This is a genomic window from Serratia sp. CMO1, from assembly GCF_015689115.1.
Classification (GTDB): domain Bacteria; phylum Pseudomonadota; class Gammaproteobacteria; order Enterobacterales; family Enterobacteriaceae; genus Serratia; species Serratia marcescens.
Map to the genome: position 1 here is coordinate 2,043,074 of NZ_CP065032.1, position 56,002 is coordinate 2,099,075.

Here is a 56,002-nt window from a genome sequence, read left to right on the forward strand (position 1 = left end):
GGGCGGCACCGGTGACGTGGCGATCCTGTCGGCGTCGAACCGCATGGGGCTGATGCCGTTCGCCCAAATCGCCACGCGCATCGGCGGCGCTTCCACGGTCATCGGCGCGACGCTGCTGCTTGGTTGGTTAGTCTGAGTCCAGAGTATCTTATGGATAACCGGGGTTGGATTGCCCCGGTTTTTTTATGCGTTTTTATTCGCTTATCGTGATAGTGCTGATTATTGCCTTGAAAATCATTCGTGTGGCGCAAATGCATAGCCGTACTTTATCTAAGAAAATTCTGTAATCGGTGAAAATGTGACTATTCTTTTCTCTTAAGGGATTATCGTTCTCATTCAGAGTGCCGAGGGAAGGCGCCAGCGCATTACCGATATCCCCGTATTGATTCAACACCGGGCCGCTGCCGTTCAGGCAATCCGCCAGTTGGGGCATCCCCCCGATTGAATTGACGAATATGGAGATAAGGTTATGTCATCAAGCAATGCTTCCGTTAAGGCCGAAGGCGTATTAGCCCTGCTGGGCGCTTATAAACCCGATGAAGACGACACCATTACCGTGCTTCATCTGTCGAAAACGTTCGAAAACGCCGGCCTGGAGCTGGTGCGCGGCGATCGCAGTTGGCACGACAAGGGCGTGACCGACACGCCGGTCTCCCTGACCTACAGCTTCTGGGAAAAGGCGCCGGGCAACATGTCGAGCATGAGCATCAGCGGCTTCAGCAGCTTTAACGCCGAACAGCGCGAGCAGGCTAAACTGTCGCTGCAGTCATGGTCAGACGTGGCTAACATCACCTTCACCGAAACCAGCAACACCGCCGCCGCCAACATCAAATTCGGCCTGTTCGACTACAGCTCGCGCGGCTCTTATGCCTTCGCGTATAACCCGGACTCCTCGCCTTCGGTCGCCGGGCAAACCTGGTATAACGCCAAGAACCCTACCTTCGTCAACAACCAGATCCATGAGAACGAGTACGGTCGCCAGACCTTCACCCATGAAATCGGCCATGCGTTGGGGTTGCAGCATCCGGGCGACTATAACGCCGCGCCGGGCGTCAGCATCACCTACGCTAAAGACGCGACCTACTTTGAGGACAGCCGCGCGCACAGCCTGATGAGCTATTTCAGCGAAAGCAACACCGGGCAGGACTTTAAAGGCGCGTACTCTTCCGGGCCGTTGCTCAACGACATCACGGCGATCCAGCATTTCTACGGCGCCAACATGAACACCCGTACCGGCGACACGGTTTACGGTTTCAATTCCAACACCGATCGCGACTTCCTCACCGCCACCGGCGCGCAGGACAAGATAATCTTCACCGCCTGGGACGCCGGCGGCAACGACACCTTCGACTTCTCCGGCTTCGGCCAGAATCAGCGCATCAATCTGAATGAAAAGGCGTTCTCGGACGTCGGCGGCCTGAAAGGCAACGTGTCTATCGCCGCAGGCGTAACGATTGAAAACGCCATCGGCGGGTCGGGTAACGATGTGCTGGTAGGGAACGCCGCCGATAACGTGCTCAAGGGCGGCGCGGGCGATGACGTGCTGTACGGCGGCAAAGGGGCGGATCAGCTGTGGGGCGGCGCCGGCAAGGACACCTTCGTCTACTTTGCGGCGGATGAGTCGACGGCGGCGGCGCCGGATTGGATCCGCGACTTCGTGCGCGGCGAGGACAAGATCGATCTGACGCTGTTCAACACCGGCAGCGCCGACGGCATCCGCTTCGTCGATCAGTTCAGCGGCAAGGCGGGCGAGGCGACGCTGAGCTACGATGCGCAAAATCACGTCAGTGACGTGGCGATCAACCTGGGCGGCGGCTTTGACGGCAGTGATTTCCTGGTGAAAGTGGTGGGACAGCCGCTGGATGCGGGGGATTTCGTGCTGGCCTGATGCAGGCAACAAAAATAGGGCATTTTGGGCAAAAACCCGACAATTCCTATTAATTACGTCATATTAGCGTGACATAGTAGCGCGCAGAAGGCCGGGCTTGCATACCTCGGGCTTCTGTCGGATCGCCAACCTTCTTCGGTTGGCGATTCATTTTCCGCCTTTCAGCATGTTGATGGCGGCGCCGAGCAGGATACGCCGTTCGATGTCGTTGCTCTCGGCCAACTGCCGCGTCAGATGTTTTTCCAGCGTTTCCACCGACAGCGCTTCGCCGCGATGACGCAGTTGCATCACGCCATCGCCGATCAGGCGTGCGACCTCATCCCATACGGGTTTAATCTCCTGTTCCGAGAACGTCATGGCCTACACCTCGGTGGGTTGATTTTTGCCCAATGTAGCAGCTGAGCTGCGACTTCGCTACCCGCCGCCTAAAACAGGAAGCATAAAAAACAAGCCATCAGTATTTCTTCTGGTTTTTACGCTCAATACTTGCGTTGTCGAAAAGCAGGAGAAAACATCATGAACTGGGTCGAAACCTTGGCGGAGTACTACCGCCTGAGCCGCACGGGTGAAACGCAGCATTGGCTGTGTCGCCGCTGGTTGCTTCAGGAGGAGGCGCGTTTGGCCTATTTGCGGGAGTTGCTGGAGCCGACTGCGCCACGGCGGCGGTGAACAGGGCGCCGGCGTTGCCGGCGTCGTTTCGCGGGATTAACCGAAGGCGATCGCCGCCCAACGCAACAGCAGCAGCGCCAGGCAGATCAGCAGCAGCACCACGACCATTTTACTGAGCTTGTTGCCCATGCGTTTTGTCGCCACGTCGCCTTCCTTTTTAGCTGAAATACCACCCGCCGGCGAGGAGGATGAGGAAAAGCGTCACTAACGCGACGCCGTTGAGTAAGTCGCTGAACGTATCGTCAGCATCGATGTCATTTTGCCGCATGTTACCGCCTGGCGGACGCCATTGGGTGAATAATGTTCACAGTATGCGCCCCGCAGCGCGACAGGCACAGCGAAGAACGGTAAAAACGCGTAAAGACGGCGGTGGCGGAATGCGCAGTCGCGCCTGCGACGGGTGCAGACGGCCGGCAATACGTTGTACTATCCTGTCTGCATTGAGGCATTTTTCCAAAAGGTATAATCATGGCGACGGCAATTCCACAGAAATACGAACACCTTGAGCGTTGGGCATTCGGCGATACCGAGCAGCAGGCCGATGAAGTGGTGCAATTGATCCTCAATGGCACCAAAACGGCCACCTGTTCCAACCTGGACGGCGAAGGGATCCCGCAGGCCGGCGATCTGTTCCTGGTGGTGGATGGCAAGGGGGAGCCGGTCTGCGCGGTCGAGCTGACCGCGGTGGAAATGAAAACTTACGATCAGGTCGATGAAGCGCACGCCTTTGCCGAAGGCGAGGGCGATCGCTCGCTGGCGCATTGGCGCAAAGAGCTGCAGCGCTTCTTCGAAGAGTACGATCTGTTCTCGCCGGACATGACGCTGGTGCTGATGAATTTCAAAGTCGTCGACAAATTCTAATCTTATGCGCGCCGTTCCCTACGAGTGCCAGTGGGCGAGCCCGGCGTTGGCCGCCGATCTGATAGCCGGCCGGGCGACGCTGGCGCAAGACGAAAATTGGGCGCGCAGCGGCGCCCGCGATCGGGCCGAGTACATCGAGTGGGCCAACCACGTGTGTGGCATGGCCTGCCTGAAAATGGTGCTGGGCCATCGCGACGGCGCAGCGCCGCCGCTGCTGGAGCTGGCGCGGCGCAGCCTGCCCTATGGCGCCTATGTGCGTGAGGGTGAGCGGATCAAGGGCCTGATTTACGCGCCGTTCGTCGAGTACGTGCGCGAGCAGTTCGCGCTGCAAGCGGAGGTGAAGGTGGGGCTGGCGGCTGCCGACGTGCCGGCGCTGCTTAGCGAATGCCGTTACTTTATCGCCTCGGTGCATCCCGCCATTCGCCGGCCGGAGAGCGCACCGCCGCACAGGGGCGGGCATCTGGTGCTGATCACCGCCGCCGATGCGCAAAGCGTGACCTTCCATAATCCTTCGGGCGACAGCCCGGCGACGCGTGAGCACGTACAGTTGTCACTCAACCGCTTCGCCCCTTTCTTTGCCGGCCGCGGCATCGCCATCGCATAAAAAACGCGCTGTTTCCGATGAAAACAGCGCGTCGTCAGCAGTTCTGAGGCATTTTCATGCCAGCCGCATCACCCAGGCGTCCGCCTGCCGATCGTAGTGTTGCTTGTACAGCAGCGACTGTTTGCCGTCGAGGATCGCCGGGATGCTGGTGTGTTCATCCCAGCCGTCCAGCTGCATGCACAGATCCGGATCGGACTTGCAGGGAATGCTCAGGGTGCCGGCGCGGTCGGCGCCGGCGTGAAGATGCGCGTCATCGACCTCGAAGCTGCCAATTTTTACGACGGTTTTGCTCATGGGAACTCCTTGCTCAATGGTGTGGTAGGAGGTTAGACCAGTATGGTCATCGGTAAGAGCATAGCCAAATGAGCAAAAAATGCCACATAAAAATTACATTTTGGAAACAATTTCCACGCCGGCAAAACACAACGCCTAGTACTCCACCACAAAACTGAGGTTGTCCTGATAGCTGCCGACCGCCACTTCCGTCTGCGCCGCATTGACCGCCGCCTTATACGGGATGCTTTGCGCCAGGCCGGTGCCGGCGCCGCTCTGTTTGTTGGTGCTATCCCAAACGGTCGTCGTATTAGGCAAGTAAATCTGATACTGCATGAAATTGCTGGTGCCGCTTTTCATGCGCCGCCAACCGGTGACCGGGTTATTGCCGTTGGTGAAATAGGTGTTGTATCCCTCGGTTTTGGTGCAGGTCAGGGTAATGCTCTGATTGACGGGATTGAACTGTCCGACCAACGCCATGCTGCCGAAGTTGACGTTGGGTGCGGTGCCGATCAGGCAATCTTTGGTGATGGTGACGCTGACGCTGACCGTGCTGGGTTTGTCGACGCCATCCCACCAAACGCACAGGCCGAGCACGCCCAGACCGCAAATATGGTAATTCCAGATCAGGTTGATGCTGTCGGTATAGGTTCCTGCGCGCACGTTGGCGCCGGCGGTGGTTTTGATATACAGCGGAAAGTTGACGTTGGAGGAAATCAGGATCAGCGACAGCAGGTTCAGCGAGCTGTAGTCGATGGTTTGGCCGATGCTGTATGGATATTGGTAGTTGGCGTCGGGGTAGATCAGGTAAGCGATTTTATCGCCGGAGCCGTCGGTGTTGGCAACCGCCATATTGTTGGTGGTGGAGGCGATCTTGACCGTGACGGTGTTTTGCGTGAGCAAATTGAGGCCGAGGCCGGTGCAGTTGAGGCCGGCGGTGCCTTGGGCGTTGATCTGCCCATTGTAGACCACGAAAGAGCTGCTCCCCGGTAAGGTGACGGTGCCGTTGGTGGTGGCGCAGTCGGCGAATGCGCGCTGACAGAGCAGCAGCGAAAGGGTCAACAATAAGGCTTTCAATCCCCGAAACATAGTGACTCTCCGTCGTTGAATTAGCGGCAGACAACCGGGCCGACGCGCTGGATGCCCTGAGGCTTCGCCAAACTGAATTCCGCCTGGCATGGCGGGCCGCCGTCGGCCGGGATCACGCTCAGGCGATTGTGTTGTTGCACCGGGTCGATATAGGTCATGCCATCCCAACCGACATAGCTCTGCTGACGGCCGCCAACCACCGCCACCTGGCTGCCGTTGGCCAGCGGTTTGCCTTGCTCGTCAACCAGTTCGACGTCGGCGGCGGAGATGGGTTGGATGGGGAACTCGACCAGAAAACCGCTGTGATCGCGAATGGCGACGGTTTTTTCCACCGTCGGCAGCGCGACGTCGGCGGGCAGGCTGAGCGGATCAATCTGGAATTTCGCATGGTAGTAAGAGGTGACGGTCGGCACCAGTAAATAGCCCTGGGCATCGGTCTTGCCGATCGGCTGGTTCTCATAGCTCACCGGAATGTCGGCGTATCCTTGCGTGGACACCAGCGCAAAGGCATCGTTGATGGTGTTGGTGGCGTATACGCCGCCGTTCATCGCCACCAGCGAACCGCTGATTTCTCCCCAGTGGTTGGTTTCATCGCGGGTGCCGTATACGCCCGCGCGGGCTTCGAGCCTGCGGGTTCGCCAGGTCAGATCCGCCTGGCGGTAATCGCCGCCGCTCGGGTTATTGGCGTAGGCCAGATTCCAACCGAAACCGCCATCGGTCGGTGCGGCGCGGCTGTAGCTGACGCGTTCGCTCCAGCGGTTGTTGTTGTCGCGCGCGGCGCTGAAGCTGGCCGTGCCCCAACTGTCGAACGGAATCGAGAGCTGCAGTTGGGCGCTGTAACCGCTGCTGCCGATTTCCCGGTTCAGCGAGGCGTACAGGCTGCTGTTGCGCCAAAGCGACACACTGTAGGACAGGTTCACCAGGCGGGTTCGTTGAGCGATGGCGTCGCGAACGTCAAAATAACCGGCGCCGAGGCTGCCGAGCCGGCCCAGGCTGACGCTGCCGGTCAACTGATCGGTGCGGCGGCTCAGACGGTAGTCGCTTTTATACACGGAAATGTCGCCAAAATCGGCGCTGCGCAGGATGCGTTGCGCGTTGAGGCTGAAGCGTGAGTTGCTGTAGGTGTAGCCAAAACTGCTCTGATCGCCGTGGTTGCCGGTGTAGCGATAGACGGGCTGGGGATCCGGCTGTTGCAACGGCCTGCCGGTCAGCGGGTCATAATACGTGGGGGATTGTATCGGCCTGCCGCCGTTAAACGCTTCGTCGCCGGCCTGGCTGACGCTGTAGGACGCGTTGAAAACCCCCCATTGTCCGATGCGAATGTCGGCGCCGCCGCCGCCGACCGCCAACTCGGCTGCGCCTTCGGCGCGCCCTTCCAGGGTTAACCAGTCAGTGACGCCGTAACGTAAGCTGGCGCTGCCTATCCATTGCCCGTAATCGGCAGAATTCAACCCGTAGTTGCGCCGCAGCAAACCGGTGGAAATGCTGAAATCGCTCATGCCGGTCTGCAGCAGGTTGCTGGCCACGTAGAACGGTACCGTGGTGCTGACCTGGCGGCCGAGGGCGTCGGTGGTGACGACGGTGGCCTGACCCGCGCCGTTAATGTAGGGCACGCTGTTGAGGGTAAACGGCCCGGGATTGATGTTGGTGGTGCTGTTTTTATAGCTGTTGATGTATAAATCGACGCTGCTGGGCAATGCCGCCTGGCCGGAAAACTGCGGCAGCGGGTAGGTGATAAGATCCGGGCGCACCGCGAAATTGCGCGCCAATTGCAAGCCGCCGATGCGCACGGCGCTGCTCCAGGGGAGCGAGCCGGTGGTTAGGTCACCGGCGATCACACTCAGCATCCGCTGGTCATCGTTGAAACGCCAGTAGCTGTCATACCGAATATAGCGGCCGCCATCGTCGTTTGGCCCGCCGTTAAACCCGCTGCGGTAGATGCCGGTGTTGGCGACGACGCCGAACCCGTCGAACAGCCGCTGTTCGCTCCACGCCGACAGGTAGCCCGGCCGGCCATTGCCGTTGCTTTGGCTGGCGTAGATGTCGTAGTTGAACAGCAAACCGAGGCTGCTTTGCGCCGGCAAGCGCTGCAACGGTGAACGGGCGCCGATGGTTTGCTGCGGCAACCAGTCGTTGGGCACGTTGATCAGCAACTGCTGGCTCTCGCCGCTGTAGCTGACATCCACCTTCTCCAGCCGATCGACGGCGATTTCTTTCGCCTGTTTATCCGCTACCGGCAGCCCGGCGTCGAGCAGTTGTTGGGGCGTCATGTAGTAATGGCCGCCGCGGTAGTTGACCGGCACGACGTTGCCGGTTTGGCGCCCGTTGACGACCGGCTCCAGATACAGCGTGGTGTCCGGCATGCTGATGGCGCTGGGCGGCGGCGGCAGATCGTCGCCGAGCGCAAACGGCAGCCAGCCGCCGGCCGCCATGCTCAGCATGGCACACGCCAGCGGCTTAAGGCTGAAGCGCCGCGTCGATAGCCTCCCTGTCGGCTGCACCTGGGCCTCAATAAGACGGAATGGCTACGGGCTGTTTGTTGTCATTGACCGTGGCCATCAGCTTGCCGCTGCTGAAACCGCCGGCGGGCGGCAAGGCGAAGCGCATCTGTGAACCGGGCAGCACGTATCCCATCAGGCCGGGATTCAGGCTGCGGCCTTGCAGCGTCACTTTCGATATACGGGCATGCACTGCGCCTTGATTTCGCACCTCCAGCCAGCGTTCGCTGCTTTGCTGCTGTAGACGATAGCTGAGCAGGGGTTGGCTGGCGGTCGCGTAATCGCGCGGTTTTTCGCTGTCCTGTTTGGTCCAGATGCCCTTGCCGCTGACGAACAGCGGCACCGAGTAGCGCATCTGGAATTTCAACCCCATCTCCGCACCGCCGGGAGCGGCGCTCGACGATGGTTCTTTCACCGGCACTTCATCGACCAAAATGCGGTAGGCCCGCTCCTGTCCCGCCGCCGGCGCCGACTGTTTGATCAGGCGTATCAGCTGGCGTTTGCCTGGCGCGATCGACGCCACCGGCGGGCTGGCGATCACGTCGCTTTGGTTGCTGTAATCGTCTTTGCCGGCGGTTTGCTGCCAACCCAACACGCGAATTTGCATATAGACCGGTTTGCTGTCGCGATTTTCCAGCCACAGCGCGGTGGCCTGTTGTTGATCTTCAATCACCGGATCGATCGGCCAGATGAGAATGGAAGCCGCGGCCAGGGCGTGCTGTTGGCTTGCCAGGAGCAAGGCTGCCGTTAACGGCAGACGGAAGGGTATGCGCATAACTCAATCCTTATTGCAAAAAACTTAATAAGTGACCGTCAACAAGACCGTATCGCTGTAAACGCCACTGGTGGGCAGGGTACTGGTCGAAAACAGACGGGCGTAAACCTTGATTTCTTGCGTGCTGCCGGTGGCGGCGACGGTCTGCGCCGCGCCGCCGTTGGCGCCATCTCCCCAAAGGGTGGCGTAGTTGCTGTCTTGATAAAGTTGATACAGCAGCGTTTCAGACGTGACGGCGTTTTGTAATTTTCTGCCGCCGGCGATGGATCCGGTCACGTGATTGCCGACGCCGAGGGCTAGCGTGACGCTCAGCCCCGGGTTGCAGCGAAACAGCACCGAACCGGCGCCGCTGCTGGAGACGACGCTGACTGCGTTGCTCAGCGAGGACAGTTGGCCGAAGTTCAGGGTGCCGAAGGTGGTCACGTCACTGACGCCGCTGCCCAATACGCAGCCTTTTACCACGGTTGCATTGACGGTGAACGGCTGGCTTTTGGTCAAATCGTTGACGCCGGTATCGCTTTGGGCCGGGGAAAGCGGCAGGCAGAACAGCAAACCGCAAATGGAAGCGCGCATCGTCATTACCAATTGATCGTGACCTGTACCGTATCGGTGTAGCTGCCTGTCGGGGGCGTGGACTGCGCCGGAATCATGCCATAGACCGGCAACCAGTTGTCCGCACCGTTGGCGGTTTGTGACACGCCCGTCAGATTATCCCAAATGGCGCTGTGGGCGGCGTTGGTGTACAGGTTGTAATTCACCCGTTGGCCCGCCGCGCTTTGCAGGTAGCGGGCAGCGGTATTGCCGCTTTGCCCGCCGCCAAGCAGAACGCTGTAGCTGGTGCCGTTGGTGCATTTCACCCGAATGGCGCCGGCGTTTTGCTGCCCGGCGACGCTGGTTGCGGTGCTGAGAAAATACAGCGTGCCGAAATTCAGCGTGCCGAAGCTGACGTTGCCGCCTGAACTGCTGCCGGCCTCACAGGCGCTGAGCAAGGTCGCGCTGACGCCGAGGGTCGCGGTTTTACTGTCGGCCTGCGCCAACAGGCTGCACGCCCATAATCCGCAGCAGCAGAGCGCGCGCCGCACCGTTACCAGGTGACCGTCATCGTGACGGTGTCGTTATAGGTGTCCGCCGCCGGGGTAGAGCCGGCCGCCGGTACGCGGCCATACACGATCAGCGGAACGGCGGCGCCGGTGCCGGTACCGGTCCGCGCGTTGGCACCGCTGCCCCAGGCGGTGGTGCGTGCGGCATCCTGGTACAGGTTATAGCTGATGAATGCGCCTGCCGTGCTGGCCATGCGGCGTTGGGTGCCTGAAGTGACGTGGAGCCCGTTGTCCAGCGCCACCGTGTAGTCTGTGCCGGTAGTGCAGGTCAATGACAGCGTACCGGCCCCCCCTGCGCCGGTGGCGCTGGCGTCGATGATGTTGGCCAGTGAAGAGTAAGTACCGAAGCTGATGGAGCCGAAGTCGTTGACGGAACCGCTGCTGCTGCCGCCCCCCACGACGCAACCGGCGCCGATGGTCAGCGTCACGCCTAACGTGCCTTGAATGGTGCCTGCTGCGTTAGCCGCGCCGTTGGCGCACAGCAGGGTTGCTACCGAGGTCAATGCCATCAGAGTTTTTTTCATCTTATATTCCTTGCCGTATGAGAGAAAGCCCGCAAAGACGCCACCCAGAGGTGGGTTGAACGTATTCATTTAGCTGCACTTTAATTAATAGAATAAGAATCGGGAATTGTCTTGATGAAAACGAGAAACTTTTTATTCTCATTCCCCGTATGACGGGGTTTGTAGGCGAGGCATACCGATAAAGTGAAATGATTAGAATAATAACGAACGGCGATGGGAATATTATTAGTGTTATTTTATCACCGGGGAGTTTCATTCCCCGGCGCGGTATTATTTACAGGTGGAAATCGAGCGCGCCATCCCGCACCAGTTCACGCGGCAAATTGTTTTTGATGCGGCTGCCAATGCGTTTGGCGATGCCCAGCGGTTGCCCCTGATAGGTGACGATGCACTCGTCGCCCGCCGGTGGCTGCTCAGGGTAGAGATCGCGGCCGTGATACCACGCCTGGGCCAGCGCGGCGTCCAGCTCGAAATGCTGTTTGCCGCCGGCGCCTGCGAGGGCGATCGCCGCTTCGTGCTGCCAACGGAAACCTTTCGGGAAGCGTTCCGCCAGCTTGAGACCGATACGCGAGAAGCGCACCTTGCCGAACAGCGGCTCCAGCTCGGCCGGGAACAGCCAGATTTCCTTATCGCGCTCCCACAGCCGGCTGTCATCGCCCCAGGTTAAGCCGGATGCGGCGGCGGCTTGGGCGACCAGCGCCGCCTCTTTGCCGGACAGCGGGCTGAACGGAAACTTACCGACTTTATAGGTCGGCTTCGCCAACGGCGCTACGGCGTGCTGTTTGCGCAGACGGGCGACGAAAAAGCCTTCGCTGTCGTAAATCTGCGGGAAGACGTGCAGGAAACCTTCGGCGGTCAATGCCTTGCCGGCGCCGGGGAACAGCTCACCCAGCGGCTCGACGCTGACCGCGTCGCCATAGGTGTCCAGCAGCCAGCGCACCACCTGCTGATTTTCCTGCGCATTGAGCGTGCAGGTGGAATAAACCATCACGCCGCCCGGCGCCAGCGCATGAAACGCGCTGTCGATCAGCTCACGCTGAGTGGCGGCGATCTCGGCGACGCTGTCCGGCGACCAGTTGCTCATGGCGTCCGGATCTTTACGCACCACGCCTTCACCGGAGCAGGGGGCGTCGAGCAGAATGGCGTCGAAGCTTTCCGGCAGCGCGGCGCCGAACACCCGGCCGTCGAAGTGAGTCAGCGCGGTGTTCTTCACGCCGCAGCGGCTGATATTGGCGTGCAGCACTTTCACCCGGCTGGCGGAGTATTCGTTGGCGACGATGCCGCCCTGGTTGCCCATCAACGCGGCGATCTGGGTGGTTTTGGAGCCCGGCGCCGCCGCCACGTCCAGCACCCGAGTCGGCGCCGCGTCGCCGGCGAACAGCGCGCTGACCGGCAACATCGAACTGGCCTCCTGAATGTAGAACAGACCGCTCAGGTGTTCGGCGGCGCTGCCCAGACGCAGTTCTTCATCGTCGCGCTCGATCCAGAACCCTTCCGCGCACCAGGGAATGGGCTCCAGTCGCCAGTCGTAATCCTGCACCAGCGCCAGGAAGTCGGCGACGCTGATTTTCAGCGTGTTGACGCGCAGGCTGCGGCGCAGCGGGCGTTGACAGGCGGCGATAAAATCGTCCATCGCCAGCTCGGCGGGCATGATGGCGCGGGTGGCGTCAAGGAAAGCGGGGGGCAGAAAAACGGCGGTGGATTTGGCCACGGGGCGAACTCTCAGGGTGCAATAAAGACAAGGGCGAGAGTTTATCACAAAGCGGAAAAAAACAGGGCCCGGCATTGCCGGGCCCTGAGGAAAACGCGAAAGTTAATCGCGCGGAATGGCGGTGCCCCAGGTTTTCCAGTCCTTCGGCTCTTCCGGATTCAGCAGGAAGTGCTTGTTCGGCGTCGCTTTCGGCGCCAGTGGAATGGTCGGCGGCGTGGCGAAGGCGATGCCGCCGCGGATGAACTGCTGGAAGGTGCCGCTCTTGATCACGCCGCCGGTCAGGCCGAACTGCAGGTTGTAACCCGACGCCAGCCAGAACACGCTGTTGTTGCGCACCAGATGTTGATACTTCTTGCTGATGCGCAGCGCAACGTGCACCCGGTCGGACATGGCGCCAAGGTAGAAACCGGTGATGGTGCCGACCTCCACGCCGCGGAACAGCACCGGCGTGCCGATCTGCAGCGAGCCGGTTTCGGCCGCGTCGAGCACGACGCTCAGGCCATCGAGATAGCGCGAGTCGGTGATGCTGGCCTGCTGCAGCTCGAAGGTGCGCAGCTCGCGGCCGCGCCCCGGCTCCACGTTGATATAAGGTTGAAGCAGGGTATCGAGATTGCTGACGCCGGCGGCGGAGATCTCCGGCGACACGATCGAGAAGCGGCTGCCGAGGCGCGCGAAGGTCTGCACGTATTCCGGATACAGCACCGCTTTGGCCAACACTTCGTTGCGCTCCGGCGCCAGCTGCAGCGACTCCACCTGGCCGACGTCGATGCCGAGGTAGCGCAGCGGCATGCCCGCCGACAGCTTGCTGGCGTCATAGGTTTTCAGCGTGATTTGGCTGCCCACCGCGCGGGCGGCGGTTTCGCTGGCGTACAGCACGCGGTTGGCGCCCTTGTTCAGCGTCACGCCCTGTAGATTATCGAAGCTGATGGCGCCTTTCAGCGCGCGGTTGAGCGGCGAAGCCTGCACCGTCAGCCCGCTGCCGTTGAGCTGCACCTTGGCGCCGCCTTCGGCCCAGAAGATGCTTTCGCGCGTCAGCAGCTTGCGGTATTCCGGGCTGATGTAGACGTCCACCTCAAACTCGTTGGCCTTCGGCCGAACGTTGACGATCTCGCCCACCTGGAATTTGCGGTACAGCACTACCGAGCCGGCCTGCACGTCCGGCAGGCTGGTGGCGCTGAGGGTCAGGGTGGTGGCGGGGGCGTTGCCGACGATGCCTTCCTCGGCTTTTTCGCTGTTGGCGTACAGCGGGTATTGGCCGCCCGGTTCCCCCTTGCTGCCGGGAATAATGCGCACGCCGCCGTCTACCCATTCCTGGGCGCTGGCGCCAAGCACTTCCATACCGTCAATGCCCAGCTTGACGTCGAGACGGCTGTTGACCACGAATTTACTGTCTTTGTGCAGCAGGCCGCGGTACTGCGCGTCGATGGCGGCGGTGAATACCACGCCGCCGGCGGTCAGCGTGCGGCTCAGGATTTGGCCGACTTTCACGCCGTGCACCACCAGCGGCTGCCCGACGTCGATGCCGTAGCTTTGCGGCGCATTCAGCGTAACGGTCAGCACGCCAGGCTGTTGCAACAGCGTTTCGCTGCTGTCCAGCACGTTGAAGCGCTGCTGCGGCTCGCCTTCGCCCGGCACCAGTTCCAGCGTGGTGCCGGTCAGCAACTGGCTAAGCTTGGCGTCGTTGAGGCTGATGCGCGGGCTGCGCATCACGATGCGGGTGCCGCTGCGCATCAGATCGACCACCGAAGGATCGATGGTCAGTTCACCGACCACTTTGCTGTCCTGTTGCAACGTCAGCTTGGTCAGGGTGCCGACCTGCAGCCCTTGGTACATCAGCGGCGTGCGGTTTTCGCTCAGGCTGTTGCCGCTCGGCAGATCCAGCAGGATATTGACGCCGCGCTGGCTGTGGGCCAGATCAGGATACAGGGTATAGCTCTGATCGCCCTTGGCCTGCTGGCCATCGGCCGGAGAATCGAAGGCAATGGCGCCGTTGACCAGCGCCGCCAGGCTCTCCATCTGCACCGTGGCGCCGGACAGGCTAAAATCGCCCTTGAAGCCGGAAACGTTCCAGAAGCGGCTGTTGCTCTTCACCAGGTTGGCGAAGCGGCGGTCGATCAGCACGTCGATGGTCACGCCCTTGTTGCCTTCGCTGATGGTGTAGTCATACACCTTGCCGACCGGAATTTTACGGTAGTAGACCAGCGAGCCGCTGTTGAGCGAGCCGAGATCGTCGGCGTGCAGGTGAATCATCAGTTCACCGGTGTTCAGGCGGTACTTCGGCTGGGTATCGAGCGCGGTGAAGTGGGTTTGCTCCTTGCCGCTGCCGGGCATCATGCCGATATAGTTGCCGCCGACCAGCGCATCGAGGCCGGACACCCCGGCCAGCGAGGCCTTGGGCGTCACCAGCCAGAACTGAGTGCCTTCGCGCAGCGAGTCTTCCAGATCGCTTTTGATGCTGGCCTCCACCACGATGCTGCGCAGATCTTTGCTCAGGCTGATTTTTTGCACCGTGCCGACCTCAACGCCCTGGTAGCGCACCGGCGTGCGGCCGGCAACGATGCCCGCCGCCGATTGGAAATCGATGGTGACGGTGGTGCCGCGCTCCTGGACATTGTTATAGACCAGCCACCCGGCGATCAGCAGGGCGATGAACGGCAGTAACCAGAACGGTGAAATGCGGCGTTTGTTCTTGACCCGCGCTTCAGTCGGTGTAGTCGGCGTTTCCTGTTGCATGTGCATCCCAAATCAATCGGCTATCGAGCCATTCAACGGCAAGAATAGTCAAAATGACCGCCGAGCCAAAGTAAAACGCGGCCGGTCCCATAGTAAAAGATAACAGTTGATCGCGATTTACCAGCGACATCATCAAGGCGATAACGAACAGATCGAGCATCGACCAGCGGCCGATCCAGGTGACCAGGCGCAGCAGACGAATGCGCGTCTTCAGACTGTGCGAGGTTTTGAAGTGGATGCTCAGCAACAGCGTGATCAGCACGATCACCTTGGTGAAGGGCACCAGCACGCTGGCGATGAACACGATGGCGGCGATCGGCACGTTGCCGGAGGTGGCCAGTGAGACCACGCCGGAGAAGATGGTGTCTTCCAGCCGCACGCCGTTGGCGTAAATGATGGAAATCGGCAGCAGGTTGGCCGGTATCAGCAGGATCATCGCCGCGATCAGCGCCGCCCAGGTTTTCTGCAGGCTGTAGGGCTGGCGGTGGCACATCGGCACATGGCAGCGCGGGCAGCGGCCGCGCGCGTCAGGGTAGCCGGTATAGTGGCAGGACAGGCAAATATGCAGCGCCGCCGGCGGGCCTTCCGGCTGTTCCTGCGGATAGTAACGCTCCCACAGCTGCTCCAGGTTAGCGTGGATCAGCGTCAGGATGCTGAGCAGGGTGAGCGACAGGTAGGCGATTAGCGCGCTGCCCGCCTGGATGTCGGCGTAATCCTGCACCTTGATGGCCGCCACCGCCATGCCGATCAGATAAATGTCCAGCATCACCCACTCTTTCAGCCGTTCCAGCATCAGCAGCACCGGGCGCAGGTTCATGCCGAGCGCGTGGCCGAAGCGCAGGTACAGCAACGACAGCGCCAGCGTCAGCGGGGCGCCGAGGGTGCAAAACGCCACCATGCTGGCGGTGAGCGGATCGCCCTGGCGGCTCATCTGCCAGATGCCCTCCAGCAAACTGGCGTCGATGCGCGTGCCGAGCAGGCGGATGCTGATCAGTGGTTCGGTGAAGGCGAACGGCATCAGCAGCAGCATGGTGATCGCCATGGCGGTCAGACGCGTCATCGACCAATCGCGGCCGTGCACCACCTTGGCGTTGCAGCGCGGACAATAAGCGGCCTGATTGCCGCTGAGCGGCGGCAGCATGAACAGCAGATCGCACTCGCAGCAGCGTTGGTGGCGCGCTTTGGAAAGGGGGGCGGTGATCGCGTGTATTTTCATTTTTGACAAGTCGCTGCCCTTGAGCCCGCCGGAACTGTCAGCGTAGCTGAAAAATAAACCGGCCGCGTCACTGGCGATCGGGCGCCGGACGGTAAAACGAGGTAAACCGGGATTCTGAGCGGCAAACATACCCCGAGCGACGGGGTTTTGTGAAGCAACAGATGATTAACCTTGTGGCTATACGCATTTAATGCTTATTTTATAGGGCCTAAGCTTTGGGCTTCTGGCCATCTTCACTGTTTCAATGGTTATCACATGACAAAAGAACAATTCTACGCGGAATTAAAACGTGATCTGAGCGCGTTGCTCGGCGGGGAGACCAACTTTATCGCGGCGCTGTCCAACGCCAGCGCCTTGCTCAACGAGCGTCTGGATGACGTGAACTGGGTCGGTTTCTATCTGATGGAGGGCGAACAGCTGGTGCTGGGGCCGTTCCAGGGCAAGATCGCCTGCGTGCGCATCCCGGTGGGCAAGGGCGTGTGCGGCACGGCGGTGGCGGAAAATCGCGTGCAGCGCGTCGGCGACGTGCATGCGTTCCCGGGCCATATCGCCTGCGATGCGGCCAGCAACGCGGAAATCGTGCTGCCGCTGGCGGTTGGCGGCCGGACGATCGGCGTTTTGGATATCGATAGCACGGTTTATCAACGCTTCGACGAACGGGACGAAGCGGGCCTGAAAGCAGTGGTGGCGGGGCTTTGTGAGCAACTGGAACAGTGCGACAGTGCGAAATATGTGACTGTGGCGGCAAGTTGATCGACGGTTAACGTGGCAATTACCGATGGCGTCATTATAATGACGCCTGTTCATGCCTGTGGCTTGTTGGCAATACCGTTGTAATCAGGAAATTTCATGGAAAATCAACCTAAGTTGAACTCTAGTAAAGAAGTCATTGCTTTTCTTGCCGAGCGTTTTCCGCTCTGCTTTAGCGCCGAAGGCGAAGCTCGTCCGCTGAAAATCGGTATTTTTCAGGATTTGGTAGAGCGCGTGCAGGGGGAAGAGAATCTCAGCAAAACGCAATTGCGTTCTGCCCTGCGCCTGTACACCTCAAGCTGGCGTTACCTGTACGGCGTTAAAGTCGGCGCGCAGCGCGTCGATCTGGACGGCAATCCGTGCGGTGAACTGGAACAGCAGCATGTCGATCATGCTCGCCAGCAGCTTGAAGAAGCCAAAGCGCGCGTTCAGGCACAGCGTGCCGAACAAAACGCCAAAAAACGTGAAGCCGCCGGCGAATCCGCCGATGCTGCGCCACGCCGTCCGCGTCCAGCCGGTAAAAAGCCCGCTGCACGTCGCGAAGGCGGAGCCGTGCCGGAAAACCGCAAGCCGCGCCCACAAACTCGCCCACAGCCCGCTCGCCAACCTCGTGTAGCCAAAGAGGAAAGCCAGCCGCGTTATGCGCCAGTCACGGATATCTCTAAACTGCAAATTGGCCAGGAAATCAAAGTCAGAGCAGGCAAGAGCGCGATGGATGCTACCGTACTCGAAATCGCTAAAGATGGCGTACGTGTGCAGCTCTCTTCCGGTCTGGCGATGATTGTGCGCGCAGAACACTTGCAGTTCTGATACGGAGGCCAACCCAGGCATGAACAAATTCGTCAGATTAACAGCGATTGCAGGGCTGCTGTGGGCGGGTGTCAGTTACGGCGCGGAAACAGCCAACATCCGCATCGGCCAACTGCCCCAACTGCAACAGGAACCCCAGCACGCTACGGTGAGTGAGCGCGTTACCTCGCGCTTCACTCGCTCTCATTACCGCCAGTTCGCCCTTGACGCGGAGTTTTCAGGCAAGATCTTCGATCGCTACCTGAACATGCTGGACTACAACCATAACGTATTGCTGGCTTCCGACGTGGCGCAGTTCGCCGGCAAACGCAATCAGGTTGGCGAAGAGCTGAAAACCGGCAAGCTGGACACCTTCTACGCGCTGTTCAATCTGGCGCAGAAACGCCGTTTCGAGCGTTATACCTATGCGTTGTCGTTGCTGGACAAGCCGATGAACTTCACCGGCAACGGCACTATCGATCTCGACCGCAGCAAAGCGCCGTGGCCGAAAGACAAGGCCGAGCTGGATAGCCTGTGGGATGCGAAAGTCACCTATGACGAGCTGAACCTCAAGCTGACCGGCAAGACCGACAAAGAAATCCGCGACACGCTGACCAAGCGCTATCAGTTCGCCATCAAGCGCCTGACGCAAAGCAACAGCGAAGACGTCTTCCAACTGGCGATGAATGCCTTTGCGCATGAAATCGACCCGCACACCAACTATCTGTCTCCGCGCAATACCGAGCAGTTCAACACCGAGATGAGCCTGTCGCTGGAAGGCATCGGCGCGGTGCTGCAGATGGATGACGACTACACCCTGATCAACTCGATGGTGCCGGGCGGCCCGGCGGCGAAGAGCAAGGCGATCACCGTAGGCGATCGCATCGTCGGCGTCGGCCAGGCCGGCAAACCGATGGTGGACGTGATCGGCTGGCGTCTGGACGACGTGGTGTCGTTGATCAAAGGGCCGAAGGGCAGCAAGGTGCGCCTGGAAGTCCTGCCGGCCGGCAAGGGCACCAAAACCCGCGTGGTCACCTTGACCCGCGAGCGCATCCGCCTGGAAGACCGCGCGGTGAAAATGACCATCAAGACCGTCGGCAAAGAGAAGGTGGCGGTGTTCGACATCCCCGGCTTCTACGTCGGTCTGACCGATGACGTGAAAGTGCAGCTGCAGAAGATGGCCAAGCAGAACGTCAAGAGCGTGATCATCGACCTGCGCACCAACGGCGGCGGCGCGCTGACTGAAGCGGTGTCGCTGTCCGGCCTGTTCATTCCGAGCGGCCCGGTGGTGCAGGTGCGCGATAACAACGGCAAAGTGCGTGAAGATGCCGACACCGACGGCGTGACCTACTACAAAGGCCCGCTGGTGGTGCTGGTCGATCGCTTCAGCGCCTCCGCCTCCGAGATCTTCGCGGCGGCGATGCAGGATTACGGCCGCGCGCTGATCGTCGGCGAACCGACCTTCGGTAAAGGCACCGTGCAGCAGTACCGTTCGTTGAACCGCATCTACGATCAGATGCTGCGCCCTGAGTGGCCGGCGCTCGGTTCGGTGCAGTACACCATTCAGAAGTTCTACCGCGTCAACGGCGGCAGCACCCAGCGCAAGGGCGTGACGCCGGACATTCTGATGCCGACCGGCGTCGATCCGGCGGAAACCGGCGAAGCGTTTGAAGACAACGCCATGCCGTGGGACAGCATCAATGCGGCGACCTACAGCAAGACCGGCGATATGACGCCGTTCGAGCCGGAACTGCTGAAAGATCACCAGCAGCGCATTGCGCAAAATCCGGAGTTCCAGTACATCGCGCAGGATATCGCGCATTACAAGGCGCTGAAGGATAAACGCAACATCGTGTCCCTCAATCTGGCGGTGCGCGAGAAAGAGAACCACGATGACGACGCGACCCGTCTGAAACGCATCAACGAGCGCCTGGAGCGCGCGGGCAAGAAGCCGCTGAAATCGCTCGACGATCTGCCGAAGGATTACCAGGAACCGGATCCGTACCTGGATGAATCTGTGCATATCGCGCTGGACCTGGCTCATCTGGAAAAAGATCAGCCCGCTCAGCAGCCAACGCCGGCCAAATAAGGCCGCCTACGGCAGGATGAAAAACGCACCCTCGGGTGCGTTTTTTTATGGCGACGCGAAGGCCAGCCTCCCTGCTGGATGAAGGGAGGCGGGCTGATGCATCGCCTGACAAATTTAGGGTAAAAAAACTCCGCCTTACGCAACAATCGTTTACAATTTGCCAAATCCCGGTCGCGCGCCGTTTTTGTAAAGTTTCGTATTTTTAGTAGGTTAATGACGCGCGACTCTTGAAACTGTGACGAATGCCCATACGATCTAGGGTATCTTAGACAGCGTTTTGTTAACATTTATGAGGAAGTAAACATTTTATGATGCGTATAGCTCTGTTCCTGCTCACCAACCTGGCGGTGATGTTGGTTTTCGGGCTGGTGCTCAGCCTGACAGGAATCCAATCCAGTAGCGTTCAGGGCCTGATGATCATGGCCGGTCTGTTCGGCTTCGGCGGCGCTTTCGTGTCGTTGCTGATGTCCAAGTGGATGGCGCTGCGCTCCGTCGGCGGGGAAGTGATTGAACAACCGCGTAACGAAACCGAAAACTGGCTGCTGGAAACGGTACGCCGTCAGTCGCAGCAGGCGGGCATCGCCATGCCGCAGGTCGCTATCTACCACGCGCCGGACATCAACGCCTTTGCTACCGGCGCACGCCGCGACGCCTCGCTGGTCGCCGTCAGCACCGGCCTGCTGCAGAGCATGAGCCGCGACGAAGCGGAAGCGGTCATCGCGCACGAAATCAGCCACGTTGCCAACGGCGATATGGTGACCATGACCCTGATTCAGGGCATCGTGAACACCTTCGTCATCTTCATTTCACGCCTGATCGCGCAGGTCGCCGCCGGTTTCCTCGGCAACCGCGACGGTGATGGCGAAGGGGAAGGCAACGGCAACCCGATGATTTACTTCGCGGTGTCGATGGTGCTGGAACTGGTGTTCGGCATCCTGGCGAGCATCATCACCATGTGGTTCTCGCGTCACCGCGAGTTCTATGCCGACGCCGGCTCCGCCAAACTGGTGGGCCGCGAGAAGATGATCGCCGCCTTGCAGCGTCTGAAAACCAGCTATGAACCGCAGGAAGCGGGCAGCATGATGGCGTTCTGCATCAACGGCAAATCCAAGTCGTTCAGCGAGCTGTTCATGTCGCATCCGCCGCTCGACAAGCGTATCGAAGCGCTGCGTTCCGGCCAGTACCTGAAATAATCGGCTGAATGAAAGGAAAACCCCGGCTTGCCGGGGTTTTTTTTATGGCATACCTGAACCGCTTGGTCAGCGGCGGTGACGGATTCAACAATGAAATTCGGCAATGAATGGGGTAAAGCGCCTCACCAAAGTCTACGGGCGTTAATGCTGCGCAGCAGCGTCCGAAGTCCCTGAAGCCCACCTGAAAATAGCGTCTTTCTGCCTCTCAGCCTGGGCAGGTGCGATGCCCGTTCACCCGGTGAGTGGGTAAGCCGCATCGTGCTCGGTCACGGCCGGCTGTTTGGCTTTGGAGGCGCATGTTATATGCTTTGGCGCAATGACATTTGTCCCTGAGGCCCTATGAAAATCAACCACCTTCCCTTACTCAACGGTGATGAGCTACCGGCGCGCCTGGCCGAATTGACAAGCGGTATCGCCGATGCGGTTGCGGAACTGTTCAACCGGCATGATGACGATGCTGAACAGCCGGCTATTCGCTGGCATTCAGGCGATCTTCACCTCCCGGCATTTTTCCCCGACGAGCACGACAGCCACGAGTACGATTACCTGATCGTGGACGGCGATGTGATCGTGGAAGGATGCCTGGCGGTGTCACCGCAGCGCGAGGACGGCGGCATTGTCGTGCTGGGTCGGCTGCAGGCGGATACGCTGATTTGCTGGGGCGGACTGGTCGTGCGTGATGATGTCCGCATACGCCACGCCTATTGCAGCTCAGGAAACGACGGCGCATTCGTGGTGGGGGGAGACCTGACCGCGCTCACTCTGGTAGAGACGGGGGAGTTTATCCATGTCCATGGCGATCTCGACGCGCGGTGTCTCGCTTCGTTGCAGAACTTCGTTCAGGTTGACGGAGACACGCGCTGTGATTGCCGCATCGACAGCGCGCAGGCCGAAGATCTGATAAAGCGGATGTTCGTCCCTGGCTTACTGAAGGGCTTCGAGGGGGTGGATAACGACGGCCAACGCATTGTTGGCTGGTATCCGGATGACGACGCCTATTTAGCGTGTCTACGACAAGGCCGCAGCCCTTTGAGGAGCGGCGACTGACGCCAGGCCTGCATCGCACTCGACGCGGCCCGGCTCAGGCAGGCCGCGACGGTTTTAAAATCGATTGGGTTCCGGCTCTTTCAATGTCCTCTATTTCACCTCGCGGCTGGGCTGCGCCGTTTGCGCGGTCGATTGGGTGATGCGCAGGCCGCTGACCGCCGCCGCCAGGGTAGCGAACACGCCGGCCAGGATCAGCGAAGCGTGGGTGCCGGAGGTAGGGAACAGGTTGAACATCAGCGCCACCAGCGCGGCCCCCGAGGTTTGCCCCAGCAGGCGGGCGGTGCCCAGCATGCCGCTGGCGCCGCCGCTGCGGTTGCGCGGCGCGGCGGAGATGATGGTGTGGTTGTTGGGCGACTGGAACAGGCCGAAGCCGGCGCCGCACAGCACCATGCGCCAGATGATGTCCATATTCGACGGCGCCGCCGGCAGCAGCGCCAGCGAAAACAGCCCGAGCGCGAACAGCGCCAGCCCAATACAGCCCAGCAGGCCGGCGTGCACGCGCTCCACCAGCCGACCGGCGATCGGCGCCATCACCACGATCGCCAGCGGCCACGGCGTCAGCAGCAGCCCGGTCGCCACCTCGTCGCGGCCCAATGCACTTTGCAGGAAGAACGGCAACGACACCATCGCCAGCATTTGCGCGGCGAACGAACAGATTGAGGTGCCCATCGACAGGGCGAAGATCGGGATACGCAGCAGGTCGACGGGCAGCAGAGGGAATTCCTGGCGCAACTGACGGCGCACGAACACCGCGCCAATCGCCAGCAGTGCGGCGATTTCGCTGAAGATCAGCGTCAGGCTCTGGCCCTGGGCGAAGCCGCTGATGGCGGTGATCAGCAGGCCGAAGGTCAGCGCGTTCAGCACCGCGCTGGTGGGATCGAAACGGCGGTTATCGCTTTTCTGGCCGTTGGCCGGCAGGAATTTCATCCCCAGCAGCAGCGCGACGATGCCGATCGGCAGGTTGATGGCGAACAGCCACTGCCAGGACGCGACCGACAGGATAGCGGCCGCCACCGTCGGCCCGGCCGCCGAGGAGCAGGCGACAATCAGCGAGTTGATGCCCATGCCGCGGCCGAGAAAACGCTGCGGGTAGATGATGCGGATCAGCGCGGTGTTGACGCTCATGATGGCGGCGGCGCCAAAGCCCTGCAGCACGCGGGCGATGGTCAGGGTGAGCAGCGAGTCGGACAGGGCGCAGAACAGTGAGGTGATGCTGAACACCAGCAATCCGGCCTGATAGATGCGGCGATAGCCGACCAGATCGCCGAGCGACGCCAGCGACAGCAGAGACACGGTGATCGCCAACTGATAGGCGTTGACTACCCAAATGGAGCTGGCCGGGCTGGCGTTGAGATCGCGAGCGATGGTGGGCAGCGCCACGTTGGCTATCGCGCCGTCGAGCACGGATACGGTAATGCCGAGGGCGATGGCGAGGATCGCCCCATAGCGTTGCGGGACGGGGAGGCCGTCGGAACAAGGACGCATGTTGGTCTCAGCGGTATTTATTCAGGGGAGTATTATCATGCTAATCATATTCGCCCGTGATTGCATGCCCCTTGTCCGCTTAATTGTAAACGGCGGTGAGCGGGCCAACGGTTATCCATTTGGCTTCAATTGCTTAGCGTTCAGCCGCGTTGCGCGCTGCGATCTGTTCCGATTATACTGAAACCCTTGTTTAAATTTCCTGAAACAAAACCGTTAAGTAGGGTATGCACCATGGCTAACGCAGATTCAGACAAGCAACCGGATGCCGTCTCATCCGTGATGAAAGTGTTCGGCATTCTGCAGGCGCTTGGCGATGAGCGCGAGATTGGCATTACCGAACTGTCCCAACGGGTGATGATGTCCAAAAGCACCGTCTACCGTTTTCTGCAGACCATGAAAGCGCTGGGCTACGTTTCGCAGGAGGGCGAGACGGAAAAGTATGCGCTGACGCTCAAGCTGTTCGAACTGGGCGCCAAATCGTTGGAGAACGTCGATCTGATCCGCAGCGCCGACGTGCAGATGCGCGAACTGTCGAACCGCACCCGCGAAACCATCCACCTCGGCGCTCTGGATGAGGACGGTATCGTCTATATCCACAAGATCGACGCGATGTACAACCTGCGCATGTATTCGCGCATCGGTCGCCGTAACCCGCTGCACAGCACCGCCATCGGTAAAGTGCTGCTGGCCTGGCGCGATCGGGATGAGGTGGCGCAGATCCTGTCGCAGATGGAATTTACCCGCAGCACCGAGCATACCTTGGCCAGCGCCGCCGAACTGTTGCCGGTGCTGGATCGGGTACGAGCGCAGGGATTCGGCGAAGATGCCGAAGAGCAGGAGGCGGGGATCCGCTGCATCGCCGTACCGGTCTTCGATCGGTTCGGGGTGGCGATCGCCGGGCTGAGCATCTCTTTCCCGACGCTGCGTTTTTCCGACGCGGCGCGGGAGGAGTATGTGGCGTTGCTGCACGTCGCCGCCCGACGCATTTCCGAGCTGCAGGGCTATCACGACTACCCGTTCTGACCCTTCGTTTCTAAAAAACAAGGCGCCGCCATGGCAGCGCCTTGTTGCTATTTTGCGCCCGGCGTCAGCCGCTGCGCAATCCGCTCCAGCACTAACATCAGCAACAGCGTGGCCGCCACCAGGATCATGGTCAGCGTCGCGCCGTTGGCGATGCTGCCGCGATCGGTCAGGCTGAAGATCGTGACCGGCAGCGTCGCCCAACTCGGCGGGTAGATCATCATGGTCGCGCCGAGCTCCCCCATCGACAGCGACAGGCTGAGCGCGAAGGCGGAGATCATGTAGGGGGCGATCATCGGCAGGGTGACGTGGCGCAGGCGGAACAGCGGCGAAGCGCCCAGGCTGGCGGCGACGTTCTCGTAGTCGCCAGGTAGCCGGGTCAACCCGGCCATCACGTTGCCGAAGGTAAAGGCGGAAATCAGCACGAAGTGAGCGGCGGGCACGATCAGGAAGGTGCCGTTCATCTGCAGCGGCCCCTGGCTGAACGCCACCAGCATCCCCAAACCGATAGAGACCGAAGGCACCGCGCTGGGAATGAAAAACAGCGTGCCCAGCAGTCGTCGGCCGCGCTCAGGCGCGTGGCGCAGCGCCAGCGCCGCCCAGGTGCCGCACAACAGCGCGAACAGGCTGGCGCTGAAACCGATAGCCAGACTGGCGACCAGCGCGTCCCAGGAGGCGCCGCTGAACGCCTGGCGGAAGTGGTTGAGGGTGAAACCGCTCGGCAGCACGCCGTTCCACTGTTCACTGAGGCTGGACATCAGGATCACCGCCAGCGGCAGGCAGAAGAACAGGGCGAACAGCGAGATCGTCAACGTGCAGGTCAGGGTGCGTCCGGTGCGGGACCATATCAACATCGTCAGTTCCTCAGCCCGGCGCGCGCCGCGGCGTAGCGGTAAAGGGAGAACAGCCCGAGCGACAGCGCGATATTCACGACGGCGATCGTGCAGGCGACGGCGTAATCCGACTCCAGAATCGCTTTGGTGTAGACCATCATCGGCAGCGTGGTGACGCCCTTGGCGCCGATAAACAGCACGATGCCGAACTCATTGGTGGTCAACAGCAGGCACAGGCTGCCACCGGCCAGCAAGGCCGGCAGCGCGGCCGGTAAAATCACCTGGCGCACCACGCGCCCCGGCCGGGCGCCGAGAATGCTGGCGGCCTCGAGCTGGCTGCGATCGATCTGCGACAATGCCGCCATCAGCGGGCGCATCACCAGCGGCGTAAACACGGTGATTTCCGCCAGGATCACCCCCCAGATGGAGTAAAGAAAGTCCACCGGCGGCAGGGTGAAACCGAAGGCCGTCATCAGCGTGCCGTTCAGCAGACCGGCGGAGCCGTAGATAAAGGTGAAGGCCAGCGTGATCAGGAAGGTCGGCATGGCGATAAAGGTATCGATCACCCGGGCGATCAGTCGGCTGCCGGGGAACGGCGTGAACACCAGCAGCAGCGACAGCAGGGTGCCGAGCACCAGGCAGCCCAGCGTCGCCAGCAGCGCAATCTGCAGCGTGTTGAGCAGAGCGCTGACAAAGCGCCGGGATTCGAACACCTGTTGCAGCGCGGCGGCGCTGAATAGCCCCTGATCGTCGGTAAACGCCTGTTTGACGATCAGCGCCAACGGGTAGAAAAACAGCGTCGCCAGCACCAGCAGCGGCAGCAGGATCCACAGACTGCGCGGGAAACGCAGCCGCAGGGCCGGGCGAATAAGCGTAGAGTCGGTCATGTCAGTCCTCGATCAGTACCGCATCGTCGGGGGCGAAATAGAGCGGCACGCGCTCGCCGATCTGCGGCATCCGGCTGCGATGGGTGGTGACCACGCGCAGCGAATGGCCTTGTACCTCGAACTGCAGGTGCGTCAGCTCCCCCTGCCAATGAATATCGCGCAGCGTGCCGATGAGGCAGTTGCTGCGCTGGGCGTCGGCATCAAGCGCAATATGCTGCGGCCGGATGCACAGCAGCTTGTCGAAGCCGCGTTGTGCGCCGTAGGTGAAACAGCCGATCACTTTGCCGGCGCAGCTGACGGTGGTCATGCCTTGCTGCGCGGTAGTCTCAAGGGCGGTGGCCGGCAGCAGGTTGGCGCGGCCGAGAAACTCGGCGGCGAAGCGGTTCGTCGGATGGTGGTACAACGCGCGGGTTTCGCCGTGGGCGATCAGGTGGCCGTCGCGCATGATGCCGATCTTATCCGCCAGCGTCAGCGCTTCCCCCTGATCGTGGGTGACGTACAGGATGGTCAGATCCGGCAGCTCGCGGTGCAGGCGGGCGATCTCTTCCACCATGCTGTGACGGATTTGCGCGTCCAGCGCCGACAGCGGCTCATCCAGCAGCAAGACTTTGGGGCGCACCGCAATGGCGCGAGCGATCGCCACCCTCTGCTGTTGGCCGCCGGAAAGCTGGCTGGGATAGCGCTTGGCGTAGGCGGACATGCCGACGATGGCCAACGCTTCTTCGACGCGCTCGGCGGTCAGGCCGCGCGGCTTGCCTTGCGCGCGCAGGCCGAACGCCACATTGTCCTCGACGCGCATATGCGGAAACAGCGCGTAGTTCTGTACCACCATGCCCAGGCCGCGCTCATAGGGCGGCACGTCGGTGACATCGATGTCACCGATGGCGATGCGTCCGGCGGAGGGCTGCACGAATCCGGCGATCGCCCGCAGCACGGTGGTTTTACCCGAGCCGGAGGGGCCGATCAGCGCCAGCACTTCGCCGGGGGCGATGGTGAGCGTGAGGGGTTTCAGCACCTCGGTGCCGCGATACGACACGCTGACGCGGTTGAGCTGAATGCCCGACGGCCCGGCGATGTCGAGGCTGCTATCCCGCGCCTCGGCGCGGGAAGAGAGGGTAGAAGGCATCGTCAGCGTCATTCGGTCACCTGGCGCCAGCGGGAGATATCGGCGGACAGGCTGTTCACCACCTGGTTCCAGTCCGGCGCCCAGATGTCCACGCCTTTCAGCGCCGCCTGCGACTGCTTGAAGTTATCGTCGGTCGGGGTGACGTCCTTGCGCACCGGCATACCGTAGGAAATGGCGCTGACGCTACTCTGCGCTTCTTTGCTCAGCAGGAAGTCGATCAGTTTTTTGCCGTTGGCGCTTTGCGGCGCGCCTTGCACCAGGCCGATATAGTAAGGCAGCACCAGCGTGCTGCGTTTGCCGTCCGGCCCGGCCGGCCAGAACACCTTCACGTTCGGATTGCTGCGCATCTGCGCCAGATTCATCTGCAGATCGCCGTTGGCCACCAGCAACTCGCCTTTATTGACCAGCGCGGTCAGCTTGCCGGTGGAGGCCGAAGGGCCGACGTTGTTGCTTTGCAGCTTGCCGAGGTAGTCGAAACCGGCATCTTTGCTGCCGAAGCTGTGAAACGCCTGCAGCATCACCGCGGTGCCGTCACCCGCCTGACCCGGCGTGGAGTACTGCAGCTTATTGCGGAATTGCGCGTCCAGCAGTTGTTGATAGCTGGCGGGCGCCTGCGGCAGCAGTTTGGCGTTATAGATGAAGCTCAGGTAGTTGTTCACCAGCGGCACGAACTGCGGCTGGGCGTCGGCGATCTGCGCCGCATCCTGCGGGGTGAAATCCTGCAGCAGTTTTTCCGCGGCGGCGCGCTGGATGAACGGCGGCAGCGTCACCAGCACGTCGGCCTGCGGGTTGCTGCGCTCCTTCGACAGGCGCTCCACGATGGCGCCGGAGCCGCCTTCGACGTACTGCACTTTGACGCCGGTCGCCTGGGTGAAGGCGTCGAACTGGGTTTGATACCAGCTGTGATCGCCGTCGTGCAGACCATCGGCGGAGTAGACGGTCACCACCGCGTCGGCGGCCCAGGCCGGCGCGGCGCCGAGTGCGATGGCGGTCATCACGACCAGACGAGAGAATTTCATAGCTTCAGCCTCACTGTTGCGGGTTTATGCGAAACTGGTATACACCAGATATGCGGCCAAGCTAATCGGCAAATATGACAAACAAATGAAAGCGGCAAAATATAGTTGCCGGCGACGGGGATTAGGCGTGGGAGAGAAAGGCGGAGCGGCAGGCGCAGCCCCGTCATGCAGGGGGTTAAAGCGTATCGACTTCGATGCGCAGGCTGTCGTGGCGCCAGTATTCGATATCGAAATCGAGAATGCGGCCGTGCTGATCGTAATTCAACCGGCGCAGTAGCAACGCGGGCAGGCCGACCATGGCGCCGAGCGCATTGGCGGCGCGATAAGGCAGGGCGGTCGGGTAGAACGACAGGTGCATGTTGCTGTAAATCAAATCGTAATGCTGCTGATAAACCTCGGTCAGGCTGCCGTTGAGATCGTGACTGAGCAGTGCCGGCACCCGCTGCGGCAGGCAGTGGTTCTCGCAATAGCAGATGGCGCGGCCGTCGGCATACCGCACGCGGCGCAGCAGATACACCTGATCGAACGGTTCGAGCGCCAGCGACTGCATCACGTCGAGCGGCACCGTGGTTTTTTCGCCGGACAGCAGCGCGGTGCGCGGCGTGCGCCCTTGCTCCTGACAGAGACGGTGGAAGTTGGTGTTCTGCGTCGGATCCAGCCACAGCCGTTCCGGCGTGACGAACCAGCCGCGGCGATCGGCGCGGTAGATGGCGCCGGTGGCTTCCAATTGCGCCAGGCTTTCGCGAATGGTGACGCGGGTGGTGGAGAAGATGGCGCACAGCTCGCGCTCCGAAGGCAGCTTATCGCCGGCCTGTAGCGCGCCGCGGGTGATGCGCGCCTGAAGCTGATCCTTGATCTGCAGGTAGTGAGGCATATCGCCCTGATGTTCTTTCATTTCATCTCGCTATGGCATCGGCCCGACATTCCGGCACGCGCTTATTATACATAGCCAGATGAATTTTTTGTTTCACCGCGCTTTGTCGTTTGACCGGGGCAGGAATTTGCCGCCACAATGTGCGCAATCTGGTATAGACCAATAGGTAAATAACATGTCCGATCGTAACTACCTGCTGTTGACCCCCGGCCCGTTGACCACGTCGAAAACGGTGAAAGAGGCGATGCTGTATGACAGCTGCACCTGGGATGAAGATTACAACCTCGGCGTGGTGCAGCGCATTCGCCAACGGTTGGTGGCGCTGGCGACGCCGTCCGCCGGTTATACCTCGGTGCTGCTGCAAGGCAGCGGCAGCTTCGCGGTAGAGGGCGTGCTGGGCACGGTCATCGGCCCGCAGGACAAGCTGCTGATCGTCAACAACGGCGCCTACGGGGCGCGGATGATCGAAATGGCGCGGCTGATGGATATCGACCACCACACTTTCGACTGCGGTGAGGTGAATGAACCGGATGTGACGGCGATGGAGGCGGTGCTGAAAAGCGATGCGCGCATCAGCCATATCGCCCTGGTGCACTGTGAAACCACCACCGGCATGCTCAACCCGCTGCAGAAGGTTGCCGGTCTGGCGGCGCGCAACGGCAAGACCTTTATCGTCGACGCCATGAGCAGCTTCGGCGGCATTCCGTTGGATGTGGACGCGCTGGGCATCGATTTTCTGATCAGCTCCGCCAACAAATGCATTCAAGGCGTGCCGGGCTTCGCTTTTGTCATCGCCCGCCGCAGCGAGCTGGAGAAATGCGCCGGCCGTTCACGCTCGCTGTCGCTGGATCTGTATGCCCAGTGGCGCTGTATGGAGGATCAGGCCGGCAAATGGCGCTTTACGTCGCCGACCCACACCGTGCTGGCCTTCGCGCAGGCGCTGAAAGAGCTGGAACAAGAGGGCGGCATTGCCGCGCGCCACCACCGCTATCAGACTAATCAGCGTCGGCTGGTGGCGGGCATGCGCGAGCTGGGCTTTGATACCCTGCTGGACGATGCGCTGCATTCGCCGATCATCACCGCGTTCTATTCGCCGAAGGCCGACACTTACCGCTTCGCCGAGTTTTATCAGCGCCTGAAGCAGCAAGGTTTCGTGATTTATCCCGGCAAAGTGTCGCAGAGCGACTGCTTCCGCATCGGCAACATCGGGGAAATTTATCCGCAGGATATCGAACGTTTGCTGGCGGCCGTCGGGCAGGCGATGTACTGGAATCAATAAGGATTGACCATGAAACAGATCAACGCAGTGATCCTCGACTGGGCCGGCACCACGGTGGACTTTGGTTCCTTTGCGCCGACGCAGATTTTCGTCGAGGCGTTCAAACACACCTTCGATATCGACATTAGCCTGGCGGAAGCGCGCATTCCGATGGGCCTCGGCAAATGGCAGCACATCGAGGCGCTGGGCAAACTGCCGGCGGTCGACGCGCGCTGGCGACAGAAGCTGGGCCGCTCGATGAGCCATCAAGACATCGACGCGCTGTATCAGGCGTTTATGCCGCTGCAAATCGCCAAAGTGATCGACTTCGCCGATCCCATTGAGGGCGTGCCGCAGGTGATTGCCGGGCTGCGCGAACAGGGCATTAAAATCGGCTCCTGCTCCGGTTATCCACGCGCGGTGATGGAGGTGCTGGCGCCGGCCGCCGCGCAGCGCGGTTACGCGCCGGATTACTGGGTCGCCACTGACGATCTCGCGGCCGGCGGGCGGCCGGGGCCGTGGATGGCGTTGCAGAACGCGATCGCGCTGGGCATCGATGCGGTGGCGCACTGCGTGAAGGTGGATGACGCGGTGCCGGGCATTGCCGAAGGGCTGAACGCCGGGATGTGGAGCGTCGGGCTGGCGCTGTCCGGCAACGAGTTCGGCGCTACCTGGTCGGAGTACCGTCAAATGGCGGCAGGGGAAATAGCGCAGCGCCGCACGGCGGCGGCCGATAAGCTGTACGCGGCGGGCGCGCATTATGTGATAGACACGCTGGCGCAATTACCGGATGTGATCGCCGATATCAACCGGCGGCTGGCGAACGGCGAGCGGCCGTAACGACCGAACGCGGGGCATAAAAAAACCGGGGATAATCCCCGGTTTTTTTGTTCTGAGACGGCGTTAGCGGTGAGCCAGTTCGACTTCGTCTTCGCTGTCCATCACGGCTTTGTCGGTTTGCTTCATCAGCTGGCTGGTGATGGTGCCTGCCGCCATGGAGCCGTTGACATTCAGCGCGGTGCGGCCCATGTCGATCAACGGTTCGACCGAGATCAGCAGCGCGACCAGCGTCACCGGCAGGCCCATCGCTGGCAGCACGATCAGCGCGGCGAAGGTGGCGCCGCCGCCCACGCCCGCCACACCGGCGGAGCTGAGGGTGACGATGCCGACCAGGGTGGCGATCCACACCGGATCCAGCGGGTTGATGCCGACGGTCGGCGCAACCATCACCGCCAGCATCGCCGGGTAGAGGCCCGCACAGCCGTTCTGGCCAATGGTGGCGCCGAACGACGCCGAGAAGCTGGCGATGGATTCCGGCACGCCCAGACGACGGGTCTGCGCTTCCACGTTCAATGGAATGCTGGCGGCGCTGGAGCGGCTGGTGAAGGCGAAGGTAATCACCGGCCACACCTTGCGGAAGAACTTCATCGGGTTCACGCCGGTGAAGGCCAGCAGGATGGCATGTACCACGAACATGATGGCCAGGCCGATGTAGGAGGCCACCACGAAGCTGCCGAGCTTGACGATGTCGTGAATGTTGGAACCGGCGACCACTTTGGTCATCAGCGCCAGCACGCCATACGGCGTCAGCTTCATGACCAGACGCACCAGCTTCATCACCCAGGCCTGTAGGGTGTCGATAGCCACCAGCACGCGCTCGCCTTTCGGCTTGTCGTCTTTCAGCAGCTGCAGCGACGCCACGCCGAGGAAGGTGGCGAAAATCACCACGCTAATGATCGACGTCGGGCTGGCGCCGGTCAGATCGGCGAACGGGTTTTTCGGGATGAACGACAGCACCATCTGCGGCACGGTCAGGTCGGCCAGTTTGCCCACGTAGTTGGTCTGGATCGCCGTCAGGCGCGCGCTTTCCTGCGCGCCCTGCACCAGGCCTTCGGCGGTCAGGCCGAACAGGTTGGTGACCAGCACGCCCACCAGCGCCGAGATCAGCGTGGTGAACAGCAGCGTGCCGATAGTCAGTACGCTGATTTTGCCCAGAGAAGAGGCGTTATGCAGCTTGGCCACCGCGCTCAGGATCGAGGCGAACACCAGCGGCATGACGATCATTTGCAGCAGTTGCACATAGCCGTTGCCGACGATGTTGAACCAGCTGATGGATTCTTTCAGTACCGGGTTGTCGGCGCCGTACACCAGCTGCAGGCCCAGACCGAACACCACGCCGACCACCAGGCCGACCAGCACTTTTTTCGCCAGGCTCCATTGCTTGTGGCGGGTTTGCGCCAGCAGCAAAAGGAGCGCGACAAACACCAGCACGTTAATCACGAGCGGAAGATTCATCCCCAATGTCTCCAATAATCTTTCTTATAAAAACGACAACGCATCACGTATGTCGCGATGTAAATATCGTAACAGTTTGCCGAGTGGCCCACTTATATCCAAATGGAATTTGATATAGCTTTTTGTGTGTTTTTGTTTGTTTTATATACATCAAGGTGATGGGTTAAGCGTTTTTTTGTGATCAGAGTCTGATATTTCTGATTTGCTCGACATAGGATTGCACCGGCAGGGTGAAATCACCTTGCCAGCAGATGGCAAACGCCACCAGGCACAGACACAGCACCCGCTCCAGCTGGTTGCCTTTTTGCGAGTTGAGCAGCGGCAGGCGAAAACGCCAGCGGCATGGCCACAGCAGCGGCACGCCGGCGGGGGTGAGCATATCGGCCAGCAGATGGCTGAAGTAACCGATGATCATGGCGTGCAGCGCGTCGGCCGGGATCGGCCAACTGCGCGGCACGTCCAGCTGGAACAGCGCCATGCCGCCGGCGATCGCCAGCAGGCTGTGGGTGAAACCGCGGTGGCCGAAGGCGCGGGCGATGGGCAAGGCGATCCAGCGCAGGCGCTGGCCCAGCACCGACTTGGGGTGATCGATGTCCGGCAGCAGCGAGGTCAGCAGCGCGGCGGGTATGATGTGCCACCAGTCGCCGGTAGCCAGCTCTGGCGTGACTTCCGCCTTCTTGGCGAAGATCGCGCAAGCGACAGAGAAAATGAGATGTCCTTCCGCGGTCATGCTGTTGCGATTCCGGCTGGTAAACTGTTAATTTATCCAGTATATGGGAAAATTCCCAGTAGTGGAAGCAGTTACCCTGTAACCAATTGTTTATTTTTCCCGATTTTACAACGGCTTGTTACGGCAATGCGTAACAAATCATCGCTTTTGACGGGCGTGAACAAAAAGCGGGCAATGGGCGGTGCGGAACGGAGAGAAATAAGGGCGGTTTTCAGTACGCGGCGGCGGGAGGAAGCGGCGGCCGCGAAGAGCGCTGCGTGGCAGTGACAACGCTCCGCGGACCGTCGCTTTCCTGCCGCCCAGCATAATAATAACAACATGCTAATTCAATAATAATGAAACGCTGTTTTGTTTATTTTGCAGTACGGATCCCTTTTATGACGCAGAGCGGCAAACGCAGGGCGCCGGCGGCCGGCGCCGCTGGTCAGGCAAAGTGAGCGGCAGTGAGCTGTTCCAGGGTCTCCAGCTTGTGGTCTGCCAGCGCCCAGCGCGGATCGTGACGGTATTCGGCCGCCGGGATGACGATGGAACGCATGCGCGCGGCCTTGGTGGCGATCATGCCGTTAAAGGAGTCTTCCAGCGTGATGCAGCGCAACGGATCGCTGCCCAAGCGTTCGGCGGCGATCAGGTAGACCTCTGGATGCGGTTTGCTGTACGGCAGGTATTCGGCGGAAACCAGCTGATCGAAGTAACCTTCAAGATCGAACATCTTCAGCACCTGCCGTTGCATGTGCAGCGGCGAGGCGGAGGCGAGACCGATGTTCAGCCCCTGACTGCGGCACAGCTCCAGCGCCTGCTGGACGCCCGGCAGCAGCGGGCGCGTCTCGTGCACCAGCTCGATGGCGCGCTCGATAATCCGCGCCGACACCTCATCGAGCGAAACCCCTTGCCACGGCATCGCCTGGTACCACATCTTCACCACCAGATCGATGCGCAGCCCCAGCGTGTCCGGCAGCTTGTGACGATCGGACAGATCCAAACCCAGCGCACCGAAGATATCCAGCTCGGCCTGCAGCCACAGCGGTTCCGAGTCGATCAACAAGCCGTCCATATCAAAAATTGCGGTTTCAATGCGTTGCGAATAAGCCATTAGCGGTTAACTCCTGTCGGCGCGGGTGAATGTGCCGACACTCTATCATCGCCGGCGGCGAGACTAAAATCTTTGCCTGCGCGTGTGGCTTTTGCCAAAGCGAAGGATAGTCCACATTTCGCGTAGCTTTAACCACCAACGTTGGTGCTGGCGCTCGGTAACCTGTTGCAACATGCGCGCATAGTCCAGCACCAAGCCTGGCGTCCAGGTCATGCTTTCGCCACGGCTGCGCAGTACCGCCAGCATCCACAGGTTGGGATCCAGCACCAGCAGCAGAAAACGGCGCCACAGATGTTTATCGCCCAGCACGCCTTCCAACGCGCTGTCGAGCGCGCCGATGACCGTGGTGGAGCAGTTGCGCCGAGTCAGGTTGTAGGTGGCGTCCTGCCGATAACGCAGCCAGAATGCGCGCAGCGCCGCCGGGTTATAGCGGTAGAACTGAATTTTCTTGTCCGGTGGGCACCAGGCGGCGATCTCGCCCGGCAGGTCGGGCAGGAAACGCCCGTCGACGTTGTTCTGTTCGCCGGCATGCAACAACTGGCGGAAATCCTGAACGGAATGGCTGATGTCGTTGAGCGGGTAGTGACTGATATACACATCCGGCGCGAGCGCCAGAGCGGCGTGACCGGTGGAGATATTGCCGCCGCCGTCGACCGCCGCGATGTATCGGTCGACGATGTAACGCCGGCGCGGATCTTTAGCCGCACCAATCGGTGTCCAGACATACACCGTGAGCGGCGCAGTCTCATCCTCCGGGGGCGGTGGCTGCCGCACGGGGTGCTGATTCAGAGAGAAGCTTGTCAGTCTGCGGGCGATACGCAATAAGGCCCAGCCGGAAAGCACCATCATCACGCCGAGGCAAAAGGGCACCGTCATCCGATGCGGCGCTGGCCAGCCGACAAAAATCATCAATGAAAGCAGGATCTCGCCGCCGCCCGCCAGCGCCACGCCTTTCCATCGACTGTGTTGAATCACCGTGGAGGAGGCGATGCGCACGGCGCCGTCAAGCAGCAGCGCGCTGCCAAACACCACGGTGGCGACGATGTTATCGTCTGCGGGCACGTCCAACGTTAAAAAGGCCATAAACACGAAGCCCAGCCCCTTCAGCAGCACCGGCCTGCTGGCCGAAGAGCCGATCACCAGCGCGGCGGATATCGCCACCAGTCCCTCCAGCGCCAGGATGATCGCCAGCGCATCCAGCGCCAGCATGGACCGGCCATCCTGCAGTATGTCGAACAGCATCAGCGCCCCTGCGGCTATCCACAGCCAACCGAACAGCACCAGCAGGCGGCGCTGGCCGTGCAGCGCCTGCGCGCCCAGCAATAAGATAATCAGTCGAATCATGGCGGCCTCTGCCCGAATGGATAACGTTATCTCTTCAATGATAGTGCCCGGATATCGTTAAGCAGTTGATTTTGTCGAATTCGGCTAAGCTTGTAGCACAGCGGGAATGAAGAAAACGGTGGGCGAGTTTCGCCAACTGCAGGTAGACTTAGCCGATTCGGTTACGTCGCTAACAAGGGGAACACATGACGTATCAACAGGCCGGGCGTATCGCCATTTTGAAACGCATTCTCGGATGGGTGGTTTTTATCCCGGCGTTGCTGTCGACGCTGATTTCCGTGCTGGGCTTTATCTATCAGCACAGTGAAAAAACCAAAGGCATCAACGCAGTGATGCTGGATTTTGTCCACGTGATGGTGGATATGGTGCGTTTCAATACGCCGTTCCTGAACCTTTTCTGGTACAACTCGCCGGTGCCTGACGTGGATAAAAGCCTGTTCAGCGGCGCCAATTTGATGTTCATCATCATCTATATATTGATCTTCGTCGGGCTGGCCTTGCAGGCTTCCGGCGCGCGCATGTCACGTCAGGTCAAGTTCATTCGCGAAGGGCTGGAAGATCAGATGATCCTGGAGCAGGCCAAGGGCAGCGAAGGGCACACGCGCCAGCAGTTGGAGGAGCGTATCACGCTGCCGCACCACACCATCTTCCTGCAGTACTTCCCGCTGTACATCCTGCCGATCGTGATTGCGGTGATCGCCTGGTTCGTGATCCGCTTGTTAGGGCAATTGGCCGGCGCGGCCTGAGCCATCAACGGGGCGCCGCTCGGCGCCCCGGAACGTTATGACGCCTCCGGCTGCAACAGCGCCTCCACCGCGCGTTGTGCAGCCACCAGATGCTGGCCGCCGAACAGGTTGCTGCGGTTGAGCAGGTAGTACAGCTGATACAGCGGCTGGCGCTCGATAAACCCGGCCCCCAGCGGCCACACGCTCTGATAGCCGTCGTAGATCTGCGGCGGCAGCTCCGGATACAGCGGCAGCATCGCCAAATCGCACTCTCGATCGCCCCAGTAACTGGCCGGGTCGAACAGAATCGGCCCGTGGGCGGTCATCGCGCAGTTGCCCGGCCACAGGTTGCCGTGCAACAGGGACGGTTGCGGCTGGTGGTGCTGCAAGCGCAGATACACCCGATCGACAATGTCGTCGATATCGCCGAAGGTCATGCCTTTCTCCGCGGCCAGTTGCAGCTGCCAGCCGATGCGCTGCTCGGCGAAGAATTCCGACCAGCGGCGCTGCCAGGCGTTGGGTTGCGGGGTGGTGGTCAGATCGCTGTCGAAGTCGAGACCGAACTGCGGTTGCTCGCTCCACTGGTGCAAATGCGCCAGCTGCTGGCCCAGGCAGTAGGCGCCGTGAGCATCGAGGGGTTTCAGCTGCTGATACTCCAGCAGCAGGAAGCTGTAGTCGCGATCGCTGCCGACGCCGTACACTTCCGGCACCCGCACGCTTTTGCTGCGCGCCAGCAACGCCAGCTGATCGGCTTCGGCGGTGAATATCGGCAGTTGTTCCCGGGCGTCGCATTTCACGAACACCTCGTTATCACCGTAACTCACGCGCCACGCCGGGTGAATGTCGCCCCCGGGCAGTTCAATCCTTTCGCGTATCTCTGCGCTGCCAAGATGTTCACTTAACAGACGGCTAACGGCTTGCCACATGGTATCTCCCCCTCTGTGCTGCCTGATAATTCATTAGGTTAGCGTCTTTCCCGTGGTGAAAACACGACGCGGCGCACAGCCGGCGTCAAAGGCGGCGATTTTTTCAACGGCTCGCCAGCTCAAAGTATATACCCTATTGATTAATTTAAGCGCAATACCGGTTGCAACTTGATGACAACGGATAAGCGAGGGAAAGATAGGATGCGGCGGGGAACCCCGCCGCATCAGAGGGGCGTTTAACTGCCCATCGGGGCGTTTTTGTTACCCTGTAACGGACGCAGCTTGCTGTACAACAAGGCGACAACGAACAGCACGGCCTGCACGATGACGATGCAGGGCCCGGTGGCGCCGTCGATGTGGAAGCTGATCAGGGTGCCGAGCACGCAGGAGAACACCGACACCACCGTCGCCGCCATCAGCATGCGATCAAACCGGCGGCACAGCATAAAGGCGATGATGCCGGGGGCGATCAGCATGGCGATCACCAAAATCACCCCTACGGCCTGCAGCGAGGCGACGATGGTCATCGCCAGCAGGCACAGCAGCCCGTAGTGCAGCAGCTTGACCGGCAGGCCAATCACCCGGGCGTGGTGCGGGTCGAAACAGTACAGCATGAAGTCTTTGCGCTTGAGCAACACCACCGCGAGGGTGATGCCGGCAATCAGCAGGGTTTGCTTCAGCTCGCCGTCGGTGATGCCCAGCATGTTGCCGAACAGAATGTGGCTCAGGTGCTGGTCGGTGTCGATGCGCGAGAACAGCACCAGGCCGAAGGCGAACATGCCGGAGAAAACGATGCCCATCACAGTGTCTTCTTTCACCCGGCTGTTCTCTTTCAGGTAGCCGGTGGCCACCGCGCAGAAGATGCCGGAAAGGAAGGCACCGATCGCCAGCGGAATGCCGACCACGAACGCCACTACGATGCCGGGCAGCACCGCGTGCGAGATGGCATCGCCCATCAGCGACCAGCCTTTGAGCACCAGATAGCAGGAGAGCACGGCGCACACCACGCCGGTAACGATGGCGGCGACGATCGCTCGCTGCATGAACGGGTAGGCGAAGGGTTCGCTGAGCAGTTGGTAGAGCGTGTCCATCAGCGGCCTCCGGTTTGCGAATGCGCCACGCGACGTTTTGCCGCCAGCAGGCCGTGTTTCGGCGCGAAGAAGAACGCCGCCAGGAACACCAGCGTTTGCAGGGTGACGATCACACCGCCGGTGGCGCCGTCGAGGAAGAAACTCAGATAGGCGCCGACGCCGCTGGTCAATGCGCCGATGATGATGGCGATGATCACCAACCGGCTGAAGCGGTCGGTCAGCAGGTAGGCGGTGGCGCCCGGGGTGATCACCATGGCGATCACCAGAATGGCGCCGACGGTTTGCAGCGCGGCGACGGTGCAGGCGCTGAGCAGGGTGAAGAACAGGATCTTCAGCTTTAGCGGCGACAGGCCGATCGACACCGCGTGGCTTTCGTCAAAGAATACCGCCAGCAGGTCTTTCCACACCAGGCACAGGATCAGCAGCGAAACGCCGATGATGATTTCCACCTGCAGCACGTCTTCGTCGGCGATGCCGAGAATATTGCCGAAGATGATCGACTGTACGTTGACCGAGGTGGGGTTGAGCGACACGATCAGCAGGCCGACGGCGAAGAAGGTGGAGAAGATAAAGCCGATGATAGCGTCTTCGCGCAGCCGGGTGATGTGGCGCACCAGCGTCATCGCCAGCGCCGCCAGCATGCCGGTGAAGAAGGCGCCGGCGGCGTAGGGCAGGCCGAGGGCATAGGCGCCGGCCACGCCGGGCACCACCGAGTGCGACAGCGCATCGCCCATCAGCGACCACCCTTTCAGCATCAGATAGGCGGACAGGAACGCGCAGGCGGCGCCGACGATGGCGCTGACCCAGATGGCTTTCACCATGTAGTTATAACTGAAAGGTTGCAGCAGAAGGTCCAGCATCAGGATTGTTTCTCCCTGGCCTGGCTGTTGGCCGGCGGATCGCTCTTGGTGTGGCCGTAGAACACCGCCGGGCGTTCATCGTCGGTCAACACCGTAACGGTACGCGGATCGTTGTCGTCGTGCAGATCCGGACCGGAGAGGTTGATATGGCGCAGCACGCCGCCGAACGCCTGCTCCAGGTTGCTCTGCGTGAAGGTGGTTTCGGTCGGGCCGGCGGCCAGCACCGTGCGGTTGATGAGGATCACCCGATCGCAAAACTCCGGCACGCTGCCGAGGTTGTGGGTGGAGACCAGGATCAGATGCCCCTCGTCGCGCAATGCGCGAAGCAGCTCGATAATGGCATTCTCGGTTTTCACATCCACGCCGGTGAATGGCTCATCCAGCAGCAGCACGGTGCCCTGTTGCGCCAACGCGCGCGCCAGAAACACGCGCTTTTTCTGGCCGCCGGACAGCTCGCCGATCTGCCGGCCGCGCAGCTCGCTGAGGCCGACGCGCTCCAGCGCCTTGTCGACCCGCAACCTGTCCTCACGTGACGGAATGCGCAGGAAATTCATCTTGCCGTAGCGGCCCATCATCACCACGTCTTCCACCAGCACCGGGAAGTTCCAGTCGACGTCTTCGGTTTGCGGCACGTAGGCGATCAGGTTCTTTTTCAGCGCGTCCGCCACCGGTTTGTCGCTCAGCGAAACCCGGCCGCTGGTGGGTTTGACCAGCCCCATGATGCTTTTGAACAGCGTCGATTTGCCGCTGCCGTTGACACCGACCAGCGCGCAGATCGAACCGCCGCTCAGGGTAAAGCTGGCGTTGTGAATGGCGGTGTGTCCGTTGTTGTAGGTCACGGTGACGTCGTCCACGTTCAACTCCGGGCGGGCAAACGGTTCATGGGTCATTGATCGAATCCTTTGGCGATGGTTTGCACGGTGGTGTTGAGCAGGTCGATGTAGGTCGGCACTGGGCCATCGCGAGTGGACAGCGAGTCTACGTACAGCACGCCGCCGTATTTGGCGCCGGTTTCTTTCGCCACCTGCTTGGCCGGCTTGTCGGAAATGGTGCTCTCGCTGAACACCACCGGAATATGGTGGGCGCGCACGGCGTCGATCACCCGGCGCACCTGCTGCGGCGAGCCTTGTTCATCGGCGTTGATCGGCCACAGATAAACCTCTTTCAACTGATAGTCCTGCGCCAGGTAGCTGAAAGCGCCTTCACTGGTCACCAGCCAACGCTGTGCGGCCGGAATGCGCGCCAGGCGTTCGCGCAGCGGGGCGTCCAGCGCGCCGATTTTCTCTGCGTAGGCCTTGGCATTGCGGTTATAGGTTTCCGCATTGGCCGGATCGTGCGCCACCAGCGCCTTGCGAATGTTCTCGATATACACCAGCGCGTTGCTTGGCGACATCCAGGCATGCGGGTTCGGGTTGCCGTTATAGGGCCCTTCGCGGATCGGCAGCGGGGTAATGCCTTCGGTGACTACCGCCGCCGGCACCTGCTTGATGTTTTCGAAGAAACGCTGGAACCAGCGCTCCAGGTTCATGCCGTTCCACAGGATCAGGTCGGCGTGCTGCGCCTTGACGATGTCGCGCGGGGTCGGTTGATAGTCGTGGATCTCGGCGCCCGGCTTGGTGATGGATTCCACCACGGCGGCGTCACCGGCCACGTTCTGGGCGATATCCTGAATGATGGTGAAGGTGGTCACCACGCGCAGCTTTTTTTCCGCCAGCGCGTTTTGACTGACCAAGGCGGCGCCGAGCAGCAGGCAGGCGAGCGTAAAAGGGCGTAACAGTGCGGCAGCGCGGGAAGGGCGACTGCGATGAAAAGCGCAACTTATCAATGGCATGATGACGTCTCCTGGTTCAAATGAAAATGATTATCAATATCAATTGAAGCGAAGTCAAGCGTCACTTGCCCACCGCCGGCGGGGTATTTCTCCAACTGAAAAAATAATACCGTCCGGGGAGTTATAGCATTTTATGTATCAGTATGTAACCGCTGAAGGTAGTCCTCACAGCTGCATATCGCCACCTCCGGCTGTTTTCCCAATGCCAACTGCCCGAACCCCTGCGCCAGGCGCAGTACATCCTCTTGATCCAACACGGTTATGAACGCAAAACTGTTGCTGCCGAGTTCGTGGTGAACGCCATTTTCGTCTGTCACCGACGTGACAAAACCTTCGCGCGTCAATTGCCCGGTCAGCTTCGCCAGGTCGGTTAATCCCGCTTCCTGATAGCGAAAAGTCACCACAAAGCAGCTTGTTGCAGATTGACTCATAAATCACCTCTTGGTATATGGATAGCTTGAGATTAGCCCAAAAAATTACTGCAGGTGTCCTTACAAGTTGTATATGCTACGCAACTCATTGAAAGGAGTGAGGGATTCTGTGAAAACAAAAATAGGTTGCCTTACGGCAATTTTACTTTTGTCGGGGTGCGCCAAAGACCCGCAAACGGCAAGCAATATTTCAGGCAGTGGCACAACGCGCGGCGGTTGGTTAAAACCCCCTCCGCAGGCACCGGTAAACCGCACGGGCACCCCGGTTGCTTATAACGATTACATTCGTCAGGCGGCCAGCAACTATGGCGTTGACGAAACGCTGATTAAAGCGATTATTCAGGTGGAGTCCGGGTTTAACCCGAACGTGGTCAGCACCTCGAACGCAGTGGGATTGATGCAGCTTAAGGCTTCTACCGCCGGCCGCGACGCCTATCGCATGAAGGGACGAAGCGGGCAACCCAGCTCGCGTGAGCTGAAGGATCCGGCGGTCAATATTGATCTGGGAACGGCCTATATCAATATTCTTCAAAGCCAGCAGCTAGCCGGGATCAACAACCCACAGACTTTACGTTACGCCACTATCGTTTCGTACGTGAACGGGGCGGGCGCCATGTTGCGCACCTTCTCCTCGGACAAGCGCGTGGCGGTCAATCGCATTAATCAGATGAGCCCGGATGAGTTTTATCAGCACATCCAGAAAAAGCACCCGGCACCGCAGGCGCCGCGCTATTTGTGGAAGGTGACCACCGCCTATCAGGCGATGTCGCAGTAATCCTCTTTTTTGTCGAGTCGGCCGCTTAACGCGGCCGATTTTGTTTTCGGCACCGTTCCAGTGCGCGACCCACCTCTCATTTTTCGTTATTTCCTCACCGCTTATCGGAAAAACCGCACAAAAAGTTAAATTTACGTTAGCAGATAAATCTTTACGTTCATTCAATAAGTTACCGGTAACATTTTTGCTTTTGTGCGCATTCTGACCTTCAATAAATATACAAATAAGTAACAAATTATTTTAAAAACCCGTATCGATCGCAAGGTTGCGGTTAAATAGTTGTGACTATCTTTGGATGGAATGTGACATGTCGAATCATAAAACCAACAATTCGCGGCGCGATTTCTTGTTGAAATCGATGACCTTAATTCCTGCGGCGGTAATTGGTGGCAGCGGCGTTGGCGCGCTGACGGCACCGACACCGGCGGTCGCTGCCTCGAACACCTCAACGCAGAACGATTACCAACCGACCTTTTTCACCCCGGAAGAGTGGGCCTTCATCAAGGCTGCCGTCGCGCGCCTGATCCCGGCCGACGAACGCGGCCCCGGCGCGCTGGAAGCCGGCGTGCCGGAGTTTATCGATCGCCAGATGAATACCCCGTACGCCACCGGTTCCATCTGGTACATGCAGGGGCCATTCAACCCCGATGTGCCGAAGGAAATGGGCTATCAGCTGCCGCTGGTGCCCAAGCAAATCTACAACCTCGGCATCGCAGACGCCGACGCCTACAGCAAGAAAAACGCCGGCAAACCCTTCGCCGAACTGGATGGCGCGCAGCAGGACGCCCTGCTGCAAAAGTTCGAGTCCGGCGAGGCGGAGTTCCAGCAACTGCCGTCGAAACTGTTCTTCTCCTATCTGCTGCAAAACACCCGTGAAGGTTTCTTCAGCGATCCGATCCATGGCGGCAACAAAGACATGGTTGGCTGGAAGCTGATTAATTTTCCGGGCGCGCGCGCCGATTTTATGGACTGGGTTGAGCGAGGGGAGCGTTATCCCTTCCCGCCGGTCTCGATTCGTGGGGAGAGGGGCTAACCATGGCAACGGTAATGAAAAAAGTAGACGCGGTGATCGTCGGCTTCGGCTGGGTGGGCGCGATCATGGCCAAAGAGCTGACCGAGGCCGGCCTCAACGTGGTGGCGCTGGAGCGCGGCCCGATGCGCGACACCTATCCGGACGGCTCTTACCCGCAGGTGATCGACGAGCTGACCTATAACATTCGGCGCAAGCTGTTCCAGGATCTGTCGAAAAGCACCGTCACCATTCGCCATAACAGCAGCCAGACCGCGGTGCCTTACCGCCAACTGGCGGCGTTCTTACCGGGCACCGGCGTCGGCGGCGCCGGCCTGCACTGGTCGGGCGTGCATTTCCGCGTCGATCCGATCGAACTGCGCATGCGCAGCCATTATGAAGAGCGTTACGGCAAAAACTTCATTCCGAAGGACATGACCATCCAGGACTTCGGCGTGACTTACGACGAGCTGGAGCCGTTCTTCGACAAGGCGGAGAAAGTGTTCGGCACTTCCGGCACCGCCTGGACCATCAAAGGGCAGAAAGTGGCGCAGAAGGGCGGTAACCGCTTTGCGCCGGATCGCTCCGACGACTTCCCGCTGCCGGCGCAGAAAAATACCTACTCCGCTCAGCTGTTCGAGAAAGCGGCGCTGGAGGTGGGTTACCACCCCTACAACCTGCCGTCCGCCAACACCTCGGATTCTTACACCAACCCGTACGGCGCGCAGATGGGCCCGTGCAACTTCTGCGGTTTCTGCAGCGGCTACGCCTGCTACATGTATTCCAAGGCCTCGCCGAACGTCAACATCTTGCCGGCGCTGCGCATGGAGAAACGCTTCGAGCTGCGCACCAACGCCAACGTGCTGAAGGTCAACCTGACCGACGACAAATCCCGCGCCACCGGCGTGAACTACGTCGATGCGCAGGGCCGCGAAATTGAACAGCCGGCCGATCTGGTGATCCTGGGCGCGTTCCAGTTCCACAACGTGCACCTGATGCTGCTGTCCGGCATCGGCAAGCCTTACGATCCGGTAACCGGCGAAGGCGTGGTCGGGCGCAACTTCGCCTACCAGAACATGACCACCATCAAGGCGTTCTTCGATAAAGACGTGTTCACCAACCCGTTCATCGGCGCCGGCGGCAACGGCGTGGGCGTGGATGACTTCAACGCCGATAACTTCGATCACGCCAAAGAAGGCTTCGTCGGCGGTTCGCCGTTCTGGGTCAACCAGGCGGGCACCAAGCCGATCTCCGGCCTGCCGACCCCACCGGGCACCCCGGCCTGGGGCAGCAAGTGGAAAGCGGCGGTGGCGGATGCCTATACCCATCACGTCTCGATGGACGCCCACGGCGCGCACCAGTCGTACCGCAACAACTATCTGGATCTCGATCCCAACTACAAGAACGTGTTCGGCCAGCCGCTGCTGCGCATGACGTTCGACTGGCAGGAAAACGACATCAAGATGGCGCAGTTCATGTACGACAAGATGGCGCCGATCGCCAAGGCGATGAACCCGAAACTGATCGCCGGCAGCCCGAAAAACGCCAACAGCCACTTCGACACCACCAGCTACCAGACTACCCACATGAACGGCGGTGCGGTGATGGGGGAAGATCCGAAGACCAGCGCGGTCAACCGCTATCTGCAGAGCTGGGACGTGCACAACGTGTTCTCGATCGGCGCATCGGCCTTCCCGCAAGGGCTGGGCTACAACCCGACCGGCACCGTGGCGGCGCTGGCTTACTGGTCTGCCCGCGCCATTCGCGAGCAGTATCTGAAAAACCCAGGCCCATTGGTGCAGGCATAAGGACGGCGAACGATGAAAGCATTTGTACCGGCACTGGTTCTCAGTGCAGTGAGTTTTTCCGTTTGGGCGCAGGACGCCACCGTCAGCAGCGAGCTGATCAAGCGCGGCGAGTACCTGGCGCGCGCCGGTGACTGCGTGGCCTGCCATACTGATGGCAAGAGCGGCAAAACCTTCGCCGGCGGCCTGGCGATGGAGACGCCGATCGGCACCATCTACTCGACCAACATCACGCCGGACAAGAAAACCGGCATCGGCGATTACAGCTTCGAGGATTTCGACAACGCGGTGCGTAAGGGCGTAGCCAAAAACGGCAGCACCCTGTACCCGGCGATGCCGTACCCGTCGTTCGCGCTGGTGAAAGAGGACGACATGCGCGCCATGTATGCCTATTTCATGCACGGCGTGCAGCCGGTGGAACAGGCCAACAAAGACTCCGACATCCCGTGGCCGCTGTCGATGCGCTGGCCGCTGAGCATCTGGCGCGGCATGTTTGCGCCGTCGCCGGCGGACTTCGTTGCCGACGCCAAGGCCGATCCGGTGATTGAACGCGGACGCTACCTGGTGGAAGGCCTGGGGCACTGCGGCGCTTGCCATACCCCGCGCAGCATCACCATGCAGGAAAAAGCGTTGAGCAACAGCGAAAGCGACGACTACCTGTCCGGCAGCAACGCGCCGATCGACGGGTGGGTGGCTTCCAGCCTGCGCGGCGACCGCAAGGATGGCCTGGGCAGCTGGAGCGAAGCCGAGTTGACAGAGTTCCTGAAAACCGGCCGTAACGACAAAGCCATCGTGTTCGGCGGCATGAGCGACGTCGTGGAGCACAGCCTGCAATACCTGAGCGACGACGATCTGACCGCCATCGCGCGCTACCTGAAATCGCTGCCGCCGAAAGACGGCAAGCAGCAGGCGGCGCCGGTCGAAGACAGCGTGGCCAAGGATCTGTGGCGCGGCGACGACAGCAAGCCCGGCGCGGCGCTGTATGTCGATAACTGCGCGGCCTGCCACCGCACCGACGGCGTGGGCTACAAGCGCGCCTTCCCGTCGCTGAAGGGCAATCCGGTGGTGCAGACCGAGGACGCGACTTCGCTGATCCACATCGTGCTGACCGGCAACACTACGCCGGCGGTGCAGGGGGCGGTATCCAACATCACCATGCCGCCGTTTGGCTGGCGTCTGAACGATCAGCAGGTGGCGGACGTGGTGAACTTCATCCGCTCCAGCTGGGGCAACAGCGCCAAACCGGTGAGCGCTTCCGACGTGGCCGACGTGCGTAAAGACCGCTCGATGATCCGCGACGAGAAGGAGATGGGCAGCGCCGAGGTGCCGGACCATCCGGACGCGAAGAAATAAACCGCTTAAGGGCTCCGTAAGGGGCCCTTAGTTTTTACTGAGTGCGCCGTTTTTTTCAGCACAATGTGTTCGCAAATCGTTCATTCAGCCGATAAAACATAGACCCGCAGCGGATTTTTCATTATCCTTTGCCGTCCTTTCATCAGGCGTAAGTATGAAATATCGCTTTAATTCACTGATTATTATTAAAAAACTCGCGGAGAAGGATATCCCGTTAGGCGCAATCGTTGTCGCCGCAGATTAAGGTAGACTGTCTCATGAGTACGATTTCTCCCGATTCAGGCACGCTGACGGCCGCTCAGCCTGCCAAATGGAACAAAACCGACACCGTTTGGATGTTCGGTCTCTATGCGACTGCGGTGGGCGCCGGTACGTTGTTCTTGCCGATCAACGCCGGCCTGAACGGCCCGCTGGTGTTGCTGTTGATGGCGCTGTTCGCTTTCCCGCTGACCTATTTGCCGCACCGCGCGCTCAGCCGCTTCGTGCTTTCCGGCTCCAGCCGCGACGGCAACATTCACGATGTGGTGGTGGAACACTTCGGCGTGCTGGCCGGCAAAATCATCATGATGCTGTATCTGATGGCGTTCTTCCCGATCGTGCTGGTGTACAGCATTTCGATCACCAACGCGCTGGACAGCTTCCTGATCCATCAGTTCCACGTGGCCCCGCTGCCGCGCATCTGGCTGAGCCTGGCGGTGGTGGTGGTGCTCAATCTGGTGCTGCTGCGCGGCAAAGACAGCATCGTGGCGGCGATGGGCATGCTGGTGTTCCCACTGCTGGTGTTCCTGATGGGCATTTCGCTCTATCTGATGCCGAGCTGGAATACCGCCAACTTCGTGCACGGCCTGGCCGCCACCCGCTTCGACACGCCGGGGTTGTGGCATTCGCTGTGGCTGGCGGTGCCGGTGATGGTGTTCTCCTTCAGCCATGCGCCGATCATCTCTTCCTTCGCCTCGACCCAGAAGAGCCTGTACGGCGACAAGGCGGAACGCCGCTGCGCGCGCATCATGCGCTATAGCTATGTGCTGATCTGCGTTACCGTGCTGTTCTTCGTGTTCAGCTGCGTGCTGAGCCTGTCTCATGAAGACATGCTGCAGGCGAAAGAGCAGAACATCACGGTGCTGACCACGTTGGCCAACAAGTTCTCCAACCCGCTGATCGCCTACCTTGGCCCGGTGATGGCGATGCTGGCGATGGCCAAATCCTATCTCGGCACTTCGCTGGGGGTGACGGAAGGGGCGACCAGCCTGATCGACGGCGTCACGCGCGCGGTCGGCAAGCCGCTCAGCTCGCGCATGACGCACCGCATCTCGGCGGTGGCGCTGTTCCTGCTCACCTGGGCGGCGACGGTGTGGAACCCCAGCGCGCTGCACATCATCGAAACCATCAGCGGCCCGCTGATTGCCGCCATCCTGTTCATTCTGCCGATGTACGCTGTGCGTGCGGTGCCGGCCATGCGCCAGTACCGCGCGGCGAGCAACGTATTCGTGCTGGTGATGGGCCTGATTGCGCTGTCGGCGCTGATCTACGGCCTGATGTGATCCCCTGGGCGCGCCGCTTCCGGCGCGCCTCTTACCCTTCCTTTACACATCCCTTTGCAATTAATCGCCGACATGCCGGGCGTTATCTTTGATAATGCAAGCCATTCTCATTAGTATTTTCTGAATGTATTCATGACTAAGGAGTTTTTCGTGCACCGTCGAATCACTTTGCCGGCGCTGGTTTGCGCCGCCTTGCTCGCCTCTCCGGCGATGGCCACTACCTATCCGTTGACCCTGACCGACACCTCCGGCCAGACGGTCACCCTCCAGCAAGAGCCGAAACGCATCGTGGTGCAGGACGGGCGCGACATTCTCACGCTGGCGCTGCTCGATCGCGCCAACCCGTTCGGCCGGCTGGTGGCCTGGAATAACCTGCTGAAGAAAAGCGACGCGGCGACCTGGGATATCTTGCAGAGCAAATGGCCGGCGGCGAAAAACATCATCGACATGGGATTCAGCGATAAAGGCGAAGTGAATCTGGAGAGCGTGATCGCCAAACGCCCCGATCTGATGATCGCCCAGCTGCGCTCCAAGCCTTCGCTGAGCCAAACCGGCGTGCTGGATAAGCTGAAGGCGCTGAACGTGCCGGTGTTGTTTATCGATACCATGCTCAAGCCGGTGGAAAACACGCCGAAAAGCGTGACGCTGTTGGGGGAAACCCTCAACCGCGAAAGCGAAGCCAAGCAATATACCGATTTTTATCAGCAGCATTATCAGGCCATTCTGGCCAAAACGCAGGCGGTGGAGCCCAAACCGTTGGTGTTCTTCGAAGCCAAGGCCGGTCTGAATGGTCTGGAATCCTGCTGCTTCACCCATGCGCACGTCGGCTGGGGCGCGTTGGTCGAGGCGGTCGGCGCGCGCAACATCGGCTCTGCGCTGTTGCCGGGCGCGACCGGCGACGTGGCGCTGGAAAAAGTGATCGCCATGAAACCGGACGCCTACATTGTTTCCGGCTCACAGTGGGCCAGCAAGACCAATGCCGCGGTGCCGTTCGGCTATGGCGTGACGCAGCAACAGGTGGATGAGGCCTTCAACCGCATGAAACAGCGCCCGGGGTTCTCACAGGTGTCGGCGGTGAAGGAAGGGCGGTTCTACGGCATCTACCATAACTTCTACAACCACCCGTACAACATCGTGGGGCTGGAGTATCTGGCGAAGTTTATCTATCCGGCGCAGTTCCCGGATCTGGATCCGGCCAAGACCTACAGCGAGATCCTCAGTCGCTTTACCGAAGTGCCGGAAGGCAAGGGCATTTTGGGCGCGCAGGCGCCGGCGGGGAAATAACGGCAACGGGCGCGACGATCGCGCCCGTTTTGTATGATCAGGCGGCCGGCGTATAGGTGGAGATGATCTCCAGCACGCCGTTGATAATGAACTGTACGCCCATGCACACCAGCAGGAACCCCATCAGGCGCGAGATCGCCTCGATGCCGCTTTTCCCCACCAACCGCATGATGGCGCCGGAACTGAGCAGGCAGGCCCACAGGATCACCGCGACCGTCAGGAAGATGGCGACCGGCGCCACGGCCAACACCCAGGGTTCAAAACCCAGCGAGTTCGCTTTGACGCTCGACGCCGAGCTGATGATCATCGCGATGGTGCCCGGCCCGGCGGTGCTCGGCATGGCCAACGGCACGAAGGCGATGTTGGCCGATGTCTTGTGGCGCAGCTCGTGCGACTTGCTCTCCACCTCCGGCGCGTCTTCGGGGCTCTGCTGCGGGAACAGCATGCGAAAACCGATGAAGGCGACGATCAGGCCGCCGGCGATGCGCAGGCCGGGGATCGAAATGCCGAAGGTGTTCATCACCACCTGCCCGGCGTAAAACGCCACCGTCATGATGCAGAACACATAAACTGAGGCCATCAGCGACTGCTGATTGCGCTCTTCGCGCGTCATATTGCCGGACAAGCCGAGCAGCAACGCCACCGTGGTCAGCGGGTTGGCCAGCGGCAACAGCAGCACCAAACCCAGTCCGATGGCCTGGAATAACTGCAAAATACCCGTCATAAAGTAGACTCCCTGTGCAACGTTCAGGCCGCCAAGCGGCGGCCCATGAGCTAAACAGCCTAGCCTGCCGCGTGCCTGGCGGCAATGGGGATAGCTCGTAACGTTAATTAACCGTCGGCCGGCGTTTCATCATTGCCGTTGCACTCGCCGGCGAGCTCAGGTTCATCCTCACATCCCAACGGCGCTTCGTTGACCGCAATCGCCCGCGGCGCCGAACGCACGCCAAAATGCATCAGCCCATGCAGCATCGCCAATACCGCGCATGCCACGACGAGGACCGCAAGTAACCGGTTCATGTTCTGCATAAGTCTCGATTGGAACGGACAGCTTTCAGGATAGCGGCTGGCGGCAGAACGCGCCACGCGAGGCGGCGGCATCACCGACAACGGCGACAAAATGGCCTGCGCTCAGAAAAAATGCGCAGTTTTTGTGTTTTATGGCCTTTTTCGCCGCAGTTGACCGGTAAAGGCCGACGTTGCGCACCAATTGCTACACCCCACAGGCTCAGCTGCCTACCATAGGCGCGCTTTAAAACGATAACGAGATTGATTATGCAAGACGAACTGAAACTTTTACTGGGGAAAATCAGCGCATTCGCGCTTTCCGCCGCCTTCATGGCGGCATTGGTCGGCCTGGTGTTTATCGATGTGCACTGGTTGCATAACTTCGTGCATGAAACCTCGCTGACCGAAGCGGCGCAGGAACTGTTGCTGCTCGCCATCTCCGGCGGTTTTTTCGCCGCGGCCCGGCGGCAGGTGGAACGCCGCTCCGCCTGGATGCTGGTCGGCGGTTTCTTTCTCTGCATGCTGATCCGCGAGATGGACTTCGCTTTCGATGCGTTGTGGCACGGCGCCTGGGTGTGGTTCGCGCTGGCGGTCGCCTTGGCCTGCCTGTGGCATGCGGCACGGCATATTGCGGCTACGGTGCGCGGCCTGGCCTATTTCGCGACGCATCCCGGTTACGGCATGATGTGCGCCGGCCTGCTGTGCATTCTGGTGTTCTCACGCCTGTTCGGCATGAGCGCGCTGTGGCAAACGCTGATGCTGGACGGCTACAACCGGGTGGTGAAAAACATGGTGGAAGAGGGCTGCGAACTGCTGGGCTATGGCCTGTGCCTGTTGGCCACTTTCAGCTACATGAGAGGCGTTTTTGCGCCGGATGAAGCGAAAGTGTGAGGGCGGCGGCGCTTTATTTATCCGGAACAATTTTAGTGATACTATTCGCTTAGCCGAATGCGGCTGAGAAGGTATGCGTTCCATTCTGTATACCCAGTGAGGTTTCAATCTGGCAATTGTGGGCGAGATCTGAAACCTGGCTGACCAAACCCAAAACCCAATTTTCGTACTGCATGTGATCTGTCGTGTGGGTCACCACTGTAGATAAGGAATTATTAATGCCTGTTATTACTCTTCCTGACGGTAGTCAGCGTCATTTCGACCACCCCGTTTCCCCGATGGATGTCGCGCGCGATATCGGCCCTGGCCTGGCGAAAGCCTGTATCGCCGGCCGCGTCAACGGCGAACTGGTTGATGCCGGCGATCTGATCGAATCGGATGCGCAGCTGGCCATCATCACCATCAAAGACGAAGACGGTCTGGAAATCATGCGCCACTCCTGCGCGCACCTGCTGGGTCATGCGATCAAGCAGCTGTGGCCGGATACCAAAATGGCGATCGGTCCGGTGATCGACAACGGTTTCTATTATGACGTGGATATCGACCGCACCCTGACGCAGGAAGACCTGGATCTGCTGGAAAAGCGGATGCATGAGTTGGCCGATAAGGATTACGACGTCATCAAGAAGAAGGTCAGCTGGCAAGAAGCCCGCGACACCTTCGCCGAGCGCGGCGAAATCTACAAAGTGGCGATCCTGGATGAGAACATCAGCCATGACGATCGTCCTGGCCTGTATCACCACGAAGAATACGTCGACATGTGCCGCGGTCCGCACGTGCCGAACATGCGTTTCTGCCACCATTTCAAGCTGCAGAAAACCTCCGGCGCTTACTGGCGCGGCGACAGCAAAAACAAAATGCTGCAGCGTATCTACGGTACCGCCTGGGCAGACAAGAAGCAGCTGAACGCCTACCTGCAACGTCTGGAAGAAGCGGCCAAGCGCGATCACCGCAAGATCGGCAAACAGCTCGACCTGTATCACATGCAGGAAGAAGCGCCGGGCATGGTGTTCTGGCACAACGACGGTTGGACTATCTTCCGCGAGCTGGAAGCCTTCGTGCGCATGAAGCTCAAAGAGTACCAGTACCAGGAAGTGAAAGGTCCGTTCATGATGGACCGTGTGCTGTGGGAAAAAACCGGCCACTGGGAAAACTACAAAGACGCCATGTTCACCACCGCGTCGGAAAACCGCGAATACTGCATCAAGCCGATGAACTGCCCGGGCCACGTGCAGATCTTCAACCAGGGCCTGAAGTCGTACCGCGATTTGCCGCTGCGCATGGGCGAATTCGGCAGCTGCCACCGCAACGAGCCGTCGGGTTCCCTGCACGGCCTGATGCGCGTGCGCGGCTTCACACAGGATGACGCCCACATCTTCTGTACCGAAGAGCAGGTGCGCGCCGAAGTGAACGAATGCATCCGCATGGTGTATGACGTGTACGGCACTTTCGGTTTCGACAAGATCGCCGTCAAGCTGTCGACTCGCCCGGAAAAACGCATCGGCACCGACGACATGTGGACCCGGGCGGAAGAAGACCTGGCCGCCGCGCTGACCGAGAACGGCATTCCGTTCGAATACCAGCCGGGCGAGGGCGCTTTCTACGGACCGAAAATTGAATTTACCCTGCATGATTGTTTGGATCGCGCATGGCAATGTGGTACCGTGCAGCTCGATTTCTTCTTGCCGGGCCGTTTGGGCGCATCGTACGTTGGCGAAAACAACGATCGCGTCGTGCCGGTAATGATTCACCGCGCCATTTTGGGCTCCATGGAACGCTTCATCGGTATCCTGACCGAAGAATACGCCGGGTTCTACCCGACCTGGATCGCTCCGGTGCAGGTGGTGGTGATGAATATCACCGACAGCCAGTCTGATTATGTCCAGCAATTGACCAAAAAACTGCAGGATGCAGGCATTCGCGTGAAAGCGGACTTGAGAAATGAGAAGATTGGCTTTAAAATTCGCGAACATACTTTACGTCGAGTCCCTTACATGTTGGTGTGCGGCGACAAAGAGGTCGAAGCAGGCAAAGTTGCCGTTCGTACCCGCCGTGGCAAAGACCTGGGAAGCCTGGACGTAAACGAAGTCGTAGACAAGCTGCTGAAAGAGATTCGCAGCCGTAGTCTTCATCAACTGGAGGAATAAAGTATTAAAGGCGGAAAACGAGTTCAACCGGCGCGTCCTAATCGCATTAACAGAGAAATTCGCGCGCAAGAAGTTCGCCTAACCGGCGTCGATGGCGAGCAGATTGGTATTGTCAGTCTGAATGAAGCTCTTGAAAAAGCTGAGGAAGCGGGCGTTGATTTAGTAGAAATCAGCCCAAATGCCGAACCGCCAGTTTGCCGAATCATGGATTACGGCAAATTCCTCTACGAGAAGAGCAAGTCGACGAAAGAACAGAAGAAGAAGCAAAAAGTTATTCAGGTCAAGGAAATCAAATTCCGTCCTGGCACCGATGATGGCGACTATCAGGTCAAACTACGCAACCTGATTCGCTTTCTGGAAGATGGCGATAAAGCCAAAATCACCCTGCGTTTCCGCGGGCGTGAGATGGCGCACCAGCAGATCGGTATGGAAGTGCTTAACCGCGTCCGTAAAGACCTGTGTGAAGATATGGATCTGGCAGTGGTCGAATCCTTCCCTACGAAGATCGAAGGCCGCCAGATGATTATGGTGCTCGCTCCTAAGAAGAAACAGTAAGGCTTACAAGTAATGGAACCCGCGCGGCGCTTGCGCTGTGTGGGTTTTATTCGCCCAACTGATTCGTTGTTTAACAATGCGAAGTGGATTTAATTAAAATGCCAAAGATTAAAACTGTACGTGGTGCAGCCAAGCGCTTCAAAAAAACCGGCAGCGGTGGTTTTAAGCGTAAACATGCCAACCTGCGTCATATTCTGACCAAAAAAGCAACCAAGCGTAAACGTCACCTGCGTCCGAAAGGCATGGTGTCTAAAAACGATCTGGTCCTGGTTACCGCGTGCCTGCCGTACGCATAAGCCATTTTTTTTGAATTTAGAATAAGACTTTAGGAGAGAGCATATGGCTCGCGTAAAACGTGGTGTAATTGCACGCGCACGTCACAAGAAAATCATGAAGCAGGCGAAAGGTTACTACGGTGCCCGTTCGCGCGTATATCGTGTTGCCTTCCAGGCAGTAATCAAAGCAGGTCAGTACGCTTACCGTGACCGTCGTCAACGTAAGCGTCAGTTCCGTCAGCTGTGGATTGCACGTATCAACGCAGCTGCTCGTCAGAACGGTCTGTCTTACAGCAAGTTCATCAACGGCCTGAAAAAAGCGTCGATCGAAATTGACCGTAAGATCCTGGCTGACATCGCAGTCTTCGACAAAGTGGCCTTCGGCGCACTGGTTGAGAAAGCGAAAGCAGCTCTGGCGTAAGTCAGTTGAAGAGGGAGCTTGCTCCCTCTTTTAATCTTTGTTTTCAGCGACAAATATTGACTTTTATTGCCCGCCGCTATATCACTGGTGGACAATCATCGACAAGGTACCGCAATCATGCACGCAGCTATTTTTCGTTTCTTTTTTTACTTTAGCGCCTGATTTCAGGAGGCTTCGCGCGTAAGAAAAGAAACGAAAAGTAGCGCCTAAGCCTCCCTCGTGGAGGCTTTTTTGTTTTTGGCCATCGCCTCGCCTTGCACACTGCTGCGGCGAGGGGGCAGACACTTAGCCGGCCCTGTGCCGCGCAGGTGAGTCGCCTGGTCGACAACGCATTGAAAAGTCTTTGAAGATTGCTCAAAGGCGTGTTCGAATAATAGATAACAATTACTTAGGGCCATCCCGGCCAGAGGAAGAGGAAAGCAATGCCACATCTCGCAGAGCTGGTTGCCAATGCCAAGGCAGCCGTAGAAGATGCCCAGGATGTTGCCGCGTTAGATTTGGTGCGCGTCGAATATTTTGGCAAGAAAGGTCATTTCACCTTGCAGATGCAGTCTCTGCGTGACGTACCGGCGGAAGACCGTCCGGCGGCCGGCGCGGTGATCAACCAGGCCAAGCAAGAAGTGCAGGACGCCCTGAACGCGCGTAAGAACGCGCTGGAAAGCGCCGCGCTGAACGCGCGCCTGGCGGCTGAAACCATCGACGTCTCCCTGCCAGGCCGTCGCATGGAGAACGGCGGTTTGCATCCGGTGACCCGCACCATCGACCGTATCGAAACCTTCTTCGGCGAGTTGGGCTTTTCCGTTGCCACCGGCCCGGAGATTGAAGACGATTACCATAACTTCGACGCGCTGAACATTCCAGGGCATCACCCGGCGCGCGCCGACCACGATACCTTCTGGTTTGACGCCACGCGCCTGCTGCGCACCCAGACTTCCGGCGTGCAGATCCGCACCATGAAGAACCAACAGCCGCCGATCCGCATCATTGCGCCGGGCCGCGTTTACCGTAACGACTACGATCAGACTCACACCCCGATGTTCCACCAGATGGAAGGGCTGATCGTCGATAAAGACATCAGCTTCACCAACCTGAAGGGCACGCTGCACGATTTCCTGAACAACTTCTTTGAAGAAGACCTGCAGGTTCGTTTCCGTCCGTCCTACTTCCCGTTCACCGAGCCGTCCGCTGAAGTGGACGTGATGGGCAAGAACGGCAAGTGGCTGGAAGTGCTGGGCTGCGGCATGGTGCATCCAAACGTGCTGCGCAACGTGGGCATCGATCCGGAAGTCTACTCCGGCTTCGCC

Annotated in this window: 57 protein-coding genes and 1 other annotated feature (2 of these 58 cut by a window edge); of the genes, 27 read left to right on the forward strand and 30 right to left on the reverse strand. The window is 59.9% G+C overall.

Translation table 11 applies throughout. The features are described from left to right. Window positions 1-136: the final stretch of a 2-hydroxycarboxylate transporter family protein gene (locus IT763_RS09795; protein ID WP_206195376.1), read on the forward strand. 1,208 nt of this gene lie to the left of the window's left edge; 136 of the gene's 1,344 nt are visible here — the last part of the coding sequence; the start codon falls outside the window, past its left edge; its stop codon occupies window positions 134-136. A 333-nt stretch (window positions 137-469) separates the two neighbouring features. Then, window positions 470-1,888, forward strand: a complete 1,419-nt coding sequence (locus IT763_RS09800; protein WP_206195377.1) for a serralysin family metalloprotease — start codon at window positions 470-472, stop codon at window positions 1,886-1,888. 147 nt (window positions 1,889-2,035) lie between these two features. Here IT763_RS09800 and IT763_RS09805 read toward each other — a convergent pair whose 3' ends face one another. Next, a complete protein-coding gene (locus IT763_RS09805; protein WP_016928015.1) occupies window positions 2,036-2,245 on the reverse strand; it encodes a hypothetical protein in 210 nt (69 codons plus the stop codon). A 159-nt stretch (window positions 2,246-2,404) separates the two neighbouring features. Between IT763_RS09805 and IT763_RS09810 the strand changes: the two genes are divergently transcribed. After that, the gene (locus tag IT763_RS09810; RefSeq protein WP_162835083.1) at window positions 2,405-2,557 is read left to right on the forward strand and encodes a hypothetical protein; all 153 of its coding nucleotides are present in this window, start codon (window positions 2,405-2,407) and stop codon (window positions 2,555-2,557) included. Between the two features lie 36 nt (window positions 2,558-2,593). Here the strand turns inward: IT763_RS09810 and yniD are convergent, their stop codons facing one another. Continuing rightward, a complete protein-coding gene (gene yniD / locus IT763_RS23350; protein ID WP_016928013.1) occupies window positions 2,594-2,686 on the reverse strand; it encodes a small membrane protein YniD in 93 nt (30 codons plus the stop codon). Between the two features lie 339 nt (window positions 2,687-3,025). Between yniD and IT763_RS09815 the strand changes: the two genes are divergently transcribed. Both IT763_RS09815 and IT763_RS09820 read left to right on the forward strand, forming a co-directional pair. Then, window positions 3,026-3,418, forward strand: a complete 393-nt coding sequence (locus tag IT763_RS09815; RefSeq protein ID WP_004931522.1) for an ASCH domain-containing protein — start codon at window positions 3,026-3,028, stop codon at window positions 3,416-3,418. Between the two features lie 4 nt (window positions 3,419-3,422). Beyond that, window positions 3,423-4,022 (forward strand): papain-like cysteine protease family protein, encoded by a 600-nt coding sequence (locus IT763_RS09820; protein WP_049300218.1) that lies wholly within the window; start codon window positions 3,423-3,425, stop codon window positions 4,020-4,022. A gap of 54 nt (window positions 4,023-4,076) precedes the next feature. On the opposite strand, the gene IT763_RS09825 is transcribed toward IT763_RS09820, so the two are convergent. The 10 genes from IT763_RS09825 to yebS all read right to left on the reverse strand — a co-directional run bounded on the left by IT763_RS09825 (window position 4,077) and on the right by yebS (window position 15,941). Beyond that, window positions 4,077-4,316: a DUF1480 family protein gene (locus tag IT763_RS09825; RefSeq protein ID WP_004931517.1), complete on the reverse strand. Its 240-nt coding sequence runs from the start codon at window positions 4,314-4,316 to the stop codon at window positions 4,077-4,079. 135 nt (window positions 4,317-4,451) lie between these two features. Then, complete coding sequence (locus IT763_RS09830; RefSeq protein WP_079449321.1) at window positions 4,452-5,384, reverse strand: spore coat protein U domain-containing protein; 933 nt, start codon at window positions 5,382-5,384, stop codon at window positions 4,452-4,454. Between the two features lie 20 nt (window positions 5,385-5,404). Further along, window positions 5,405-7,825 (reverse strand): fimbria/pilus outer membrane usher protein, encoded by a 2,421-nt coding sequence (locus IT763_RS09835; RefSeq protein ID WP_206195378.1) that lies wholly within the window; start codon window positions 7,823-7,825, stop codon window positions 5,405-5,407. A gap of 67 nt (window positions 7,826-7,892) precedes the next feature. Then, window positions 7,893-8,657, reverse strand: coding sequence for a molecular chaperone (locus IT763_RS09840; protein ID WP_033640548.1), 765 nt, complete (start codon window positions 8,655-8,657; stop codon window positions 7,893-7,895). A gap of 24 nt (window positions 8,658-8,681) precedes the next feature. Then, window positions 8,682-9,236, reverse strand: a complete 555-nt coding sequence (locus IT763_RS09845) for a spore coat U domain-containing protein (protein WP_016928007.1) — start codon at window positions 9,234-9,236, stop codon at window positions 8,682-8,684. Next, on the reverse strand, window positions 9,236-9,739 hold the full coding sequence (locus IT763_RS09850; protein WP_033640544.1) for a spore coat U domain-containing protein: 504 nt from the start codon (window positions 9,737-9,739) through the stop codon (window positions 9,236-9,238). Before IT763_RS09850 ends, IT763_RS09845 begins: the two co-directional genes overlap by 1 nt. Window positions 9,740-9,741: 2 nt before the next feature. Continuing rightward, the gene (locus IT763_RS09855) at window positions 9,742-10,281 is read right to left on the reverse strand and encodes a spore coat U domain-containing protein (protein ID WP_016928005.1); all 540 of its coding nucleotides are present in this window, start codon (window positions 10,279-10,281) and stop codon (window positions 9,742-9,744) included. A gap of 274 nt (window positions 10,282-10,555) precedes the next feature. After that, complete coding sequence (gene rsmF / locus IT763_RS09860; RefSeq protein ID WP_049300221.1) at window positions 10,556-11,992, reverse strand: 16S rRNA (cytosine(1407)-C(5))-methyltransferase RsmF; 1,437 nt, start codon at window positions 11,990-11,992, stop codon at window positions 10,556-10,558. A gap of 102 nt (window positions 11,993-12,094) precedes the next feature. After that, window positions 12,095-14,725: a PqiB family protein gene (locus IT763_RS09865; protein ID WP_015377667.1), complete on the reverse strand. Its 2,631-nt coding sequence runs from the start codon at window positions 14,723-14,725 to the stop codon at window positions 12,095-12,097. Then, the gene (yebS, locus tag IT763_RS09870; protein ID WP_028128162.1) at window positions 14,694-15,941 is read right to left on the reverse strand and encodes a membrane integrity lipid transport subunit YebS; all 1,248 of its coding nucleotides are present in this window, start codon (window positions 15,939-15,941) and stop codon (window positions 14,694-14,696) included. The genes IT763_RS09865 and yebS overlap by 32 nt, the downstream gene beginning before the upstream one ends. A 255-nt stretch (window positions 15,942-16,196) precedes the next feature. Here yebS and IT763_RS09875 point away from each other — a divergent pair, with 255 nt between their 5' ends. The 5 genes from IT763_RS09875 (at window position 16,197) to IT763_RS09895 (ending at window position 21,809) form a co-directional block, all read left to right on the forward strand. Next, complete coding sequence (locus IT763_RS09875; RefSeq protein WP_097102273.1) at window positions 16,197-16,694, forward strand: GAF domain-containing protein; 498 nt, start codon at window positions 16,197-16,199, stop codon at window positions 16,692-16,694. Between the two features lie 96 nt (window positions 16,695-16,790). Then, a complete protein-coding gene (gene proQ / locus IT763_RS09880; RefSeq protein WP_206195379.1) occupies window positions 16,791-17,501 on the forward strand; it encodes an RNA chaperone ProQ in 711 nt (236 codons plus the stop codon). A 19-nt stretch (window positions 17,502-17,520) separates the two neighbouring features. Beyond that, complete coding sequence (gene prc / locus IT763_RS09885; RefSeq protein ID WP_016927999.1) at window positions 17,521-19,569, forward strand: carboxy terminal-processing peptidase; 2,049 nt, start codon at window positions 17,521-17,523, stop codon at window positions 19,567-19,569. A 308-nt stretch (window positions 19,570-19,877) separates the two neighbouring features. Then, window positions 19,878-20,762 carry a protease HtpX gene (htpX, locus tag IT763_RS09890; RefSeq protein WP_016927998.1) on the forward strand — a complete coding sequence of 295 codons (885 nt, stop codon included), beginning with the start codon at window positions 19,878-19,880 and terminating at the stop codon, window positions 20,760-20,762. Between the two features lie 339 nt (window positions 20,763-21,101). After that, on the forward strand, window positions 21,102-21,809 hold the full coding sequence (locus tag IT763_RS09895) for a hypothetical protein (RefSeq protein WP_049300223.1): 708 nt from the start codon (window positions 21,102-21,104) through the stop codon (window positions 21,807-21,809). A gap of 90 nt (window positions 21,810-21,899) precedes the next feature. Here IT763_RS09895 and IT763_RS09900 read toward each other — a convergent pair whose 3' ends face one another. Further along, window positions 21,900-23,294, reverse strand: a complete 1,395-nt coding sequence (locus IT763_RS09900) for an MFS transporter (RefSeq protein WP_049300224.1) — start codon at window positions 23,292-23,294, stop codon at window positions 21,900-21,902. A 231-nt stretch (window positions 23,295-23,525) separates the two neighbouring features. On the opposite strand from IT763_RS09900, the gene kdgR reads away from it, so the two are divergent. Then, the gene (kdgR, locus tag IT763_RS09905; protein WP_206195380.1) at window positions 23,526-24,317 is read left to right on the forward strand and encodes a DNA-binding transcriptional regulator KdgR; all 792 of its coding nucleotides are present in this window, start codon (window positions 23,526-23,528) and stop codon (window positions 24,315-24,317) included. Window positions 24,318-24,364: 47 nt separating this feature from the next. Here kdgR and IT763_RS09910 read toward each other — a convergent pair whose 3' ends face one another. From IT763_RS09910 to phnR, 5 genes are all read right to left on the reverse strand, one after another. Then, a complete protein-coding gene (locus IT763_RS09910) occupies window positions 24,365-25,168 on the reverse strand; it encodes an ABC transporter permease (RefSeq protein WP_033640530.1) in 804 nt (267 codons plus the stop codon). 2 nt (window positions 25,169-25,170) lie between these two features. After that, window positions 25,171-26,034 carry a 2-aminoethylphosphonate ABC transporter permease subunit gene (phnU, locus tag IT763_RS09915; RefSeq protein WP_016927992.1) on the reverse strand — a complete coding sequence of 288 codons (864 nt, stop codon included), beginning with the start codon at window positions 26,032-26,034 and terminating at the stop codon, window positions 25,171-25,173. 1 nt (window position 26,035) lies between these two features. Continuing rightward, window positions 26,036-27,160, reverse strand: coding sequence for a 2-aminoethylphosphonate ABC transport system ATP-binding subunit PhnT (phnT, locus tag IT763_RS09920; RefSeq protein WP_046688468.1), 1,125 nt, complete (start codon window positions 27,158-27,160; stop codon window positions 26,036-26,038). 8 nt (window positions 27,161-27,168) lie between these two features. Continuing rightward, complete coding sequence (locus IT763_RS09925) at window positions 27,169-28,179, reverse strand: 2-aminoethylphosphonate ABC transporter substrate-binding protein (protein ID WP_016927990.1); 1,011 nt, start codon at window positions 28,177-28,179, stop codon at window positions 27,169-27,171. A 175-nt stretch (window positions 28,180-28,354) separates the two neighbouring features. Then, window positions 28,355-29,074, reverse strand: coding sequence for a phosphonate utilization transcriptional regulator PhnR (gene phnR, locus IT763_RS09930; RefSeq protein ID WP_048795867.1), 720 nt, complete (start codon window positions 29,072-29,074; stop codon window positions 28,355-28,357). A 154-nt stretch (window positions 29,075-29,228) separates the two neighbouring features. Between phnR and phnW the strand changes: the two genes are divergently transcribed. Continuing rightward, on the forward strand, window positions 29,229-30,332 hold the full coding sequence (gene phnW / locus IT763_RS09935; RefSeq protein ID WP_206195381.1) for a 2-aminoethylphosphonate--pyruvate transaminase: 1,104 nt from the start codon (window positions 29,229-29,231) through the stop codon (window positions 30,330-30,332). A gap of 9 nt (window positions 30,333-30,341) precedes the next feature. Beyond that, window positions 30,342-31,151 (forward strand): phosphonoacetaldehyde hydrolase, encoded by an 810-nt coding sequence (phnX, locus tag IT763_RS09940; protein WP_049300226.1) that lies wholly within the window; start codon window positions 30,342-30,344, stop codon window positions 31,149-31,151. Window positions 31,152-31,214: 63 nt separating this feature from the next. Here phnX and IT763_RS09945 read toward each other — a convergent pair whose 3' ends face one another. The 4 genes from IT763_RS09945 to IT763_RS09960 all read right to left on the reverse strand — a co-directional run bounded on the left by IT763_RS09945 (window position 31,215) and on the right by IT763_RS09960 (window position 35,770). After that, window positions 31,215-32,606 carry an L-cystine transporter gene (locus IT763_RS09945; protein WP_176063306.1) on the reverse strand — a complete coding sequence of 464 codons (1,392 nt, stop codon included), beginning with the start codon at window positions 32,604-32,606 and terminating at the stop codon, window positions 31,215-31,217. Between the two features lie 181 nt (window positions 32,607-32,787). Then, a complete protein-coding gene (locus IT763_RS09950) occupies window positions 32,788-33,336 on the reverse strand; it encodes a metal-dependent hydrolase (protein WP_004931456.1) in 549 nt (182 codons plus the stop codon). 424 nt (window positions 33,337-33,760) lie between these two features. Then, entirely contained in the window at window positions 33,761-34,426 is a 666-nt protein-coding gene (gene hxpB, locus IT763_RS09955) for a hexitol phosphatase HxpB (RefSeq protein ID WP_033640522.1), read from the reverse strand. Between the two features lie 63 nt (window positions 34,427-34,489). Further along, complete coding sequence (locus tag IT763_RS09960; protein WP_151254713.1) at window positions 34,490-35,770, reverse strand: HdeD family acid-resistance protein; 1,281 nt, start codon at window positions 35,768-35,770, stop codon at window positions 34,490-34,492. A 185-nt stretch (window positions 35,771-35,955) separates the two neighbouring features. On the opposite strand from IT763_RS09960, the gene IT763_RS09965 reads away from it, so the two are divergent. Continuing rightward, window positions 35,956-36,516, forward strand: a complete 561-nt coding sequence (locus tag IT763_RS09965) for a YniB family protein (protein WP_004931453.1) — start codon at window positions 35,956-35,958, stop codon at window positions 36,514-36,516. Between the two features lie 35 nt (window positions 36,517-36,551). Here the strand turns inward: IT763_RS09965 and IT763_RS09970 are convergent, their stop codons facing one another. The 6 genes from IT763_RS09970 to ghoS all read right to left on the reverse strand — a co-directional run bounded on the left by IT763_RS09970 (window position 36,552) and on the right by ghoS (window position 41,634). Then, window positions 36,552-37,421, reverse strand: coding sequence for a fructosamine kinase family protein (locus IT763_RS09970; RefSeq protein ID WP_004931452.1), 870 nt, complete (start codon window positions 37,419-37,421; stop codon window positions 36,552-36,554). Between the two features lie 236 nt (window positions 37,422-37,657). Further along, window positions 37,658-38,512: a metal ABC transporter permease gene (locus IT763_RS09975; RefSeq protein ID WP_033640520.1), complete on the reverse strand. Its 855-nt coding sequence runs from the start codon at window positions 38,510-38,512 to the stop codon at window positions 37,658-37,660. Then, a complete protein-coding gene (yfeC, locus tag IT763_RS09980; protein WP_049300231.1) occupies window positions 38,512-39,372 on the reverse strand; it encodes an iron/manganese ABC transporter permease subunit YfeC in 861 nt (286 codons plus the stop codon). Before yfeC ends, IT763_RS09975 begins: the two co-directional genes overlap by 1 nt. Then, window positions 39,372-40,262 (reverse strand): manganese/iron ABC transporter ATP-binding protein, encoded by an 891-nt coding sequence (locus IT763_RS09985; RefSeq protein ID WP_049300232.1) that lies wholly within the window; start codon window positions 40,260-40,262, stop codon window positions 39,372-39,374. Before IT763_RS09985 ends, yfeC begins: the two co-directional genes overlap by 1 nt. Further along, window positions 40,259-41,203 (reverse strand): metal ABC transporter substrate-binding protein, encoded by a 945-nt coding sequence (locus IT763_RS09990; RefSeq protein WP_049300233.1) that lies wholly within the window; start codon window positions 41,201-41,203, stop codon window positions 40,259-40,261. The genes IT763_RS09985 and IT763_RS09990 overlap by 4 nt, the downstream gene beginning before the upstream one ends. Before the next feature lie 131 nt (window positions 41,204-41,334). Then, window positions 41,335-41,634, reverse strand: coding sequence for a type V toxin-antitoxin system endoribonuclease antitoxin GhoS (gene ghoS / locus IT763_RS09995; protein WP_016927977.1), 300 nt, complete (start codon window positions 41,632-41,634; stop codon window positions 41,335-41,337). Between the two features lie 109 nt (window positions 41,635-41,743). Here ghoS and IT763_RS10000 point away from each other — a divergent pair, with 109 nt between their 5' ends. The 6 genes from IT763_RS10000 to IT763_RS10025 all read left to right on the forward strand — a co-directional run bounded on the left by IT763_RS10000 (window position 41,744) and on the right by IT763_RS10025 (window position 49,401). Beyond that, window positions 41,744-42,409, forward strand: coding sequence for a transglycosylase SLT domain-containing protein (locus tag IT763_RS10000; RefSeq protein ID WP_004931439.1), 666 nt, complete (start codon window positions 41,744-41,746; stop codon window positions 42,407-42,409). A 307-nt stretch (window positions 42,410-42,716) separates the two neighbouring features. Further along, window positions 42,717-43,442, forward strand: coding sequence for a gluconate 2-dehydrogenase subunit 3 family protein (locus IT763_RS10005; RefSeq protein ID WP_033640515.1), 726 nt, complete (start codon window positions 42,717-42,719; stop codon window positions 43,440-43,442). 2 nt (window positions 43,443-43,444) lie between these two features. Continuing rightward, complete coding sequence (locus tag IT763_RS10010) at window positions 43,445-45,226, forward strand: GMC family oxidoreductase (RefSeq protein ID WP_004931432.1); 1,782 nt, start codon at window positions 43,445-43,447, stop codon at window positions 45,224-45,226. Between the two features lie 12 nt (window positions 45,227-45,238). Further along, entirely contained in the window at window positions 45,239-46,576 is a 1,338-nt protein-coding gene (locus tag IT763_RS10015; RefSeq protein ID WP_033640514.1) for a cytochrome c, read from the forward strand. 257 nt (window positions 46,577-46,833) lie between these two features. Then, window positions 46,834-48,117 carry a serine transporter gene (locus tag IT763_RS10020; protein ID WP_004931430.1) on the forward strand — a complete coding sequence of 428 codons (1,284 nt, stop codon included), beginning with the start codon at window positions 46,834-46,836 and terminating at the stop codon, window positions 48,115-48,117. Window positions 48,118-48,267: 150 nt separating this feature from the next. Then, window positions 48,268-49,401, forward strand: coding sequence for an ABC transporter substrate-binding protein (locus tag IT763_RS10025; protein ID WP_028128169.1), 1,134 nt, complete (start codon window positions 48,268-48,270; stop codon window positions 49,399-49,401). A gap of 37 nt (window positions 49,402-49,438) precedes the next feature. On the opposite strand, the gene IT763_RS10030 is transcribed toward IT763_RS10025, so the two are convergent. Together IT763_RS10030 and IT763_RS10035 are read right to left on the reverse strand one after the other, a co-directional pair. Next, window positions 49,439-50,125 carry a MarC family NAAT transporter gene (locus tag IT763_RS10030; RefSeq protein ID WP_016927970.1) on the reverse strand — a complete coding sequence of 229 codons (687 nt, stop codon included), beginning with the start codon at window positions 50,123-50,125 and terminating at the stop codon, window positions 49,439-49,441. A gap of 107 nt (window positions 50,126-50,232) precedes the next feature. Then, a complete protein-coding gene (locus IT763_RS10035; RefSeq protein WP_050072186.1) occupies window positions 50,233-50,430 on the reverse strand; it encodes a hypothetical protein in 198 nt (65 codons plus the stop codon). Window positions 50,431-50,676: 246 nt separating this feature from the next. On the opposite strand from IT763_RS10035, the gene IT763_RS10040 reads away from it, so the two are divergent. The 7 genes from IT763_RS10040 to pheS form a co-directional block, all read left to right on the forward strand. Continuing rightward, window positions 50,677-51,300 (forward strand): hypothetical protein, encoded by a 624-nt coding sequence (locus tag IT763_RS10040; protein ID WP_206195382.1) that lies wholly within the window; start codon window positions 50,677-50,679, stop codon window positions 51,298-51,300. A gap of 218 nt (window positions 51,301-51,518) precedes the next feature. Then, window positions 51,519-53,447: a threonine--tRNA ligase gene (gene thrS, locus IT763_RS10045; protein ID WP_025159696.1), complete on the forward strand. Its 1,929-nt coding sequence runs from the start codon at window positions 51,519-51,521 to the stop codon at window positions 53,445-53,447. A 3-nt stretch (window positions 53,448-53,450) separates the two neighbouring features. Next, complete coding sequence (gene infC / locus IT763_RS10050) at window positions 53,451-54,002, forward strand: translation initiation factor IF-3 (protein WP_048233542.1); 552 nt, start codon at window positions 53,451-53,453, stop codon at window positions 54,000-54,002. A 98-nt stretch (window positions 54,003-54,100) separates the two neighbouring features. Further along, entirely contained in the window at window positions 54,101-54,298 is a 198-nt protein-coding gene (gene rpmI, locus IT763_RS10055) for a 50S ribosomal protein L35 (protein ID WP_004931418.1), read from the forward strand. Between the two features lie 43 nt (window positions 54,299-54,341). Further along, entirely contained in the window at window positions 54,342-54,698 is a 357-nt protein-coding gene (gene rplT / locus IT763_RS10060; protein WP_004931417.1) for a 50S ribosomal protein L20, read from the forward strand. 113 nt (window positions 54,699-54,811) lie between these two features. After that, window positions 54,812-54,934, forward strand: a sequence feature (Phe leader region). After that, the gene (gene pheM, locus IT763_RS10065) at window positions 54,816-54,860 is read left to right on the forward strand and encodes a pheST operon leader peptide PheM (protein ID WP_121626058.1); all 45 of its coding nucleotides are present in this window, start codon (window positions 54,816-54,818) and stop codon (window positions 54,858-54,860) included. It overlaps the preceding feature by 45 nt. A gap of 186 nt (window positions 54,935-55,120) precedes the next feature. Then, a protein-coding gene (pheS, locus tag IT763_RS10070) for a phenylalanine--tRNA ligase subunit alpha (protein ID WP_004931416.1) crosses the window boundary here: on the forward strand, window positions 55,121-56,002 show its 5' portion. Its footprint extends 102 nt past the window's final position; 882 of the gene's 984 nt are visible here — the first part of the coding sequence; it begins with the start codon at window positions 55,121-55,123; its stop codon lies off the right edge, out of view.

What these genes read in the sequence shown, in the direction of transcription:
- IT763_RS09800 (WP_206195377.1), top strand. Translation starts at nt 470, where the DNA reads ATGTCATCAAGCAATGCTTCCGTTAAGGCCGAAGGCGTATTAGCCCTG.
- IT763_RS09805 (WP_016928015.1), bottom strand. Translation starts at nt 2,245, where the DNA reads ATGACGTTCTCGGAACAGGAGATTAAACCCGTATGGGATGAGGTCGCA.
- IT763_RS09810 (WP_162835083.1), top strand. Translation starts at nt 2,405, where the DNA reads ATGAACTGGGTCGAAACCTTGGCGGAGTACTACCGCCTGAGCCGCACG.
- yniD (WP_016928013.1), bottom strand. Translation starts at nt 2,686, where the DNA reads ATGGGCAACAAGCTCAGTAAAATGGTCGTGGTGCTGCTGCTGATCTGC.
- IT763_RS09815 (WP_004931522.1), top strand. Translation starts at nt 3,026, where the DNA reads ATGGCGACGGCAATTCCACAGAAATACGAACACCTTGAGCGTTGGGCA.
- IT763_RS09820 (WP_049300218.1), top strand. Translation starts at nt 3,423, where the DNA reads ATGCGCGCCGTTCCCTACGAGTGCCAGTGGGCGAGCCCGGCGTTGGCC.
- IT763_RS09825 (WP_004931517.1), bottom strand. Translation starts at nt 4,316, where the DNA reads ATGAGCAAAACCGTCGTAAAAATTGGCAGCTTCGAGGTCGATGACGCG.
- IT763_RS09830 (WP_079449321.1), bottom strand. Translation starts at nt 5,384, where the DNA reads ATGTTTCGGGGATTGAAAGCCTTATTGTTGACCCTTTCGCTGCTGCTC.
- IT763_RS09835 (WP_206195378.1), bottom strand. Translation starts at nt 7,825, where the DNA reads ATGCTGAGCATGGCGGCCGGCGGCTGGCTGCCGTTTGCGCTCGGCGAC.
- IT763_RS09840 (WP_033640548.1), bottom strand. Translation starts at nt 8,657, where the DNA reads ATGCGCATACCCTTCCGTCTGCCGTTAACGGCAGCCTTGCTCCTGGCA.
- IT763_RS09845 (WP_016928007.1), bottom strand. Translation starts at nt 9,236, where the DNA reads ATGACGATGCGCGCTTCCATTTGCGGTTTGCTGTTCTGCCTGCCGCTT.
- IT763_RS09855 (WP_016928005.1), bottom strand. Translation starts at nt 10,281, where the DNA reads ATGAAAAAAACTCTGATGGCATTGACCTCGGTAGCAACCCTGCTGTGC.
- IT763_RS09865 (WP_015377667.1), bottom strand. Translation starts at nt 14,725, where the DNA reads ATGCAACAGGAAACGCCGACTACACCGACTGAAGCGCGGGTCAAGAAC.
- yebS (WP_028128162.1), bottom strand. Translation starts at nt 15,941, where the DNA reads ATGAAAATACACGCGATCACCGCCCCCCTTTCCAAAGCGCGCCACCAA.
- IT763_RS09875 (WP_097102273.1), top strand. Translation starts at nt 16,197, where the DNA reads ATGACAAAAGAACAATTCTACGCGGAATTAAAACGTGATCTGAGCGCG.
- proQ (WP_206195379.1), top strand. Translation starts at nt 16,791, where the DNA reads ATGGAAAATCAACCTAAGTTGAACTCTAGTAAAGAAGTCATTGCTTTT.
- prc (WP_016927999.1), top strand. Translation starts at nt 17,521, where the DNA reads ATGAACAAATTCGTCAGATTAACAGCGATTGCAGGGCTGCTGTGGGCG.
- htpX (WP_016927998.1), top strand. Translation starts at nt 19,878, where the DNA reads ATGATGCGTATAGCTCTGTTCCTGCTCACCAACCTGGCGGTGATGTTG.
- IT763_RS09895 (WP_049300223.1), top strand. Translation starts at nt 21,102, where the DNA reads ATGAAAATCAACCACCTTCCCTTACTCAACGGTGATGAGCTACCGGCG.
- IT763_RS09900 (WP_049300224.1), bottom strand. Translation starts at nt 23,294, where the DNA reads ATGCGTCCTTGTTCCGACGGCCTCCCCGTCCCGCAACGCTATGGGGCG.
- kdgR (WP_206195380.1), top strand. Translation starts at nt 23,526, where the DNA reads ATGGCTAACGCAGATTCAGACAAGCAACCGGATGCCGTCTCATCCGTG.
- IT763_RS09910 (WP_033640530.1), bottom strand. Translation starts at nt 25,168, where the DNA reads ATGTTGATATGGTCCCGCACCGGACGCACCCTGACCTGCACGTTGACG.
- phnU (WP_016927992.1), bottom strand. Translation starts at nt 26,034, where the DNA reads ATGACCGACTCTACGCTTATTCGCCCGGCCCTGCGGCTGCGTTTCCCG.
- phnT (WP_046688468.1), bottom strand. Translation starts at nt 27,160, where the DNA reads ATGCCTTCTACCCTCTCTTCCCGCGCCGAGGCGCGGGATAGCAGCCTC.
- IT763_RS09925 (WP_016927990.1), bottom strand. Translation starts at nt 28,179, where the DNA reads ATGAAATTCTCTCGTCTGGTCGTGATGACCGCCATCGCACTCGGCGCC.
- phnR (WP_048795867.1), bottom strand. Translation starts at nt 29,074, where the DNA reads ATGAAAGAACATCAGGGCGATATGCCTCACTACCTGCAGATCAAGGAT.
- phnW (WP_206195381.1), top strand. Translation starts at nt 29,229, where the DNA reads ATGTCCGATCGTAACTACCTGCTGTTGACCCCCGGCCCGTTGACCACG.
- phnX (WP_049300226.1), top strand. Translation starts at nt 30,342, where the DNA reads ATGAAACAGATCAACGCAGTGATCCTCGACTGGGCCGGCACCACGGTG.
- IT763_RS09945 (WP_176063306.1), bottom strand. Translation starts at nt 32,606, where the DNA reads ATGAATCTTCCGCTCGTGATTAACGTGCTGGTGTTTGTCGCGCTCCTT.
- IT763_RS09950 (WP_004931456.1), bottom strand. Translation starts at nt 33,336, where the DNA reads ATGACCGCGGAAGGACATCTCATTTTCTCTGTCGCTTGCGCGATCTTC.
- hxpB (WP_033640522.1), bottom strand. Translation starts at nt 34,426, where the DNA reads ATGGCTTATTCGCAACGCATTGAAACCGCAATTTTTGATATGGACGGC.
- IT763_RS09960 (WP_151254713.1), bottom strand. Translation starts at nt 35,770, where the DNA reads ATGATTCGACTGATTATCTTATTGCTGGGCGCGCAGGCGCTGCACGGC.
- IT763_RS09965 (WP_004931453.1), top strand. Translation starts at nt 35,956, where the DNA reads ATGACGTATCAACAGGCCGGGCGTATCGCCATTTTGAAACGCATTCTC.
- IT763_RS09970 (WP_004931452.1), bottom strand. Translation starts at nt 37,421, where the DNA reads ATGTGGCAAGCCGTTAGCCGTCTGTTAAGTGAACATCTTGGCAGCGCA.
- IT763_RS09975 (WP_033640520.1), bottom strand. Translation starts at nt 38,512, where the DNA reads ATGGACACGCTCTACCAACTGCTCAGCGAACCCTTCGCCTACCCGTTC.
- yfeC (WP_049300231.1), bottom strand. Translation starts at nt 39,372, where the DNA reads ATGCTGGACCTTCTGCTGCAACCTTTCAGTTATAACTACATGGTGAAA.
- IT763_RS09985 (WP_049300232.1), bottom strand. Translation starts at nt 40,262, where the DNA reads ATGACCCATGAACCGTTTGCCCGCCCGGAGTTGAACGTGGACGACGTC.
- IT763_RS09990 (WP_049300233.1), bottom strand. Translation starts at nt 41,203, where the DNA reads ATGCCATTGATAAGTTGCGCTTTTCATCGCAGTCGCCCTTCCCGCGCT.
- ghoS (WP_016927977.1), bottom strand. Translation starts at nt 41,634, where the DNA reads ATGAGTCAATCTGCAACAAGCTGCTTTGTGGTGACTTTTCGCTATCAG.
- IT763_RS10005 (WP_033640515.1), top strand. Translation starts at nt 42,717, where the DNA reads ATGTCGAATCATAAAACCAACAATTCGCGGCGCGATTTCTTGTTGAAA.
- IT763_RS10010 (WP_004931432.1), top strand. Translation starts at nt 43,445, where the DNA reads ATGGCAACGGTAATGAAAAAAGTAGACGCGGTGATCGTCGGCTTCGGC.
- IT763_RS10015 (WP_033640514.1), top strand. Translation starts at nt 45,239, where the DNA reads ATGAAAGCATTTGTACCGGCACTGGTTCTCAGTGCAGTGAGTTTTTCC.
- IT763_RS10020 (WP_004931430.1), top strand. Translation starts at nt 46,834, where the DNA reads ATGAGTACGATTTCTCCCGATTCAGGCACGCTGACGGCCGCTCAGCCT.
- IT763_RS10030 (WP_016927970.1), bottom strand. Translation starts at nt 50,125, where the DNA reads ATGACGGGTATTTTGCAGTTATTCCAGGCCATCGGACTGGGTTTGGTG.
- IT763_RS10035 (WP_050072186.1), bottom strand. Translation starts at nt 50,430, where the DNA reads ATGCAGAACATGAACCGGTTACTTGCGGTCCTCGTCGTGGCATGCGCG.
- IT763_RS10040 (WP_206195382.1), top strand. Translation starts at nt 50,677, where the DNA reads ATGCAAGACGAACTGAAACTTTTACTGGGGAAAATCAGCGCATTCGCG.
- thrS (WP_025159696.1), top strand. Translation starts at nt 51,519, where the DNA reads ATGCCTGTTATTACTCTTCCTGACGGTAGTCAGCGTCATTTCGACCAC.
- rpmI (WP_004931418.1), top strand. Translation starts at nt 54,101, where the DNA reads ATGCCAAAGATTAAAACTGTACGTGGTGCAGCCAAGCGCTTCAAAAAA.
- rplT (WP_004931417.1), top strand. Translation starts at nt 54,342, where the DNA reads ATGGCTCGCGTAAAACGTGGTGTAATTGCACGCGCACGTCACAAGAAA.